The sequence below is a fragment of the Sphingobium nicotianae genome, from assembly GCF_018603885.1.
Classification (GTDB): Bacteria; Pseudomonadota; Alphaproteobacteria; order Sphingomonadales; family Sphingomonadaceae; genus Sphingobium; species Sphingobium nicotianae.
In genome coordinates this window covers 111,037-167,173 of record NZ_JAHGAW010000013.1, presented here as the reverse complement: position 1 = coordinate 167,173, position 56,137 = coordinate 111,037, and the positions used below count along the sequence as shown (strand labels likewise).

The window sequence follows — 56,137 nt, the reverse complement described above, 5'->3', positions numbered from 1 at the left end:
CATCGCATGAACCCGCCGATCGGCGCCAACATTCACTGGAGCCGGCTGGTGGATCTGCCGATCGCCGCGCTCATGCTGTTCTTCCGCCTGTTCACCAGCGATGCGCGCGCCGACCAGCTGGCGGTCGGCGTCGCGCCACTGATCCCGCTGCTCGTGCTGATGCTGGCACTGGCGTTCATCGCCCGGCGGCTGGCGCGCGACGCGCAGGGCCATGGCTGGTTCGCCGCGATGCTGCTGCCGCTTGGCGCCGGCATGGGGCTTTCCATGTTCATGCCGCTGCGCATCGACCATCATGGCTGGCAGCTCGCGCTCACCGCGACGACGCTGGCGGGCCTCGTCGACCGCAAATGGCGGCGCGGCGGCATCGTCGCCGGCGTGTCCAGCGCCGCGTCGGTCGTCATCGGCATGGAGATGCTGGTCTATCTCGCCGGCGCCGGCGCCCTGATCGCCCTGCGCTGGATCTTCAAGGATGGCGCCGAGCGGCGGCTGCGGCCCTATGCGCTCAGCCTCGGCGGCACGACAGCGCTCGGCTACGCGCTCTTCGCCAGCAATGCCAACCGGATGCCGGTGTGCGACGCCATCTCGCCCGTCTGGACCAGCATCCTGGTGCTGGCATCGGGCGTCCTGTTCGGGCTCACCTTGCTGCCGCTCAAGGGCTGGCCGCAGCGGTTCGTGGCGGCGGCGATCGGCGGCGCGATCGTCGGCGGCTTCGCCTGGATCGCCTGGCCGCAATGCGTGACGGGGGGCGCCTATGGAATGATCTCGCCGGAGCTGCAGCAGAAATGGCTCGTCTATATTCGCGAGGCCAAGCCGATCTTTGTGCAGGACCGCTCCAGCTGGGTGCCGATGATCAGTCTGCCGGCGACCGGGCTCCTGTGCGCTCTGGCCGGCTGCTGGGCAGCGCGGCGCGATGCCGAGCGGCTCTGGGCCTGGGGCACGGTCATGCTGATGATCGCTTTCGCCATCGGCCTCACCTTCTGGCAGATCCGCGCCGGGCCTGCCGCGCAACTGCTGGCCATTCCGCCCGTCGCCTGGGCGATCTGGGCGCTGGTCGTGTGGCTCGTCGCCGGGCGCTGGCTCCAGCGCGCGCTCGCCGTGTTCGGTCTCGCGATCATCGGCTGCGCCGCCAGCATGTACAATCTCTATCCGATCGCCGCCAAAGCCTTCACCGTCCCTGCCAACGCCGCAGCCGCCAAGCCGCAGCAGCCCCAGTTGCCCGACAAGCGCGAAAGCGTGGGCACGGTCCGGTCAGGCAAGCCGGGCACCGGCAAGGCGCAGGACAAATCCGCACCCGCCAACGCGACGGCCGTTCGCAAGCCGCAGCCCAAATCGGAAGCGCGCTGCCGCACCCAGCCGGCGCTGCAAGTGCTCGATCAACTGCCGCCGGCGACGATCTTCACCCTTGTCGATCTCGGCCCCCGCCTGATCGCGATGACGCATCACAGCGTCATTGCCGGTCCCTATCATCGCAACGGCACGGCGATCCTGGACATCCACCATGCCTTCGACGGATCGCCGGAGACGTTCCGGCAGATCGCAGCGGCCCACGGCGCCACCTATTTCCTCGTCTGCCCGAATTTCCCGGAAGGGACGATCTACCAGCGCCGCAGCCCGCACGGCTTCTATGCCCGCGTCCTGCGCGGCGAGGACATGCCCTTCCTGACGCCGGTGAAACTCAAGTTCGCGGGCGAACTGCCTTACACGCTCTACAGAATCGCGCCGCTGGTGCCCAACTCACCGCCGCTCGGCAAAAAAGCCGCGCAATAAAGCCGCCGCCGCTTCCTCGCCGAGGCCCGAAAACAGCTCGGGCCGGTGATGGCATTGCGGCCGGGCAAAGACTCTGGCGCCATGATCGACGCCACCGCCCTTGGGATCGGGCGCGCCATAATAGAGCCGGGCGATGCGGGCATGGGCGATGGCGCCGGCGCACATGGCGCAAGGCTCGAGCGTGACCCACAGGTCGCAGCCGGTCAGGCGATCCGTGCCCAGCGCCGCGCAAGCGGCGCGAATCGCGACGATCTCGGCATGGGCCGTGGGGTCATTGTCGCGCCGGTTGCGATTCTCGCCGGTCGCCACGACGCGGCCCTCGCGCGTCACGACCGCGCCGATCGGCACTTCGCCCGCTTGCGCGGCGGCCTGCGCGGCGGCCAGAGCCAGGCGCATCGGCTCTGGAAGGGGGAAGGGGTCGGGCATTGAGGAAGCTCTAGCCGCAAGCTGGAAAAATCCTACCCCCGTTCGCTTCGAGCGGAGGGTCGAGCTTGTCGAGACCCGAAGTCGAGAAGGCCGTTCTCGACACGCGTCTCGACGTTGCTCGACGCGCGCTCGAACCGAACGGTGTGTCTAAAAGGCCTGAGCTGACACAGCATCGGGGGAAAGCGCCTTGACGATTCGGGAGCGAGCCGCTATCGGCGCCGCTTTCCGTAAGAAGCCAGATCAGGATCGAGTGACATGTCGCGCATCTGCGAATTGACCGGCCGGGGCCGCCAAGTGGGCCACAACGTGTCCCACGCCAACAACAAGACCAAGCGGGTCTTTCTGCCCAACCTGCAGAATGTGACGCTGATTTCCGACACGCTGGAGCGCGGCGTCAAGCTGCGCGTCTCGACGCATGGCCTGCGCTCGGTGGAGCATGTCGGCGGTCTCGACAACTGGCTGCTCAAGACCTCGGACGACAAGCTGTCCCTGAAGGTGCGTCGCCTGAAGCGCGAGATCGCCAAGAAGGCCGCGCCGCAGGCCGCCTGATCGGGCAGATCATCGACGATTGAAGAGGGCGGTCCGTTTGGGCCGCCTTTTTCTTGCCTTTGGCCTCTCCCCTTCAGGGCGATCAGAGTCACGCGCCTCTGATCGAGGGTTGGGGTGGTGCTTCTACATTACCCCTCGCACACTGAACTCGCTTCGCTCGTCACCCACCCCCTACCCCTCCCTTGAAAGGGAGGGGTGAGAAAGCCGTTACGGCGCCGGCTTGTCGCTCAGCCACTCGGGCGGGAGCGCGAAGCGCAGCAGCAGCGTGCGCTGGAGGAACAGGTGGTTGTCGTCCGAGGCGACCCACAGCACCGGCTTGCCCTGCTCGTGCGAGAGGGCCAGCGCCTCGAAATTGTCCGCGAGGCCCGGCGGCGCGAAGGTCGCGATGATCCGGCCCGTCAGGACCGCTCCCTTTTCAAGCTTGGGCAATGTCACCAGGCTGAGCCGCGCGGTAAACCCGTCGGCCAGTGTCAGGCGCCGATTGAGCACGAGGAGCTTGTCCCCGCCCAGCCAGACGGCGTCGGTCGGACGATAGCCGGTCGGCGGACGATAGCCCAGATGAACGGGCGGCGGCGTGTTCGGATCGACTGGATCGCCCTGCCAGAGCAAGGCGTCGTGCGCGCCGGCCGCGCCGATCCCCATCTCGGATATGGCGAGGAAGCGGCCGTCGCCGAAGCGGACCAGCGTCTCTATGCTGCCGGTGAGCGGCCAGCGCCGGAGGGCCGGAGGGCTGACGCAGCCCTCGATCGCGGTGAAACCCGGCGCATAGCGGCAGATGCGCTGGATGAGCTCGAACCCGACCCACAGCCGGCCCGAGGCCGGATCGCGCTGCATGCTCTCCGAATCCCATTTCCAGCTCGGCCAGTTCTGTTCGCTCGGGATACGCGGCAGCGGCTCGACAAAACCCTCACCCGGCGTGCCGGTGACGCGGAAGCCGAACAGCTCGCCCGTATCGTTGAGGCCGACGATCGCGCCATCATCGCCGACCGTCATCGATGAGATGCCGCCGAAAGCGCGATGATCGCTGGTGAGCTGCCAGGCGTGGGTCAGGCGCAGCGGGCCATAGGCCGGCAGGTCACCTGCTTCGTCGATCGACAGAGGGCGGGCATGGACGAAGAGGCTGTCGAAGGTCGTCGGTGGGGCATTGCCGCCGTGACGCCCGTTCATGAGCAGCACGAACAGCATCAGGATGAGAGCTATCCGCTGCATCAGGGGCGGCATAGCGGCAGAGCGGACAGCTTGCCACCGCCTTCTGGCCCCCTCCGCAATTCTGAACCTCAGCTAAAACATGCGTTCAGGCGGGGTTCGACGCCGCTGGTCTAGAAGGGTCTCATAGCGGACGAGATGAGGCAGCAATGCCACGAAGCGCTCGCAAGGGATTACAAGGAGTGAAGACCATGACTGCCAAGACAATCATCAGCCTGACGGCCGCGGCCACCATGGTCGCAACTTCGCTGGGTGTCGCGGCGCCGGCTTCGGCGCGCGATCATTACAACGGCTATCGCGACTATCGCGGCGATTATTCGCGCGACTATCGCTACGAGGATCGCGGCTATCGTGACTATCGTGACTATCGCGGCCGGGACTATCGCGACAATCGCTACGCGTATCAGGACCGCTATCGCTGCCGCAATGACGGCGCGGCCGGGACCATTATCGGCGCCATTGCCGGTGGCCTGATCGGCAACAGCGTCGCGGGCCGCCATGGCGACAAGACCGCCGGCGTGATCATTGGTGGTGCCGTCGGCGCCGTCGCCGGCCGCGCGATCGACAAGGGCGGCAGCCGCTGCTGATCCGCTGTCGGATGTTTCCTCGGCCTGGGCCGGTTCCGAAAGGGACCGGCCCTTTTTTTCAGCGTTGGATCAGTGCACGAACCGCGCCACCACGTCCCGGTAGGAGCGGCTGACTTTCACCTGGCTGCCGCTCTCCAGCACCAGGAAGCATTCGCCATTGGTGTGCGGCTTGACCTGTCGGACTTGCGAGAGGTTGACGATGGTCGAGCGGTGGATGCGCTGGAAATTGCGCGGATCGAGGCGCTTTTCGAGATCCTTCATCGTCTCGCGCAGGATCAGCGAATTGTCGGCGGTGTAGATGCACATATAGTCGCCGGCCGCGTCGATGCGCTCGATCGTGTCGACGTCGATGCGGAAGATCTGGCCGCGATCCTTGATGTTGATCAGCTTCTCGTAGCGGCTCGACGAGGGCGCTTCATTCTCCGGCGCGATGTCGGTGACCGCGTCCGGCGCCACCTCGGCGAGCACCTCGCGCAGGCGCTCGGCCTCCTCGACCTGGCGTTTCTCGTGCAGGCGCAGCCGCGCGCGGTCGAGCGCGTCGGCAAGACGCTGTTCGTCGACTGGCTTCATCAGATAGTCAATCGCCTGCGCCTCGAATGCGCGCAGGGCATGGTCCGAATAGGCCGTCACGAAGATGAACAGAGGCGGTTCGACCTCCATGACGCCCTGGACGACCGAGAAGCCGTCGAAGCCGGGCATCTGGATGTCGAGGAAGACGAGATCGGGCTTGTGCGTCTTGATGGCGCGGATCGCCTCGCGCCCGTTGGTGCAGGTCTCCACGATTTCCACGTCGGGATGGGCTTCGAGGCGGAGCTTGAGTCCCTGGATGGCAAGGCTTTCATCGTCGACGAGGATGGTACGAATGGTCATGCGGCTACCCTTGATGGTTCGGCAGTGATGAGCGGCATCTCGATGATGACGCTGTAGCCCCCCTCGGGCGGAGAACGCGTTTCCATGGTCTGGCGCTCCCCAAACGCCTGAAACAGCCTGTCGCGGATATTGGCCTGTCCCACGCCCGTCCCCTTGGTCATGCGCTGATCGCCCGCATGCAAGCCGGGACCGGTGTCCGACACGACGATCCGAACGTTTTCACCGACAGGCTGAGCCGTCACCACGATATCCGCGCCCTCCTCCAGCGGGGTTACGGCATATTTAATGGCGTTCTCGACCAAAGGTTGCAGCAGCAGCGACGGAAGTCGCGCATTTGCCACCGCCGGATGAATGTCGAAGATCGGGCGCAGGCGATCCTCGAAGCGCATTTTCTCGATTTCCAGATAGAGTTTGAGCGTCTCGATCTCCTGCTCGAGCGTCACTTGCGCGGTCGGTTCGTTGATCAAAGTGTAGCGAAGAAAGGCTGACAGGCGCGAAAGCATCGCGTTGGCGCGCTCGGTCTGCTTGAGCAGGACGAGGGTCGAGATGCTGTTCAGCGTGTTGAACAGGAAATGCGGATTGAGCTGATAGCGCAACATGGCGAGCTGCGCGGCGCTCGCCTGATTCTCGAGGTGGAGGAGCTGGTCGGCCTGCTCCTCGACGGTCAGGTAGAAATTGATCGCATAATAAAGCGCGGACCAGGCGCCGAGCAGCGTGAAATTGAGATAGAAGGCGCCGAGGAACAGCTTGAGGCTGCTGCTGTCGGCCACCGGATTAAGCGTGGTGAACACCCAGGCGTCGATGAAGGCCGAGGTGCCGCCGGCGACGATCGCCACGACGATCGAGGTGGTCCAGGTCACGATGGGCCGCTGGCGCAGCAGGAAGCGATAGCCCACCGCCATCAGCAGGGTGATCGAATAGCCGGTCACCGTCGAGATGAGCACGGGCACGAGGAAAGAGACCGGCTGGCCGTTGGCGATGCCCGAGAGGCCGCGCAACAGGAACGCGCCGGCCCAGCCAAGCGCCTGGAGCGTCCAGAAGGCGCGATTCTTGTCCGCGAAAAAGGGCTGCGCGCTGATGGGCAGGACCGACGGCATCGGTTGGTTCAACGCTTGCCGCCCTCAGTCGTTTCGCCGTTCGTCACCGCTTCGTCCCGGCAGGGCGCAGTCCCGTCCTTATCCTCGGGTCGTCCGATCCAGCACAGGTCATGATGATCGAGCGGGCGGCCGTCCCATGCCTGGATGGTGATCGGGCGGACCGGCTTGCGATCACGGCAGTCGGACAGGATCGGTCCGGATGGCGACACGCCGCTCCAGCGCTCGCCCCATTGCCGCAGCGCGATCATGACGGGCACAAGGCCGCGCCCCTTCTCGGTCAGGCGATAGGCGACGCGGCGTTTGTCCTCCGCCACGGGCTCGCGCGTCAGGATGCCCTTGGCGACGAGACGCGCGAGGCGATTGGAGAGGATGTTGCGGGCAATGCCGAGCGTCGCCTGAAAATCTTCGAAATAGACGATGCCGTTGAACGAAGCACGCAGGATGAGGAACGACCAGCGCTCGCCCATCGCTTCCAGCGCAGCAGGCAGCGCACAGCCCTCAAAAGCATCGAGACCCTTGCGAGCACCCATAGCGCGCAACGCTAGCGCATATTGTGGCCGCCGCCAACCCGGCGCGATCCGCAAGCCTTGCCTGGCGAAATGAATCCGGGAAATTCCAGTTGCGTTTTGATACTGACCATATTAGTTTCGATTAGCTACTGAAATCGGAGGGCTGATGACATGATCCGAAGAGAGACACTTCACCTGATCCTGGCAACGGCACTGGCCGGTACGGCACTTCACACCGCCCGCGCGGCCGATATGGGCTATGTCGCGATGCTTGCCGGATCCGCCCCGCAGGAACAGTTTGTCGCCCACGGCCTGCTCTGGCGGTGCGCGAGTGCGCGTTGCACCGCGCCGGCGGCAAACAGTCGCCCGGCGATCGTCTGCGAAGCCGTTGCCAAGGCCGTCGGCCCCCTCGCGACCTTCGCCAGCGGCGGCGACCCATTCGATGGCGAAGCGCTCGCACGCTGCAATGCGGCTGCCCGGCAGCGACAGAAGCTCGCCGTCAAATGACGCTTTTCGGGGAGCTGTGGCCGCAAGGTCGCGGTTAATTCGAGTTTTCTGTTGCGCGACGGCGCCCCGCCACACCATCTTGGGTTGCGATGTTGCGGCAGTATGAACTTGTCGAGCGGGTCAAGACCTATGATCCGGACGCCGACGAGGCGCTGATCAACCGCGCCTATGTGTTCTCGGTCGCCAAGCATGGCAGCCAGAAGCGCGCGAGCGGCGACCCCTATTTCAGCCATCCGATCGAAGTGGCGGGCATCCTCACCGAGCTGTTTCTCGACGATCAGACGATCGTAACCGCGCTGCTGCACGACACGATCGAGGACACGCTGACCACGACCGAGGAAATCGAGCGACTGTTCGGCAAGGATGTCGCGCGGCTGGTCGATGGCGTCACCAAGCTGAGCAAGATCGAGGCGCAAAGCGAAAATCAGCGTGCTGCGGAGAATCTGCGCAAGTTCCTGCTCGCCATGTCGGACGACATCCGCGTGCTGCTCGTCAAGCTGGCCGACCGGCTCCACAATATGCGCACGCTCCACTTCATTCCAAAGGAAGAGAAGCGCCGGCGCATCGCGCGCGAGACGATGGACATCTATGCGCCGCTCGCCGAGCGTATCGGCATGTACGAGTTCATGCGCGAGATGCAGTTGCTCGCCTTCCAGCAGCTCGAGCCGGAAGCCTATGAGAGCGTCACGCGGCGCCTCGCCCAGCTCAAGGAAGGCGGCGAGGACAAGGTCAAGCGCATCGCCGGACAGCTCCAGGCGATGCTGACCTCGGCGGGCATGCGCGTCTCCGTCTTCGGCCGCGAGAAGCATCCTTATTCGATCTGGCGCAAGACGCAGGAGCGCCACATCAGCTTCGAGCAGCTCAGCGATATCATGGCGTTTCGCGTGATCACCGACAACACGGACGATTGCTATCGCGCGCTCGGCCTGATTCATCAGCGGCACAAGATGGTGCCGGGCCGGTTCAAGGATTACATCTCGACGCCCAAGCGCAACGGCTATCAGTCGCTGCACACCACGGTCATTCACGACGAAAATGCCAGGATCGAAATCCAGATTCGCTCCGAGCGCATGCACCGCGACAGCGAGTTCGGCCTCGCCGCGCACTGGGCCTACAAGCAACACGAGAACCAGCCGGACGGCCAGGCGGGCTGGCTGCGCGATCTCGTCGAGATCCTCGAGCAGAGCCAGGACGCCGACGAGTTGCTCGAGCATACCCGCATGGCGATGTATCAGGACCGCATCTTCGCCTTCACGCCCAAGGGTGAGCTTCAGCAGCTCCCCAAGGGATCGACGCCGGTCGACTTCGCCTATGCGGTGCACACGAAGCTCGGCAACCAGACGGTTGGCGCGAAGATCAACGGACGCGTGATGCCGCTGCGCACGCAACTCGAGAATGGCGATCAGGTCGAAATCCTCAAATCCGACGCGCAGGAACCGCAGCCAGGATGGCTGAGCTTCGCCGTCACCGGCAAGGCGCGCGCCGCCATCCGCCGCTTCATCCGCCAGCAACAGCGCGCCGAAATGATCACGCTGGGCGCCAAGCTTTACGAGGAGATCGTCTCCCGACTGCCGGTCGAGATTGGGGACAAGGCCGAGAAGGCCGCGATCAAGCGGCTGAAGCTGGAGGACAAGGCGGCGCTGATGATCGCCATCGCAACCCGTAGCGTCTCGGACGACGAAGTGCTCAACGCGCTGGTGCCCGGCAGCGTCGAGGAGGCGGCGAGCGGCCGCAAGAAGAAGCCGCAGGCGCAGGCCGTCTCCATTCTCGGCCTGACGCCGGGCATCGCTTTCACGCTCTCGGAATGCTGCCACCCGGTGCCGGGCGACCGCATCGTCGGCCTGCGCCGGCCGGGCGAGCCGATCGAGGTGCACACGATCGATTGCCTGGCGCTGGAGACCGGGCAGGATGCCGACTGGGTGGATCTGAGCTGGGACAGCGAGGCAAAGGGCGGCACCGCGCGCCTTTCGGTGATCGTCAAGAACCAGCCGGGTGCGCTCGCGGCGGTGGCGAACATCTTCGGGGCCAGCAAGGCGAACATCCTCAACCTGCAGTTGGTCAATCGCGAGGGGCCATTCCACACCGACCTGATCGACATCGAGGTAGAGGATGCGAGCCATGTCGCGCGCATCCTCTCGGCGCTGCGGGCGATCGACCCGGTGGTACAGGCGGAGCGCGTGTGAGAGGATCGGTTCGGTTGCTCGGCCTTGCGCTGTTGGCTGCAAGCGGGCTGGCCCGAAGCGAGGATCTGCGCGATCTGTGCGCCGACCGGCCCGGCCTTGGCACGCCGGCCTGCACGGTGGACAAGGGCCATGCCGTGCTGGAACTGGGCCTTGCGGACTGGACCCGCGACGACCGGGGGCCGGTGCGCACCGACACGCTGATCACCGGCGACACGCTGCTGCGCTATGGCGTGACCGGCGACACGGAAGTGCAGATCGGCTGGACCGCGCTCGGCCATGTCCGCGTGCGCGATGCAAGCGCCGGCGCGATCGATCGCGCGACCGCCGCCGGCGACGTCACCCTCGCGCTGCGGCACAATCTGCATAATCCCGACGGATCGGGCTTGTCCGTCGCGCTCATGCCCTATGCGAGCCTCCCCGTCGGGCGGTCGCCGGTCGGCAGGGGCGACTGGGGCGCTGGGCTGATCGTGCCGCTGAGTTTCGACCTTGGTCACGGTCTGGCGCTGGCCGCCACGCCACGCATCGATGCGGTCGTCAATGGCGACGGGCGGGGCCGCCATCTCGGCTATGGCTCGGTCGCGGGGCTGCAGATCGATCTTGCCGATCACCTTTCCCTTGCCGAGGAAGTCTCGCTCTATCGCGACGAAGACCCCGATGGCCACACGACGCAGGCGCTGGACGGCCTGGCACTCGCCTGGCAGGCTGGCAAGAACAGCCAGTGGGATCTGGGCGGCGTGCTCGGGCTCAACCGCGACAGTCCCGACGTGGCGTTATCGATCGGTTATGCCGCGCGGTTCTGAAGCGGGTCATGGCTGTATCTCCGCAGAGCCCCTTATCTCGTGCGGCCGTTTTCCTCGCATTACGGTCACTTATCTAACTAACGATATATATCGTAATGAATAAGTAAAAATATAACTTGTGAAGTATACTTCTAAATTGAGTACAAGATAAAAATGTCCCCATTCGAGACGGTTTGGCTAATCACATGATATGGATAGTTAATAAAGTGGAAAAAATCTTCGAATCGGTCTAAACCACCGACATCGAAGGTTCCGATTCGTGGGATGAGGAACCGCCCCTGGAACGGCCATGCCGCTGATCGACAGGGGAATTTAGAAAGGTGGGATAATGAACAAGTTTATCGTTTCGGCGCTTCTGGTGGGCGCTGCCGTTACGGCACAGGCTGCATCGGCAGCCGCCTTCTTCGAAGGCAACAGCCCCGCGATCGACAACAAGGTGAAAGCATTCTCGGACGCTTCGCACCCCGACAATGGCGCGAGCGTCTTCGGCATCACGACCACCGAGAGTGCGCTGGTCAAGTTCACCGGCAACACGACGGTGCATGTGACGAGCGGCAGCGGCTATGCGCAGATCAACGATCCGACGGTGAATGCCAGCCCGTGGAACACGCTGACCATCGCGCTGGACAACTATGCCTTTGGCTTCAACGCGATTGAGTTCTCGCTGCAGTTCAACAATGCTGACGTCAGCAACCAAAATCCGGGCACGCTCACCGTGACCGCGAATTTCCTGAGTGGCCTGCCGGAAGTGTTCCTGGTCAGCGATTTCAAGAATCCGGCCAATCGCTCATTTTACCTGACGGCATCGCCTGGCCAGGTCTTCAAGTCGATCATTCTGTCGAGCGGCTCGGATCGTCTCGACCAGGTGAAGCAGGTCGATATCACGCTCGCTGCCGCTCCGCCGCCGGCTGTTCCGGAACCCGCAAGCTGGGCGCTGATGATCGCCGGCATGGCGGTCACCGGTGCCGCGATGCGTCGTCGCGCCAAGAACGTTCAATTCGCCTGAGTTTTCCCTGTCTGGGTGGGAATGAGAGGGCGTCGGATCTTCCGGCGCTCTCTTTTTTTGGGCGCGCTTATCAGTAGGTCTGCGTGCCGCACCGTACCGTCCCGCTGCCGGCATGACGCACGGTGCAGGCCGCCTTGCCGGCGACGGCAATGCTTCCGGGGCCGATCGCAACGATCTTGGCGGTGCGGTCCGCCGTCACATCGGCATTGGCCGAGCCGTCCAGTGTCAGGTCGAGATCGGCGGCTTTGAGCGCCTTGGCATCGAACGCACCGCTGCCCGAAACCCGCACGTTGAGGCTTTTGGCATTGCCGGCGAGCTGCATGGCGCCGGATCCCAGCAGCCCGACCGTCAACGTATCGCTCTCGATCCCTGATATGGCAATGCTGCCGCTGCCCGTCGACATGACCTCCGCGCGCAGCTTGTCGAGGCCCCTGGCCCTGATCGAGCCGGCGCCGGAGAGCTGGATGCGGCGCAGGTTCGGCGCGCTCAGCGTCAGGCGCACCGGGCCACTGTTGCTTGCGCCGCGCGTGTCGAAGGGCGAGGGCCGCAGGCGAATGGTGAGCACGCGGGCGGAGACGGTGAGATCAATCCGCTCCAGCAGCTCGGCCGCGCCTTCGCCCCGCGCCGAGATACCCCGGCCGGTCTCGATGCTGATGTCGATCGGCGCTTCCAGGCGAAGGCTGTCGAAATCGGTGACGATGAAACCGCGTGTCGCGGCCTGGGCTGGTGCCGCCGCGAGCAGGAGGCCGGCCAGGACACCCGTCAGCGCCGGAACGTTCAGCCTGTCGTGCTGCATTCGGCTTCTCCCGTGCCCATTTTGGTGACGGTGCACGAGGCGGTTCCGCGCACCTGCGCGTCGCCCGTTCCCATGATGGAGATGGCGGCGCTCCTGGTGGCACGGGCCTGGACATCGCCCGAGCCGATCAGCTTGAGCGCGGCGGTGTCCGCGACGAGCTTGTCGGCATCGATGTCGCCCGAGCCCGTCGTGGTGAGCAGGGCGGTTGCGGCCTTGCCGCCAACGGTGAGATTGCCCGAGCCGGTCAATGCCAGCTCGGCCGTCTCGGCCGTCAGCGCGGCGATGGAGAGATTGCCCGGCCCGGTAATTTCCGCCTTGGCCTGCTTGCCGGCGAGCTTGTCGATATCCAGGTCGCCCGAGCCGGTCAGCGAGGCATGGGACAGTGCCGGCAGCGTGACGTGGATCGTCGCGTGGCCGTCACGGTGACCCGTCCAGCCCCCGTCCTTGCGGCCCACATAGAGTGCGCCGTCCCTGACATAGATGTTGAGCTGATCAAGCGCGTCAGGATCACCCTCCGCCTTGACCGAGAAGTCGCGCCCCTGCGTGACGATGACATCGTCCGGACCAACCAGCGTCACGCCATCGAAATTCCGGAGATTGGGCAGAACGCGGGTCGTCTCGGCCCGGGCCTCGTCATCGCCGAGATTGATGTGAAAGCCATGCCCGCCCACCGTCGCGGCTACCGCGGCGATCGCGACGGCACCGGTGATCACCAGACGGGTTTTGTCCTTCATCTCATCCTCCAGACTGTATTGACACGCTAATACAGCAGCCACCGACGCACGCCAAGGCCATCCTTATAAAAGAAAAAGGGCGGCACCGTGACCGGAACCGCCCCCCACATGCATCACGAAGCCGGATCGGTCAGTCGACAGCCAGCTTGGCATATTTCGGCGCTGCCTCATTGAGGATGCGCAGGATCTTCTTGAGGGCGGTCGCCTCGTCCACTTCTTCCATCGCCGCGAGCTCACGGGCAAGGCGGCTGGAGGCCGCCTCGAAAATCTGGCGCTCGGAATAGCTCTGCTCGGGCTGATCGTCGGCGCGGAACAGGTCGCGCGTCACTTCGGCGATCGACACAAGGTCGCCCGAATTGATCTTCGCTTCATATTCCTGGGCGCGGCGCGACCACATGGTGCGCTTGACCTTGGGCTTGCCCTTGAGCGTCTCGAGCGCTTCGCCCAGCGTCTTGTCCGACGAGAGCTTGCGCATCCCGACGCTTTCGGCCTTGTTGGTCGGAACGCGCAGGGTCATGCGCTCCTTCTCGAAACGCAGCACATAGAGTTCGAGGTCGATCCCGGCGATCTTCTGGCTTTGCAGTTCGATAACCCGGCCCACCCCGTGCTTGGGGTAAACAACGTAGTCGCCGACATCGAAGGACAGCGCTTTAGCAGCCATGCTTGCGAACCTTTCTTTTTATTTTGTTAGACGAGTGATAGTGCGGAACACTGTTACCGTGAGATCGTTCCAGTGCCAGCCATAGGCCATGCGCAAACACTCCTGGGCGGCAAAAAAGAGGCCGCTTCCGGGCCTTCTTAACAGATTCGTAACAAAATTACCAGCCTGCTAAACATGCAATCGCCAATATTTTGCGTTTTTACGTCGGGTCGGCACACCATTGGTGGCGTCTCGCCGCTCCCCATCCCTTTCCGGACATCAGTGCTGAATGCCCGAAACGACGATAGCAGCCGCCGTCAGAGACAGTAGGCCGATACCATGATCTTTATCGCAAGTCGGCTGAACCTCTTATGAACACAAGAGGTTAACGGTGGCGGGTCAGCTACCCTGGCCCGGTTCGGCGGAGAAATATTTCTCGAACTTGCCGCTCTCGCCCTTATGCTCGTCGGCATCGGCGGGCTGCTCGCCCTTCGTGGTGATATTGGGCCACTCCGCGCTATATTGCGCGTTGAGCTCCATCCACTTCTCGAGGCCGCCCTCGGTGTCGGGCAGGATCGCCTCGGCCGGGCATTCCGGCTCGCACACGCCGCAGTCGATGCACTCGTTGGGATTGATGACGAGCATATTCTCGCCCTCATAGAAGCAATCGACGGGGCAGACCTCGACGCAGTCCATATATTTGCAACGAATGCATGCGTCGGTCACGACATAGGTCATGTTAGGCTTCCCTGTTTCCCGTAATTGCGATCGCGATATGCCCGAGCAAAGCGAGCGTCAACAGGCAAGGGCTTGGGCGGACCTTAGATCAGCTTTGCGCTGCTTGCGCTCTCGCAGGGGGCGAAGCGGTCAGCCCCCAGCGTCGTCCACGATCTGCCCCGGCGTGATCGCGCTGTAGCAAAGCTGTGCCTCGGCGGCCGGCCCGCGCCGGTCAGGCAGCTTCTCGACGCGGATCACACGGATGACGTTTGCGTGCGGGAAGGTGATGAGATCGCCGATCCGCACCGGAGCATGCGCACGCTCGATGCGGCGGCCGTTCAGCCGGACGATGCCGCGCTCGGCAAGCGCTTGCGCGCTCGACCGGTTGGGCGCGAGCCGCACGAACCAGAGATATTTATCGAGCCGCAAGCTCGGTCCGTGGCCGGACACCGCCGCCCCGCCCTGCGCCGACAGCGTTATTCCTCCCGGCCGAACAGGGCGCCGAGCCCGGCGAGCGCCTTGCCGGTCGCGACGATCTGGCGCGGCTCGCGCGGCCCGCGATCATTGCCTCGGTCCCGATCCTTGCCGCGGTCCTGCGGCCGGCCACGCGGGCCCTGACCATCATTCTGGCGCGGCCCCTTACCCTTGCGGTCGTCGCGTGGACGCTCCCCATCGGGCCGCTGGACCTGGTTGCGATCCGGCCGATCGGTGCGCTGCGGACGATCGCGCGCCTGCCTTTCCCGAGGCTGCTCGCCACGTGGCTGGTCGTTTGGCCTACGCCGGCGCTGATCGCCCGCCGGGCGCGGCGGCCGCACCTTGGGACGACCCCGGAAACTCCAGTTGGGCGCGCCTTCAGCAGCGTCCGGCACGGGGCGGAACCCGGCCTGGCGCATGAGATCGAGGAAGCTCGCCTCATTAAGGCCGATCGAGACGATGGTCGGATCGTCAGCGCCATAGGGCTTGCCCGCCGCGATCGCCTCATGCGCACCGCGCGCGAGCCGTTCGACCATGTCGATGCGCAGCCAGGCGTCGCCAAGCTTGCGGAAGCCCGCGATCCCCGCGCCGGTCTCGTCCAGTTCCTCGCCCGCCGGGAGCAGCACCGCGCCGGCCGCCGGCAACGCGACAAGCGGCGTACTCTGCTTGAGCGCAAGCAGCGCCATGCGCCACTGCGCGGCAGCAGGTTTCATCAGGCCGGGATGATAGAGATCCATGACGCCGATGACGACGCCGGCCTTGCGCAGATGCGCACGGTCATCCTTGGCAACCTGACCAAGCGCCTCATCCAGCGCGATGCGCGGCATGATCCCGCCGGCGTCGGCGAGTTGCGCCAAAACCGCGCGCACCGGCGGCGGCACCTCAGGGTCGGTCGCCCCGGCTTCCATCTTGAGCAGGGCAGGAATATGTCGATCCAGCTGTCCCCTGATCCAGAGGCTGAGCCGGTCACGAACCCCTTGCTGCACCTCCGGCGCGAGGGCAGACAGGCCGGAATCGAGCTGCATCTCGGGCCCGAGCAGACGCTGCCCCGCCTTGAGCGTTGCAACCGGGTGCCCGTTCCAGATGATTTGCGCATCACCGCCGGGCTGGCTGGCGAGGGTGAACGCCTTGTCGTCCACCGCCAGCAATGCCTGTGCCATCTCGTTCAAATGTGCACCCAGTCTCCGTTGCGCAGCGGCCAGCAACAACCGCCTCTCACTCGCCCTTGCTGCAGGATCGACGGCGAAGCGAAAGCCTCGCATCGTCCCGATCTTGTGTCCGTCCACTGTTACATTGCCCGCGCTGTCCACGTCCACTGACAAAAATGCATCATTGTCCCCATTTCGGCGCAGCAGAGCCGATGCTCGCCGATCGACGAAACGCTGGCGCAAGGCGCCGTGCAGCGCATCGGACAGGCGATCCTCCAGCGCGCGGGCGCGCGCCGCCATCTCGACCGGCTGGGCAAGCCAGTCGTCGCGCTGCGCGACATAGGCCCAGATTCGCACCGCCGCGATTCGCCCCGCCAGCGCGTCGACATCGCCCTGGACATTGTCGAGCCGGGCGAGCTGGCCCGCGAACCAGTCCTGCGGGATATGGCCATTGCCCTGGCTGAGCCAGGTCCAGAGGCGATGAATCGTGCGGGCGTGGTGCTCAAGGCCGAGCTTCTGGAAATCCGGCACGGAGCAGGCCGCCCAAAGCCGCGCGACCTGGATCTTGCCTCGCGCTCGCGCGCGCACGTCGGGCAGGTCGGCGAGATATTTGAGCACGGCCAGATCGATCGCCTCTGGCGCGGCACGCAGGCCGGGCCGATCAGGCCGCTCCTCCAGCGCCTCGATGAGCGTGTCCACATCCTCCATCGGCAGATCGGCCTCGCGCCAGAAGATCTGGTCGATTTTGTCGAAGCGATGCTCCTCGATCCGCTCGACTTCCTCGGCGGTGAAGGCGGGCGGACCGTCCGAAGCGCCGATGTCGCCAAAGGTGCCGTCGCGCTGATGGCGTCCGGCGCGGCCGGCGATCTGGGCCATCTCGGCCACCGTCAGCCGGCGCGTGCGCTGTCCATCAAACTTGCGCAGCGACGCGAAGGCGACATGATCGACATTGAGGTTGAGACCCATGCCGATCGCATCCGTCGCGACCAGATAATCAACCTCGCCCGCCTCGAACATCGCGACCTGGGCATTGCGTGTCGCCGGGCTGAGCGCGCCCATGACGACCGCCGCGCCGCCGCGATGCCGGCGCAGCTGCTCGGCGACGCGATAAACCTCCTCGACCGAGAAGGCGACGATCGCCGAGCGCTTGGGCAGGCGCGAGAGCTTGGCCGATCCCGCATAGCGCAGGGTGGAGAAGCGCGGCCGCGTGACGATCTCCGCGTCCGGCAGCAGAGCGCGGACGAGCGGCGCCATGCTGGCCGAACCGAGCAGCATCGTCTCCTCGCGCCCGCGCGCATGCAGCATGCGATCGGTAAAGATATGGCCGCGCTCGGGATCGGCAGCGAGCTGAATTTCGTCTACCCCGACGAACGCGAAATCCTTGAACGAGCCAAAGCCGCCGCGCACCGGCATAGCCTCGGCCGTTGCCATCACATAGCGCGCATTGGGCGGCGCGATGCGCTCCTCTCCGGTCAGCAGCGCGACTTGATCGGCACCCTTGATCCGCGCCACCCGATCATAGACCTCACGCGCCAGGAGGCGCAGCGGGAAACCCATCAGCCCGCTTGAATGCCCGCACATCCGCTCAATCGCGAGATGCGTCTTGCCGGTATTGGTGGGCCCGAGCACGGCCTTCTGAGCGGCGGAAGCGTGGCTCGGCATGCGCCAGACATGGAGTGACGCGGCGCACGGGACAAGCCGCAATGCACAGGGCGACGTTATTTTCCCACCGGTGCCGCATTCGATCGATCATGGCACACGTCTCACCGCAGCACTGACTCCGCTTGACCCCTGTTAGTTTGACTTTAACCAATTCATTTCACAAACAATCACGCCAAGGCCGGCACGACGCGACGATCGGCCGTGCGAAGCAATGGCCTTCGGGGGCAAAACCCAAGTGTTTCAGAAGATCGAGTTGAGCCCGAACCAGGGAGCAGGTGCAGGCACATTGTGGCTGAATAGCCCAGTGCCGACGTTCGGTTCACGTCCGACCGTGGCAGCGCCTCCCGCCACCTGGCGCGAGCGCGTCGGCGAATGGGCGCGGCATGTCGATCTCGCGCCCGATCTTGGCCATCATATCGGCAGCCGCACCTGGTGGCGGGGCCTCTTCACCTGCCTCGGCTTATGCGGCACCGCGATCATGCTGGCGCCCGGCGCGACGACCATTCCCGGCGCCATCCCTCCGGCGCTCGAAACCAGCCACCTCGATCAATATCGCTCGCAGATGATCAGCGCCTCGGCGCTGGGCGGCGACAGCGGCCTGCGCATGGGGCCGACCGACGCGGTCGCCCCCCTCGCAGAGACGCCCGAGCGCCCGCAGATCGAGCTTGATACAGCCCTCGGCACCGGGGACAGTTTCTCGCACAGTCTCTCGCGCTCTGGCGTGAGCGCACGGGATGCGGCCACAGTTCTCAGTCTGATCGCCGGCGCGGTCGATCCGGATTCGATCGCGGCGGGCACGCGCGTGCGCATGATCCTGGGCCGCCGTCCAAATCGCAATGTCGCGCGCCCGCTGGAGCGCCTCGCCGTACGCGCCAAGCTGGAGCTGGCGCTGGAAATCACGCGCGAAAATGGCGCCTTGGGCCTGAAGCGCATCCCCATCGCCGTCGACAATACGCCGCTGCGCATCCGCGGTCGTGTCGGCGAGAGCCTGTATCGCGCCGCCCGCGCGGCGGGCGCCGAGCCTTCGACCATCCAGGCCTATCTCAAGGTGCTGGCCGGCCAAACCAATGTCGGCTCGATCGGATCGGACGACAGTTTCGACATCGTCGTCGCCCATCGCCGCGCCGCAACGGGCGAGAGCGAAACGGGCGAGCTTTTGTTCGCCGGGCTGGACCGCGCGTCAGGCAAAGCGATCAACATGCTCAAATGGCAGCAGGGCGGCCGGCCGCAATGGTTCGAGGCATCCGGCGTCGGCGAGCGCAAAGGCGTGCTTGCCGCCCCCGTTTCCGGCGCGCGGCTCAGCTCCAGCTACGGCATGCGCTTCCATCCCGTGCTCGGCTATGCCCGCATGCATGCGGGGCTCGATCTCGCCGTCGCTTATGGCACGCCGATCTATGCGGTGACGGACGGGCGTGTAAGCTATGCCGGCTGGCATGGCGGCCATGGCAAATATGTCCGCCTCGAGCATGCCGGCGGCATCGGATCTGGTTATGGCCATATGAGCCGCATCGCGGTCGCTGCCGGCCAGACGGTGCGGCGGGGCCAGGTGATCGGCTATGTCGGCTCGACCGGCCTGTCGACCGGCCCGCATCTTCACTATGAGCTCTATCGCAACGGCGCGACGGTCAATCCCAACTCGATCAAGTTCACCCAGACCGCCCAGCTCTCGGGCGTGGCGCTGAACGCGTTCAAGGCGCGGCTCGCCGATCTGAAGCGCCTCCCGGTCGGGCTGGTGAAAGCGCCGACCGTTGCGACGGCGAGCGCAGATCCGGCGCATGCTGGAGGCGGCGGAGCGGCACACGCGCGCTGAACGGAGCAACCGCGGTCGCGTGACGGAACCTGATTGTGCTGCCCCGATGTTGTAGGCGATGGATCCGGCCAGCGGCCATGTGTTCGCCCACTTCACGATAAAGAACGATCTGGCGACCGCGAACAAGCGGAATACGGCCGTGCCGGTCAGGGGGCGTTCAGACAGAGCATGCAAGAGCCGCGCGGTGCGCGTTTCCCTGCTTCCGTGTTGGTCCGCGATTCATCGGACGGTCAACCGTTCGCCGCGACAGGCGAAACGTGAACATTTCGCTTGCGCAGCAGAACTATCTGGTTACGTTATATCATTATGAACAACGCATCCCGCCTCGCGCAGTTCCTGCGCTCCGCCGCCCTGCCCGCTATCCTTTTTGGCATCCCGGCGCTGCCCGCGCATGCCCAGACCGAGGAAAATCCGCCTCCGGACACCGGCACGCAGCATGGTCATGACCAGGATCATCCCGAAGACATCGTCGTTACGGCGATCATCCCGCGCAGCCATATCGATATATTGGGTGGTACGTCTGTCCTGACCGCAGAAGCACTCGTGCGCGACATGCGGCCCAACCTGGGTGAGACACTGGCCCGCCAGCCCGGCGTTTCGGCCACCTCCTTCGGTCCCAATGCCTCGCGGCCGATCCTGCGCGGCTTCTCAGGCGATCGCATCCGGCTGCTCACCGATGGCATCGGCAGCTTCGACGTCTCGGCGACCTCGGCCGATCATGCCGTCGCAATCAATCCGCTGCTCGCCGACCGCATCGAGGTGCTGCATGGACCGGCCGCCTTGCTTTACGGCTCGTCGGCGGTCGGCGGCGTGGTCAATGTGATCGACAGCCGCATCCCGACGCGGATACCGCCCAACGGCTATGACGTTCAGGCAACCGGCACTTATGGCAGTGCGGCCGAGGAGCGTTCACTCGCCGGCAAGACCGACGTGTCTGTCGGCGGCGGCTTCGTGCTTCACGCGGACGGCACCTATACCAGGACCAGCGACATGCGGGTCGGCGACTTCGTCCTGGCGCCAGCCGTGCGCGACGCGGCACGGGCGAGCGGCGATCCCAAGATTGCGGCGCTGGCCGATCTCAAGGACCGCGTGCCGAATACGGCGAGCGAGGGCTGGTCCTATGGCGGCGGCTTCGCCTATGTCGGCAGCGGCGGCTCGATCGGTGCCTCGGTCTCGCAGCTCCACAATTTCTACGGCGTGCCGGTCCGCTACTCCACGGACCCGGGTGGCACCTCCGAGCATACCCGCATCCGCATGGACCAGACCCGCGCCGACCTGCGCGCCTCTGTCCCTGTCGATGGCAAGTTCCTGGACGAGATCAAGCTGCGCGCCGGCTGGGCCGATTATCATCATGACGAGATCGAGCAGGATGGCAGCGTTGGCACCAGCTTCTTCGCGCAGGGTATGGAAGCGCGGCTCGAACTGGTGCAGGCGCGCCGCGGCGGATGGGACGGCGCCTTCGGCGGCCAGATGGTGCTGCGCAAGACCAGCATCGTGGGCGACGAGAAATTCCTGCCGGACGTCGATTCGGAAACCTATGGCCTCTTCACGCTCCAATCTCTGGATCTCGGCGACGTGCGCTTCGAGGCGGGCGGACGTTTCGAGCATAATCATCTCTTCGCGACCGCCGATTCGCTTCTCGGGATCCCCGACACGGACCGCAAGTTCGATACGCTCTCCGGCTCGCTTGGCCTCAGCTACGCGATCACACCGGACTGGCGCGCTGGCCTCAGCGTCTCGCGCACCGAGCGGGCGCCGACCGCGGACGAACTGTTTGCGCGCGGCAATCATGCCGGTACGCAGGCCTTCGAGCTTGGCGATCCCAATTTCAAGAGCGAGCGCGGCTGGGGCGTCGAGGGCAATCTGCATGGGCGCGGCCGGGATTATCACCTGACCGTCTCGCTCTACTACAACAAGTTCGATCGCTTCATCTATGACAGCATCGTCCCCGATGCCGCCTGTCTCGCCGCCAATCACGGCAACCCGCTCGACTTTCCCTGCTTCGCCTATCAGCAGACCGGCGCGGAATATTATGGCGCGGAAGTGGAAGGTGAATGGACGGCTGCGAAATTCGGCGACACCAAGCTCAACTTTGATGGACTGGCCGATGTCACCCGCGCCACGCTGAAGGGCGGCGCACCGGTGCCGCGCATCCCACCGCTGCGCCTGCTGGGCGGGGCAGCATTGGAGAATCCGCACTGGAACGCCCGCCTCGAAGCCGAGCATGATTTCGCGCAGAACCGGGTGAGCGGTCTCGAAACAGCGACCCCGGCCTTCACGCTGGTCAATGCGTCGCTTGGATGGAAGCCTGCGATGCTGTCCAATCGCCTGTCGCTCACCTTGTCGGCCAACAATATCTTCGACGTCACGGCGCGGCGCGCTGCGAGCCTGCTCAAGGATTATGCGCCACTTCCAGGGCGGGATATTCGCGTCACGGTCGCGATCGATCTGTAGAGAACGACAAAGCGGGCCCATCCGCAAGGATGAGCCCGCTTTTTCTATCGTTTGGTGATCGCTTATTTGCGAGCGAGGTAGGATTTGCGGAAGAGGTCGATCGCATTCGCCTTGGGCGCCTCGCTCAGCGGCTGGCCGGCATATTCCTGCGCGCCCCACGCGCCATAGCTACTGACCGGACCGACATCCTGGAAGAGCGTCAGCAGATCGCCAATCTGGGACTGCCAGGCCGTGAGATAGCGGGTGTACATCTTGCCCATCCGCGGATCCCGCTGGATCAACTTGAGCTGATCCACGTCGCTGCTCACAAAATGTTGCCCCCCCTCGTAAGCGATGTAGCGAAGGTTATAATTAGCGGCCATCGCTTTCACCTGCTTCGCGATTCCGATCGTCTCATCAATCTTCGCGGGAGCAGTAGTGTTAAAGAAGTTGTCGCGCGCCGTAACAGTAGTGAACTGCCCAGCCGGGAGGGTGCCGCCGAAGTAAGGCGCCGTCGCGACGGCGTCGACTTTCTTCGATGTATCCTTCCAAAGCATGATCAACCGAACATTCTCGGGGTTGTTCTGCGTGGCTGCAATGCGCACGATCCGCTGCATCTGGCCGGCAAAGACCGACGACCAAACGTCCATCACCTCGCCCGTCTTTTGAGCATAGCGATAGAGCACGCCGATGCCGGGGTTGGTCGACATGTTGGCTGCCACGCCCTCGTCCCGCGCTTGCGATGTCACGAGGAAGAGCCAGTTCCAGACTTCGTTCGACACCTCGACATGAGCTTTAAGCCTGGGATCGAGCGTGTCGCGCACCAGCTCAGCCATCTTGCGGACATATTCGGCATCGGCATTCCACGGGATGTTGAACCAGGGATTGGTCTGCGTCTCGTTGGCAAGCTGGATCATATATTCGAGCGCAACGCCATCGGCCGCATTATAGGCGCCTGATCCGGGCTTGTTGCGCGTGGCCCAGGTCACGGCGCGGTTATCGTTGACTGCCGTGGTCCAGTTCAGGAAGCGCACCGTGCTGTAGCGCTTGACATTATCGAGGAACGTTGGATCGAACGTCGCCGTTGGGCTCGCGTCGGTTTCGCGGCAGTCCAGGCCCCGCAGCGGATCGCTGGAGGACATACCTGAATAATAGAAGCTGGCGTTGACCGGGGTTGCGCCCGGAACCCAAGTGAACGTCGCCGAATTTTTTGCATATTTGGCATTCCGGACGGTCGGGCCCCAAACCTCAGCCTTGGTGATCGTGCCCTTCCAGCGGCAAACGATATCGACTGTGACACCGCGATAGGCCTTGGTCGGAATGCTAAGGCCGGTCACAATACGCTCGCCCGGGTCGAGCCGGATCACGTCATAATTGGCGTCCATGCGGTCCGCCGGCACCGAGACATATTGGCCGGACGTATTAATCAACTTGCGGCCGCCGCCAGACGCCAAATTTACGAACATGCGTTCTTGAGCATAATAGGCTGGGAGATTAAGGTTGATGCCCAGTTCCATGGACTTGGACCCCGAACCCGTGGTTCCGCCGGCCGTCTTGACGACCGTGGTATCGCTCGGCGCAGTGCCCCCCGACGTGGCCGGGCCGGCGGCGGTGAGCGTGCTGATCGTCAGGACGGACAATGCCGGTTCAAGCCATTTCAAGACAGAACCTCCTGTATCGAAACCCGATGACAGCGACAGCACGATGCCACCTGCAATCGCGACGGTGCTGACCAGCCCCGTCGATCCCACCACCAATGCACCCGTTACACGTCGCTTGAAAGTGCGTTTGCCGCCCTGCACCCGGATTTTCATTATCATGACTCCCGCTTTCGGCCCAATGGGAAGAGCCTGTGTTGATCTGGAAGCGGGAATAGAGGTGACCGCCAAAGTAACGATTGCAGAGCTTGGTAACGACGATTTTAACCAGTCGGGCCGCTCCGACTGGTTCGATCCTGGCAGCGCTTTTCCGCTCCCGGTCGATTTCCTGTTTTATGTTCATGACTCTACCCGCTGCGCCTAAGCGCCCGGATGCCGCAGGCTCCGGCCCGTTCATTCTTAATTATCGAGAATTGTTCTGGCCTTCCCCGCCACGTCGCCCAAGGTCAATGCTTTGGACCGAGCGAACGCTGCGACTGGCCGTCGACAAGTCGCATGCGGATTTCAACGACATTGCGGCGCACACGATCAGGCTGCTTATGTCAGGCTGCGCTCACTCTTGCAGGGCGGGCACAGGGACGACAGCAGGCTGACGCCCCGCCCTCGTTGGGGAAGCGGGCGGTGCGGACGCCCGCCTCGCAGCCGTCATGCCAGCCAGCGCTCCCGCGACGAGCCAGGTGATGGGGCGCAGGGATGCATTAGGAATGAGATCAAACAGATTGAGCAGGTGCGCTGCCAGAAGCGTGACCGTCGCCATTGACAAGCCAGCGCGGCGCAGCCGGAAAGCGCGCCAGAATGGATAGGTCAACAAGCCGAACAGCGCGAGATACCCAACCCAGCCGGACATGCCCAGCGTGATAACCCAGGTGCCGTCCGTCACGGAGACGTCCTTCGTCGCGCCATAAGAAGTGACAGCGATCACGCGATTGCGACCATAGCTGCCCCATCCGAACAAGGGTCGCTCCCTTGCGTGCGCAAGCAGCATGTCCTCGTTCCTGAATCGGAAATCGAGCGATTCCGCGCGGTCCTGACTGACCATCGCGACCGTCTCGGTTACGGAGGTGAGTGGCAGGACATCGGCGGCGCGCACCGCGGGATAGACGAGGATCAGCAGCGCGATGCCGAACATTAGGGAAAGAAAGCGGCGTTGGGGCAGGAAAATCAACGGGAGTCCGAATGCGATGGCAAATACAGCTGCGCCCAGCGACTTGTTCAACAGCAGCACCAGCGCAAGATAGCCCGCAATCGCTGCCATCGGGAGACCGAACATGCGCGCGCGCATCCGCGTGAGACCGATGGCTGAAAGCAACGCCATGGCAATGAAGGTCGAGACGAGCAGTCCGTGACCAAGGAACACCATCGCGCGGAATCCACCGCCGCGAATCTGCTGGATAAAATAACCCGCCTGGCTCACCTCATAAATGCGCGCCTGCAAGAATGGGCTGAGCCGGACTTCCGCCAGGATGGGTATCGAGTAGATGAACGCGGCGAAGACCAGAATGACAAGGATCTGGCGATGGGCCCGATCACCAGCAAGCAGAGCGGCGCCGAGCACGAATGGCACGACCTGCAGAACCGCGCCGATAGCGGCGGAAAGCCCCTCTCGAAATCCCAGCCCCGGCAGATCGAACGACCCGATCCGGATCGGGTCGCCATTGGCAAAGGCTGTCCCGAATTGCGAGAACACGAAGACCAGCAGAAGGAGGTTCACAGTTACGCTGCGCGGCCACCGAAATTCGCCGGCTCGGGCCATGATCGGTGCCAGCAGTAGCGCGCAAACATTGGGGATCGTCGACTTGTCCATCGAAGGGATGCCCGCAAAGTCGAACGAGACGACGATCGGCAGCACAAGATAGCCGCCAAGGATGGTCCAGATCGTGGCTCGCCCTGCCGGCATCGTCATGTAGAGCGCGAGCGCAACGACCGGCCATAGGAGGAGCGCGCCGTAAGCGATCATGTTCCCCAAGAGATGATCCTCCTCTCGATCGCCGGTCCCGATCGGACAGCCGGCCGACAGGTTCGCATCCTTGCCAAGGTGCAGTCCCGCCGGTCAAGGCCAATGGCCCGGTTCCGCCGCGCCGCGCAGCGCAGCTCAATAGGCATGACGGTCCCAGACGAGCTTGAACACGGTCTCGAGGATGATCCGCAAATCGAGCAACGGCGACCAGTTCTCGATATAATAGATGTCATATTCGACGCGCTGCTTGCCACGCTCGATCGTGTCGATCTCGCCGCGCAGGCCGCGCACCTGCGCCAGACCGGTGATGCCCGGCTTGACGCGATGGCGCGCCGCATAGCCACGCACCGCGTCGTGATAATAAGCGTCGCCCACCCGCATCGCGAGCGCATGCGGGCGCGGGCCGACGATCGACATCTCGCCGCGCAGCACATTGAAGAGCTGCGGCAGTTCGTCGATGCTGGTGCGGCGGATGATGCGACCGACGCGGGTGACGCGCGGATCCCCCTTGCGGGTGCGCTCGCCGCCGCTCTCGTCCTGCCGGTCGGTGTACATGGAGCGGAACTTCAACACCTCGATCTCGAGATTGTTGAAGCCGAAGCGCTTCTGCTTGAATAGGATCGGGCCCTTACTTTCCAGCTTGATCGCGATCGCTGTGATCAGCAGAATCGGCGAGAGGACCAGGATACCGATGAGAGCGAGAAGGCGATCCTGGATCTCCTTCAGGATGCCGTCGAAATCGCGGACCGGCTGCTGCCAGACGCTCAGCACCGGCAGCGACCCGATATAATTGACGCGATATCGGTCGCGCAGCACGAGAAATTCGCGTGGCATGATACAGATGTCGATCGCGCCGGCTGACAGCTCCTCGATGATCTTGTTCAACCGCTCCTGCTGGACGAGCGGCAGCGCGACGATGAGCTGATCAAGCATGCCGCGCCGCGCCAGCTCGAGCAACTCCTCGAACCCACCAAGATACGGAAAGCGGCCGATCATGCCGGTCTCGACGCGTGTCCTGCGATCATCGGCAAAGCCGATGATGTTGATGTGCGGCAGCCGCTCGATATCAAGCAGTTCGAGCAGCCGGCTCGTAACCTCGCGATCGGCGCCGTAGATGCCGACGCGCTGGCCAATAACGCCATGCCGCATGCCGAGCCAGACAAACCGCCGGAAGAGCAGGCGCGAGGCGATCAGCAAGGCAATGCACAGGCCGAGGAAGATAAGGGCGAAGCGCGGCGACAAATCCGACAGCTCACCGAACTGGATGATCGTGAAGCCGGTGAGGGTGACGGCGACGAGAAAATCCAGGAACGTGCCGCTGCCCAGATCATCGCCCTGGCCCCGAAACGCCGAATATGCATCGCGAGAGATGCGGATCAGGAAGAAGTTGATCGCCATGATGATTACGGCGGTCGTGTGCAGGCGGCTGTCGAAATAATAGCCGAACCAGCCCTGGTAGATCAGCACTGTGACGACGTAGGCGATCAGATAGCACAGCGCGTCGTTGACGATGCCACCCGAACGCAGAACGTTCGAGGTGAATCGCACATATCGATTCCGCTTGGGTCGCTGGGCGCTGTTCATGTCATCCCGAATGGTTCAACGACAACTCAAATCCGCCCGAACAGGCCACGATTTGGCGGCGTCCCCGGCGTGTCGTCGACCATGTAACTGGTCTTCGCCGCGGCAAAGCCCTGATAAGCATTTTGCAAGCAGGCCTGGTCTCCCGCCCATTGACACTGCGCACCCATCACCTCCCAGGCCTTGGTCGCGGACGGAACCGCACGGGCAAAGGCTCTGGTTACCGACACAGCTCTGCCCTTATCGCCCAACTGATGAAGATACTGCGTATATTTTTCGAGCAGGTAGAAATTCTGCGGCAGGTTCTTGAGGCCGTCTTCGAAGACCTGCCGGGCGCGCCAATCGGCCTTCGACGATCGATAGATGTCCGCCAACACGACATAGGTCTCCGGATCCAGCGGATCGTTGACCTGGGCCAGTTGGGCCGCTTCGATCGCCGCATCGATCTGGTTGGCCTTCATCAGGATCTGCGTACGCAGGAGCAGCGCATCGACGTCGTGATCGTCTTTTTCGAGCAAGGCATCGATTTGCTGACGCGCTTCGGCCTGCCGTCCCGAGGCGGCGAACAGCCGGGCCTTGAGTGAGGCGATCAGCGGCTGGGCATTGGCTGGTGCGTTACGCAGCACCGCATCGGCCATCTTCAAATCGCCGATCTGGAACAGGTAGCGCACGGTTTGCACCACCGCGAGCGGCTCTGACCAGGCCGAAACGCCACGCGCGGACGCCTCGGAGATCGGCGTCTTGTCATATTGCCACCAGATGCGCTGGAGCGTGCGATAGTCGCTCGGATCACGCGAGCCGGCCTTCAACAGCTCCATCGCGGCAGCGCGCGCCTGCTCGGTCTGGCCGATCTTGTAGAGTAGATTGACCTGGTCGAGCCGGTAGACCGGATTGCCCTTGCTGAGGCGGACCACGTCTCCGAGCAGGGGCGCCATGCCTTCAGGCTGCTTGAGATAGCGATAGATATTGAGCTTGTTGGTGATGAGCGCTGGCGACTTCTGCGACACGAGCATGGCTGCATCGATCAGCTTGAGCGCATCCTCCGCCTTGCCGGTCTTGGCCAAAGAGCGAGCCTTGATGATGGCGGCCGCTTCATCGCTCGGCGCGATCGCGATGATCTTGTCCGCCATCGCCATCGCATCGTCGTATTTTTCTTTCGACAGGGCGATCATGCCCTTCACCTGCATCGCGGGCACCGCGTTGGGTTCCAGCGTGAGCAGCTTGTCGGCGGCCTCCTCCGCATCGCTGAGCTGACCTATCTGCACGCCGATGTTCGCGACGTAAGCCAGCGCCATGCGGTTTGTCGCATCGAACTCGAGGGCGCGACTGAAAGCACGATATGCACCCATCGTATCATTCGATTTCAACGCGATAGCGCCGAGCAACTGATGATAAGCGGGCTGATCCTCGCGCAGGGCGATCGCCTGGCTGATCGCCTGCCGCGCCGCAACAAGATTGCCGGCCGCTGCATAGACATCCGCCTGTTGGGCGAGCACTGCAGCTCGCTCCTGAGGGCTCTTGCAAGCCTGCAGCGCGACGACCGCAGGCAGGAGTGCGATGAATAGCGCGATAGAACGCAAGCGCGACCGTAACCGATATGTAAAATACCCGAAGCGACAGGTGCTTACCTGCCCGTCACGAGGAAAAATCGGCCTGTTGAAGTCGTTCATCTGGCGTCATCTCGAAATCGCTAAACAGGGGACGCGCTTACAAGGCTTCAGGAGGCGGAGCAATCAAAGTAACCAAACCGGGACGATCATTAACCCTGCTTTTACGTAGTGACGACATAATATTTTGGTATATGACGGCGTCGTCCACGGCCAACAAAGAGGATCTGCACGCGTGCGTTCTACCGTGAAAACCTGGCTCATGGCCGCTTCTCTCGTGACATTTGCCGCTCCCGTCATTGCACAGAATGCATCTGCGCCGAGCACGGCCAGTCGCCCCCAGCGGCAATACACGATCAACCCCGGTGACCAGATCGAGGTCTATGTCTGGGGCGAGGAGCGGTTGCAGCGCAGCATCCGCGTCCTGCCCGATGGGACCTTCTCCTTCCCGCTGGTCGGGCGGGTTGTCGCCGAAGGGCTGCTTCCCGAACAGGTTGAGACGGCTATCTCCAATGGCCTCTCCAGCCAGTACAAGGGCGAGCCACCGCAAGTCACGGTTTCGGTCCAGAATCCCAGCGGATTCATCTTCTCGGTGATCGGCCGCGTCCGCCAGCCGAGCACCTTCACGCCGGGGCGCTACGTCAATCTGGTCGAGGCGATCTCCATGGCGGGCGGCCCCGCCGAATTCGCCAATCTCGACAACATCACCGTCATTCGCAAGCGGGGCAATGAGCTCACCTCGTTCAAGGTCCGGCTCGGCGGCGCGATGAAGGGGAATCTCCCGGAGGGGAATGCCCAGGGCATCCCGCAGATCCAGACCGGCGACACGGTGATCGTCCCATGACGATGGTGCGGCACGCTGGACGTGCCCTGGCAGTAGCGGTGCTGCTGTCGAGCGGCGCCGCGTTCGCGGACGCCAAAGTCAGCGCAGTTGCGTCCGTCAATGCAGGCATTGCAAGCAATCCTTATGGCGTCACCAGCGGCGACGCGGCGTCGGGCACGCTGATCGGCGATTTCGCGCCGACGGTGGTCATCGGTACGCCGCGGGGCGATCTCTCGCTGTCCGGCCGTGTGGCGCATACCGAATATTTCAAGCGTTACGGCGGCACGACGGACTATACACTTGGAGCCCGGACGGAGCAGCGGCTGAGTGAGCTCACCACGATCAATGGCGCGGTCGGCTTCAACAGCAGCGTTCGCAACGGCCTCTATCCCGTGGTCGACCCCTCGTTCCCGACCAATCCGAACGAGCCGGTCGTTGTCGACCCCTCGGCCGGAAGGGGTTATGCCCAGCGCACCGAGACCTTCAATGGCAGCCTTGGACTGAACACAAGCCTTTCGGCCTATGATACGCTGAGTCTTTCCGCGCGCGGGGCGAGCCTTCGCTATCCGGACGGTGCCGGCTCGTCGCTGACCTACAAAACTTATGGCGGATCTGCGTCCTACAGCCGCACCATCGGGCCTGCGACGTCGATCGGCCTGTCGTTCGATCTCGGCAAGATCGATTATACGACGGGCGCGAATGACAGTACGCAATATTCGCCCGCCGCGACGTTCGCTACCCGCCTCGCCGATCGCGTCTCGCTGAACCTCAGTGCGGGCGTCACGATCAGTCACTTCAACCAGCTGACCGGCAGCAACAGCAAAACCTCCTTCTCCGGCTCGGTCGGCCTTTGTTATAGCGGGGACCTGTCCCGCTTCTGCCTGAACGGATCCCGGCGGGTCGGGGCAAGCTCGATCTCCGGCACGTCCACTGTGACATCGTTCGGCGCCACCTACAGTCTTCAGCTCGATCCGCGCAGCAACATCGCGGCCAACCTTTCCTACGCGCGATCGCGCGCCTTGGCCGGGTTTACGGGCGAGAACAGTGATTATGGTTATGGCAGCCTGAGCTACAACCGGACCATTCTCGAGCGGCTCTCGGCCGTCGTGACAGTCTCCTATAGTGATAGTAAAAACCAATTCATCGATCCCCGCGGGAATTTCTCCGGCACGGTGGGACTGAGATACAGGCTGGGTGAACTCTGATGAACAACGTCCAGGTCCATTATGACGTCGCCGAGGAACGGGGCAGTGGCGCCTCCTTCCTCCCGTATCTGCCATCGATCATCTGGCAACGGAAATGGCTGCTGATCATCCCGTCGCTGCTGGCGCTGATCGCGGCGCTCGCGACGGCGTTCCTTTTGCCGACCAAATATCAGTCGCGTGCGGTGCTTCTCGTCGAGGCTCCGTTGCTGCCGGGTGACGTTGCGGGAGGCGACCCGAGCGGGGCCGAGGTGGTCGATTCGCGCATGGCGCGCATTCGCCAGCAGGTGCTGAGCCGGCCGCAACTGATCGAGCTCATCCAGCGCAACAGCCTCTACCAAACCGAGTTGCGCTCCAGCTCCCTCTCCGAAGTGATCGAGAAGATGCGCGGTTCCATCGCGATCGAGCCGGTCACCGCCGACATCCAGTCAACCAGCAGCGGCCGCCGCAGCACGATCGCCTTCGGCATGAGCTTCTTCTATTCCGATCCGATCAAGGCCCAGGCCGTCGCCCAGGCGCTGACCGAGCAGGTGTTGCAGATCGACGCATCAAAGAGCGCAGCGCAGGCCGTCAACACCGTCGAGTTCCTGACCGATCAGGCGACCGATCTTCAAACGCAGATCAGCCAGCTCGAATCGGCGCTCGCCCAGGTCAAGGCTCAGAACGGCCTTGCGCTCTCGCCAAGCCTCGGCATGTATGCCGGCGGCAGTAGCGGCGGCATCGATGGCCAGATCGCCGCGCTGCAGGCCGCGAATGCCCAGCTCATCGCCCAGCGCGACATGACGAAGAACGGGGCCGACCGCGACCCGGTCGTCGCGCAGGCGGAACAAGCCCTGGCAGCCGCCCAGGCCGCCTATTCCGACAAGCATCCCGATGTGATCCTGGCCAAACAACGGCTCGCCGAAGCGAAGGAACTCGCCAAGTCGAACGTGACCAGGGTGCCGATGAATGCGCTCGACGCACAGCTTGCCTCCAACAACAAGCAGATCGCTATCCTGCAAGCCGCCAAGGGAAGCGAAACGAGCCGCAGCCAGACGATCATGAACGCGCAGATGCGCGCCCCGCTGGTCCAGCAGCAGGTCAGCCAGCTGCAGGAACGCCTCGATGGTCTGAACGCGCAATATCAGCGCGTGCAGAACCAGCTTCTGTCCGCCAAGGCAGGCAAGAAAGCCGAGGACGAGCAGCAGGGCGAGCGTCTTTCCGTCATCGATCCCCCCGTCATTCCCGACGAGCCGGTATCTCCGAACCGACCGATGATCATCACGATGATCACCGGCGCGGGCATCGGCCTCGGTCTCGCCGTCATCCTGTTCATCGAGCTGCTCATGAAGCCGATCCGCGACGCCGGCGCAATCGTCGCCGCGACGGGTGAGGCGCCGCTGGTCGTCATCCCGACGATCCTGACCAAGGGTGAGCGCCAGAAGAAGGGCCTCAAGAGCCTATGGCCGTTCGGCGGCGGTGACGATGATGATGACGAGGATGACGACGAGCCTGTCAGGGCGAGGGTGAAGAAATAGCAGTGCGCCGAAGGAGTTTGACCAGTGTCTGATGAGCTTACGCTAACCAAGTCGCTGAGCACCCCGTTCCTGATCCCGAACCAGAGCGACCTTGCTCTGTTCACGCCGGATTGGCAGGTGCTCGAGAATAATCATATCGTCGGCTTCAACAGTCGCCACATCTCGTCGCGTCCCTTCAGTCTGCTGCGCTCGCAGATGGTGAAGCGTATGAAGGCGCGCGGGCACAAGCTGGTCGGCGTGACCTCACCGGCACCGGGCGCCGGCAAGTCGTTCCTGACGGCCAATCTGGCCGCGACGCTGAGCCGCCTGCCCAATCACCAGATCCACGTCTTCGACCTTGACGTGCGCCGCGCCTCGCTCTCCGCCAATTTCGGCCTGTTGGGCGAGATCGGCTTCGAGCGCTTCCTCGCCGGCGAGACGGACGATCTCACCAGAATTGGCCGCCATGTCGAAGGCACCAATCTCTCGCTCTATCCCTGCTATGCGAATGACCTCGAGACAATGCCGCTGCTCGCCAGCGAACGTTTCGCGGCGTTCATCAGCTCGCTGCGCAGCCTGGGCGAGGAGCATATCGTGCTGTTCGATATGCCACCGGTGTTCGCCAATGATGATGCGATGGTCGTCGCCTCGCAGATCGACGCCTATTTGATGGTGATCGAACAGGGCCGCAACAGCCAGAAGCAGGTCACCGACGCGATGCGTTTGCTCGATCCGTCGGACTGCATCGGTTCGGTGCTGAACCGCTATGACGGGGGCGTAGGCGACCCCTATGGCTACAGCTACGGGGCCTACGGCAAATATACGGACTATTTCAGCAAGGGCGACTGAGCGCCTTTCGCGAAAGGCGGATACGCAAAGGGCGGCCGATCGATGGATCGGCCGCCCTATTTGTTTTTGAAAACTCCCTCAAAGACTCGGATCAATCAGATATTTCGCACCGGTGCCCTTGCGCTCATAGGCACGCGCAATCTGCGGATTCAGCACGTCGGAAAGGCTGATCGTGGCACCGAACCGGCTGGCGAAGGTCGTCTTGAGCTCGTCCTGCACCCGCCTGGCGTGGCTTTGCAACGTTTCGGGATTGGCCTTCTGCAGGAAGTGGGTCAACAGCCAGCCGTCCACCTTCCAGGCATAGCCGGTGCGCTCGATGATGGTCGGGCCGGGATCGAGTGTGCCGTAAATATAGACCTGCTTCATGACGTTGGAGCCATAGCGGTTGAAGCTCTCCAGGCTGCGGGCCGCAACCACTTCCATGGCGTCAAGGATCTGGCTGGCCATCGTGCCGCCGCCGATCGCGTCAAAGGCGATGGTGGCGCCGGTGGCGGCGATCGCATCGATCAGTCGGTCGCGGAAATCGGGCGTACTGCTGTCGACGACATGGGTCGCGCCGATGCCGCGAAGCAAAGCGGCCTGAGCCTCGCTGCGCACGATGTTGACCAGCGGGACGCCATCGGCCAGGCAGATGCGCAGCAGCATCTGGCCTAGATTGGAGGCGGCAGCGGTGTGGACGATCGCGCTATGGCCTTCCATGCGCATGGTCTCGACGAAGCCCAGGGCAGTGCGCGGGTTGACGACGGCGGAGGCGCCGTCCGCCGCGCTGGCATCCTCGGGAAGCAGCGTGGTCGCGGCGGCGGGCAGCTTGCGATAGGTCGCGTACATGCCGCCGCCGACGGCTGCGACCTTGCGCCCGAGCAGATGCTGGACGTCGGGGCCCGCCTTGACGACCGTTCCCGCACCCTCGTTCCCCACCGCAAGCGCCTTGCCAACACGCAGCGCAACGGCGGGCAGGCGATCGGCGGGCAGGTCAGCAACCAGAACCGAATTGTCGGCGGTGCCCTCCGTCCGGAACGTCCCGGCAATGGCGCGATCGACCAGCAAGCCAAGGTCCGACGGGTTGATCGGCGCTGCCTCGACGCGGACGATCACCTCGCCCGGCCCGGGGTCGTCCACGGCGATCGGCTCCCGGCTGATTCGCAGCTGGCCTTCGGCGGTGATGAGCGAGCGCAGTTCGTATCCGTCGAGCGTATCGGCCATCTCATCCTCCCGTCGGCTTTTGCCGTGGGCGGCTTCTTAACGCGTAATCGCCGCGCGCTCCAGCAGCGAACGCCACCAGCCTTCGTTGGCGAGATACCAGGCCAGCGTCTGTGCGAAGCCCTCATGGAAGGTGCGGCGCGGTGCGTAGCCCAGTTCGCCCCGCGCCTTGGTCTCGTCGATCGCATAGCGCCGGTCGTGGCCCTTGCGATCGGTGACATAGGTCTTGAGGCTGGCGGAGGGCTGGCCCTTCGCGGCCGGCGCATCAGGGAAACGCTCGGCAAGCGACGGCGTCTCCACGAAAGCGCGATCGACTGTGCTGCAGATCTCGTCGATCACCGCGAGATTGGGCAGCTCCTGCCCGCCACCGATGTTATAGGTCTCGCCCGGGCGGCCGACCTCGATCACCTTCTCGATGCCGTAGCAATGATCCTCGACATGCAGCCAGTCGCGCACGTTCATGCCATCGCCATAGATGGGCAGGTTGCGGCCATGCAGGCAGTTCAGCAGGAACAGCGGGATCAGCTTCTCGGGAAATTGATAGGGCCCGTAGTTGTTCGAGCAATTGCTCGTGCTGACCTCCAGCCCGTAGGTGTGGTGATAAGCGCGCACGAGATGGTCCGAGGCAGCCTTGCTCGCCGAGTAGGGCGAATTGGGCTCATATTGCTTGGTCTCGGCGAAGGCCGGATCATCCGGCCCGAGCGAGCCATAGACCTCGTCGGTCGAGACATGGTGGAAGCGGTGCGGCTTGCCGGTGCCCGTGTCCAGCCACAGCTTGCGCGCAGCTTTCAACAGGCTGTGCGTGCCGACGACATTGGTGGTGACGAAGGCGTCCGGACCGGTGATCGAGCGATCGACATGGCTTTCCGCCGCGAAATGGACGATCGTGTCGATGGAGCGCTCGCCAAGCAGCTTTTCGACCAGCGCCGTGTCGCAGATGTCGCCCTCGATCAGGTCGACACTATTGAGGCCATCGAGATTGGCGGGATTGCCGGCATAGGTCAGCACGTCGAGCACCGTGACCGTGTCGGCCGGGTGATGCTTCGCCCAATAATGCACGAAATTGGCGCCGATGAAGCCGGCGCCGCCGGTGACGAGCAGATTAGCCATTGGCCTTGATCACTCCGAGCATGTCGCGAAGATGGACGCGCCAGTGCGGCGCGGGCGCACCGACCAACGCGATGGCCGAGCGTTTGTCGAGAACTGAATAAGAAGGGCGCCGCGCGGGCGTCGGATAGTCGCTGGTCGCGATTGGCAGCACGGGCACCTGCCTCGTCAGCAGGCCGATGGCGAGCGCTTCTTCCTGTATGGCCAGCGCGAAATCGTACCAGCTCGCCGCGCCGCTGTCCGTCCAGTGATGGATGCCGGTGGCGCCGGTGGCATCCAGCGCCCAGAGCGCGCGCGCCAGGCCAGCGGCATAAGTCGGCGTGCCGACCTGGTCGGCGACGACGCGCACTTCGTCGCGATCGGCCATCAGGCGCAGCATGGTGCGCACGAAGTTGCTGCCGGTGACGCCATAGACCCAGGCGGTGCGGACGATCAGAGCCTGCGGATGCGCGGCCTGCACTGCTTGCTCGCCCGCTAGCTTGGTCGCCCCATAGACGCCGAGGGGCGCGGTCGGATGATCGGGGCGATAGGGTACGCCATTCGAGCCGTCGAATACAAAGTCGGTGGACACATGGATGAAGCGCGCGCGCTGAACCGCCGCCGCCGCGGCGAGGGCACCGGCCCCTTCCGCATTGATGCGATGCGCCTCGATCTGGTCGCTCTCGGCCCGGTCCACGGCCGTGTAGGCAGCGGCATTGATCACCAGATCAGGCTCGGTCTCGTCGAACAGGTCGACGATCGCTGCCTCATCGGCGATGTCCAGCGACTGACGGTCCAGCGCCACCACGTCCGCATGGGCAGGCGCGCTCGACTGGAGGGCACGGCCGAGCTGGCCGCCGGCGCCGGTGATCAGCACCTTCACGGGAAGGTCACCGCGTCGGCCAGCAGCTTGCCGGCCAGGTCCTTGGCATTGAGCTGCGGCACGATGTCGCCGAGCGGCCAGTCGATGCCCAGCGCCGGATCGTTCCAGAGCAGGCTATGCTCGTTGGACGGGTCGTAATAGCCGCGGCACTTGTAAAGAAAATCGGTGCCGTCCTCCAGGCAGAGGAAGCCGTGAGCCATGCCTTCGGGTACCCAGAACATGCGCTTGTTGGCGGCGCTGAGCTCGACACCGACCGATGTGCCGAACGTCGGCGAAGAACGGCGCATGTCGACCGCGACGTCATACACCGCGCCCGCCGTCACGCGGACCAGCTTGCCCTGCGCACCGGGCGACTGATAGTGCAGCCCCCTCAGCACGCCGCGCGAGGAGCGGCTGTGATTGTCCTGCACGAAGTCGACGTCGAGGCCAATGTCGCGGAACGTCCGCTGGTTCCAGCTCTCCATGAAGAAACCGCGCTCGTCGCCGAACACACGCGGCTCCAGGATCAGTACGCCCTCGATGGCCGTCTCGATGACATTCATGCGACGCCGCGCTCCAGCAGTTTCAGGAGATATTCGCCATAGCCGGACTTGCGCAGTGGCTCGGCGATCCGCAGCAGCTGCGCATCGTCGATGAAGCCCATGCGCCAGCAGAGTTCCTCGGGGCAGCAAATCTTGAGGCCCTGCCTCTCCTCGGTGATGCGGACATAATTGGCGGCGTCGATCAGCGAGCCGTGCGTGCCGGTGTCGAGCCAGGCATAGCCGCGCCCCATCAGTTCGACATTGAGCTCGCCCGCTTCGAGATAGAGCCGGTTGAGATCGGTGATCTCCAGCTCGCCGCGCGGCGACGGCTGGATCTGGTGGGCCCGCTCGACGGCCTGACCATCATAGAAATAGAGGCCGGTTACCGCATAGTTCGACTTGGGCTGCGTCGGCTTCTCCTCGATCGTCTCGGCCTTGCCATCCTTGTCAAAGGAGACGACGCCATAGGCTTTCGGGTCGCTCACATAATAGCCGAACACGGTTGCGCCGCTCTCGCGCGCCGACGCGGCAGCGAGCAGATCGGTGAGGCCGTGGCCATAGAAGATGTTGTCGCCAAGGATCAGCGTCGAGGGATCGGTGCCGACGAAATCGGCGCCGATATGATAGGCCTGCGCCAGCCCGCCCGGCTGCGGCTGCACGGCATAATGGAGCGTGAGACCCATGTCGGACCCGTCGCCGAGCAGCGCCTGGAAGGCGGCCTGATCCTGCGGCGTGGTGATGATCATGATCTCGCGAATGCCCGACATGATCAGCACCGAGAGCGGGTAATAGATCATCGGCTTGTCATAGACCGGCATCAGCTGCTTCGAGACGGCCTTGGTCAGAGGGTAGAGCCGCGTCCCCGATCCGCCGGCCAGAATAATCCCTTTACGCACACATGACTCCCACATTGCGACCTCGATCCGCCGCGTTCCCGCCCTAGCCGTTCAATTGCATGTTGCAAACATCGGATCGATGATCTGGGCGCTTCGCCCGGCCGTTAACGTAATCGTGAACCGTATGTCCCAAAAACATCGTGAATCGCTTTGCGTTTTTCTGTCAGAAAAATTAGCGCTTGGCCTCGAATCTGACTAATTGGCGGTTTACGGTCTGCCGTCTGCGGAGAAGATAAATGGAAACGGCCTATGACTGGCTTTCGCTTGCAATCTTCGCGGGGATCATCGTGCTGTTCCTGCAGCGCTCTTCCATGGAAAATCCGCCGGACCGCATGATCGACTATCTGCCGCCGGCGCTCGGCTGCGCGATCGCCAACCAGGCCGGCAATTATGCGATCGAGAATGACAGCATGCTTATGCATGGCGTGGCTGTTGCCCTCCTGGGCGGCGTCGTCGCTTATGTCTGGCTGGTGCTGAAGCCGAGTTTGAAATAAGGGCTCTTCGAGCGTTGGCGCGGGAGGAGGCGTTCGCTCCAGCAATCGTCGGCGGCGCCGCCGGTCCTTGCCTCATCCGGACCGGCTCCTAAACAGCGGCAATAGAGGACCATTCGCGTGAAAATCACCATGATCGGCTCGGGCTATGTGGGCCTGGTTTCGGGTGCCTGCTTCGCCGATTTCGGCCATGATGTGATCTGTTTCGACAAGGACCAGACGAAGATCGACGCGCTGCTGGCCGGTCGCATCCCGATCTTCGAGCCGGGGCTGGACCATCTCGTCGCCAGCAATGCCGCCGCCGGCCGGCTCTCCTTCACCACCGATGCCGCGCAGGCGCTGGCCGATCCCGATGCCGTGTTCATCGCTGTCGGCACCCCCTCGCGCCGGGGCGACGGCCATGCAGACCTGTCCTACGTCTATGCGGCGGCGGCCGAGATCGCGGCCCACATCAAGCGCTTCACGGTGATCGTCGACAAGTCGACCGTTCCCGTCGGCACCGGCGACGAGGTCGAACGCATCATCCGCGAGACCAATTCGGACGCGGATTTCGCAGTGGTCTCCAATCCCGAGTTCCTGCGTGAAGGCGCGGCGATCGACGACTTCAAGCGGCCCGACCGCGTCGTCATCGGCGGCGACGATCCGCGCGCGCTGGAAGTGATGCGACAAATTTATCGCCCGCTCGCGCTCGGCCGCTCCCCGATCATCGAGATGAGCCGTAAGGGCGCCGAGCTCACCAAATATGCCGGCAACGCCTTCCTCGCGACCAAGATCACGTTCATCAACGAAATTGCCGACCTGTGTGAAAAGGTCGGCGCGGACGTGCAGGACGTCGCGCGCGGTATCGGCCTCGACAATCGCATCGGCAGCAAGTTCCTGCACGCCGGGCCGGGTTATGGCGGTTCCTGCTTTCCGAAGGACACCGTCGCCTTGCTGAAGACCGCGCAGGACTTCGAGGCGCCGCAGCGCATCGTCGAGGCGGTCGTCGCGGTCAACGACCAGCGCAAGCGCGCCATGGGCCGCAAGGTGATCGCGGCCTGCGGCGGCGACGTGCGCGGCAAGACGATTGCGGTGCTCGGCCTGACCTTCAAACCCAATACCGACGACATGCGCGATTCGCCCGCCATCGCCATCGTGCAGACCCTGCAGGATGCCGGCGCCACCGTCCGCGCCTATGATCCCGAGGGCATGGCGCAGGCGAAGAAGGACCTGCCCGATATCGGCTATTGCGCCAGCGCCTATGAGACGATGGAAGGCGCCGACGCGCTCGTCATTGTAACCGAATGGGACGCATTCCGGGCGCTCGATCTCAACCGCGCCAAGGCGTTGCTGAAGGCGCCGATTCTTGTCGATCTGCGTAATATCTATCCCCGCAAGGCCGTCGAGGACGCCGGCTTCACCTACACCGCCGTGGGCCGGTGAGCGACGCGCCGCCGATCCTGGTCACGGGCGCCGCCGGCTTCATCGGCCATGCGACGGCGCACCGACTGCTGGCGCGAGGTGAGCGGGTCGTCGGCATCGACAACGTCAACGATTATTACGACCCGGCACTCAAGGAAGCGCGACTCGCGACGTTTGAGGGGCTGGATGGTTTTGCCTTTCATCGCATGGACATTGCCGACGCACCCGCCATCGCCACGCTGGTGCGAGACAATGGGATCCGCCGGATCATCCATCTCGCGGCGCAGGCGGGCGTACGCTACAGCCTGGAAAATCCCTTCGCCTATGAGCGCTCGAACCTGGCGGGCCATCTCTCTTTGCTTGAGGCGTGCCGTCATGCGGAAGGTTTCGAGCATCTCGTCTATGCCTCGTCGAGCAGCGTCTATGGCGACCGACCGCTCGCCGACCGCGGCTTTCGCGAGGATGATCCCGTCGACATGCCGGTCTCGCTCTATGCCGCGACCAAGCGCAGCTGCGAACTGATCAGCCAAAGCTACGCAAAACTCTATGGTTTCCCGCAGACGGGCTTGCGGTTCTTCACCGTTTATGGCCCGTGGGGCCGGCCCGACATGGCCTATTTCGGCTTCGCCCAGAAGATCCTGAGCGGCAGGCCGATCGAGGTCTATGGCGAAGGGCGGATGGCGCGCGACTTCACCTATATCGACGACATTGTTGACGGCATCATCGGCGCACTCGACAATCCGCCGGCAGCCCAAGAGAATCGCATCCTCAACATCGGGAACAGTCATCCGGTCGGTTTGATGGAAATGATCGACACGCTGGAGACCGCAATCGGCCGGAAAGCGGAAAAAATCATGCGGCCGATGCAACCGGGCGATGTCACCGCGACTTATGCCGATGTCTCGAAACTGACGGCGCTGACCGGTTACCAACCCAAGGTGATGCTCACCGAAGGTTTGGACCGCTTCGCCGCCTGGTATCGGGATTTTTACGGTGATGTTGGATAGCCAGCGCTATTCCATGCCGACCTGAACAGTGGGGTGTCCAAAGGTGAAGATCCGCAAAGCCGTCTTTCCCGTCGCCGGTCTCGGCACGCGCTTCCTGCCCGCGACCAAGGCCGTGCCCAAGGAGATGCTGCCCGTCGTCGACCGGCCGCTGATCCAATATGCGGTGGACGAGGCGATCGAAGCCGGCATTGAAACGATGATCTTCGTCACCGGCCGCAACAAGGCGGCCATCGAGGATCATTTCGACGTCGCCTATGAGCTGGAGCGCACCCAGGCCGATCGCGGCAAGAGCATCGCCGCGCTGGAAGGCACGCGATTGACGCCGGGCAATGCCATCTTCGTGCGTCAGCAGGAACCGCGCGGCTTGGGTCACGCCATCTGGTGCGCGCGCGACATCGTCGGCAATGAGCCTTTCGCGATCATCCTCCCGGACGAGTTGCTGATCGGACGCGCCAGAGGCTGCCTTGCGCAGATGGTCGAACAATATGACAAGATCGGCGGCAATCTGGTCTGCGCCCTCGAAGTGCCGATGGACGAGACGCCGAGCTATGGGATCATCGATCCGGGCGAGCGTGATGGCGTGCTGACCGAGGTCAGAGGCCTGGTCGAGAAGCCTGCGCTCGGCACCGCGCCTTCCAACCTCATGCTGCCCGGTCGCTATATCCTCCAGCCCGAGGTGATGGGACTGCTCGCAACGCAGGAAGCGGGTGCGGGCGGCGAAGTGCAGCTTACCGACAGCATGGCCAAGCTGATCGGCAAGCAGCCCTTCCATGGCGTGACGTTCGACGGCGAACGGTTTGACTGTGGCTCCAAGCTTGGCTTCGCTCAGGCCAATTTTGCGCTGGCGGCACGGGATGCGAGCATGGGCGCTGATCTCAAAAATTGGGCAAGACAACTGCTCGGCTGATCCATCCGGCAACTCCGTCAGCTATCGTTCATGCAACCGGACCGACATGCGATCGTTCCTCTCGCGATGGGGGACAGAAACTTGAAGGGACGCAGAACATGAATCGCAAGACACTCAGCCTCATCATGGCCGCGCCGGTCGCTGCCTTGCTGGTCTCCGCGCCGGCCGATGCGCGCAAGCATCGCCGGACCTACACGGCCGCCGAGCGGCAGCGGATCGCAGAGCGCGACCATGGCAATTGCCTGCGCTTCAACAAGACGACCGGCGCCATCACCGGTGCGGTCGCGGGCGGCCTGCTCGGTCGCGCGATCGACAATGGCGGCTCGACCGGGACCGTGATCGGCGCCGCCGGTGGCGCACTCGCCGGCCACAGTCTCGCGCGGGACGGCCGCAAGCGCTGCTGATCGGGCACATCGCCGAGCATGAATCTGGGGGGCGGGATCGGTTGATCCCGCCCTCAGTCTATCCAGAGACCGCGAGTCCTGTGCCAGTTCTCGATGGACTGTTCGGGATAGAGATCGAAGCACTGATCGTGTGGGCCGACTTGCGGCATGACCCAGCTAGCCTTGTATTTGAGCATCAGGTGGACGTTGGCGGGCGGCACCGGCAGGTCGGTATCGATCGCGCTGGCGAATGGGTGGACAAGGTCCGGCCAGCTTGGATCATAGAGCCACAGCGCCGATCCGCATTCCCGGCAAAAACGCCGCTCGCCGGTCGAGCGCTCGCAATGCTCATGCTCGTCGTCCTGGATGTCCGCGCGATACAGGCCGAGCTTGTCCTCGCCGTCGATCTTCAGCGTCTTCGCCAGCGCGCCGAGATTGATCGCATAGCCGCCCCCGCCCTGCTGCTTGCGGCAGATCGAGCAGTAGCAGCGCTGATAGGGCACGGGCGTGTGGCTCTGGACCGAGAAACGGACGGCGTTGCAGCGGCAGGAACCTTCGAGGGTCAATGGCATGGCGGATCGTCCCAATAACGGAGCTGCCTGTTCAACATCGCCCAGGCCCGAACGTTCCTGCCACGGTAACGCAACTCGGCTGGAGTCGCCGTGATGAGCCTGCCCGAGCATCGGCGTTCACCGTTGGGTTCGCTGCCGCTTGCGGGGATGGGGACGTCGTTCCTCGCTGGCGATAGCACGAAAAAAGGCGGACCTAGTAGGCCCGCCCCTTATCATGTCCGGTTATCATGTCCGTGCGATGCGGTGCGCATCGCACGGCGATCAATGCTCCTTGGTCGACCAGATATTCTGGTAAGACATCCAGGCCAGCACCGTCGCGATCAGCAGGAAGAAGACCACGGCAATACCCGTGCTCTTGCGCGCTTCCATCTTGGGCTCCGCGGCCCAGGTCAGGAAAGCTGAGACGTCCTGCGCCATCTGGTCGACGGTCGGCTTGGGCTGACCCTCGCCATAGCTCACCTGACCCTCGGCCGTCAGCGGCGGCGCCATCGCGAGGTTGAGGTTCGCAAAATAGGGATTGAAGTGAAGACCCTCAGGCGTCTTGGCGTCGGGGAATTCCTTCAGAAGCTCCTTGCCATCCTCATTCTTGTAACCCTGCTGGCTGGTGAAGCCAGTGAGCAGCGAGTGGATATAGTCCGCGCCGCCATGACGCGACTTGGCGACGAGCGACAGGTCCGGTGGAATGGCGTTGTTGTTGGCGGCACGCGCCGCGACATCGTTGGGATAGACGAGCGGGAAGTGGTCGGCCGGAATGCCCGGACGGGTCGACATCTCACCGGTCTTGGGATCGACGTCGGGCACCTGACGGGCCTTGGCGATCGCCTTGATCTCGGCGGGCGAATAGCCCAGCGCCTCGAGATCGCGGAACGCGACCTGCTTGAGCGAATGGCAAGCCGAGCAAACTTCCGTGTAAACCTGGAAGCCGCGCTGCAGCTGCTGCTTGTCATATTTGCCCAAGGGGCCGTTGAAGCTCCAGGCAATCTCTCTGGGATGCTTGTGGAACTCGCCCTCCGCCGTCGGCGCGGGCGGCGCGCTGACGAAGGAAACCGCGCCCCAGATGAAGCTCAGGAGCAGCATGCCTGCGAAGAACAGGCCGACGAGACCGCCGAGGAAACGAACCATTGCTATTGCCCCCTTATTCAGCAGCCGCGGCGAGCGCCGGGTCTGCTTCGACTGGCCTGTGCTTCGCCTTCGCCAGCACCGCCTCGGTGATCGAACCCGGAAGCGGGTCCGGCCGCTCGATCGACGCGATGATCGGCAGGACGATCAGGAAGTGCGCGAAATAATAAGCCGCGGCGATCTGACTGATCATCACATAGGGCTCGGCCGCCGGCGCGCCGCCGCAATAGCCCAGCACCACCACGTCCACGAGCAGAAGATAGAAGAACTTCTTGAACAGCGGACGGTAGGTGCCCGAGCGGACCGGCGAGGTATCGATCCAGGGCAGGAAGAACAGCAGCAGGATCGAGCTGAACATGGCGAGCACGCCGAGCAGCTTCGCGGGGATGATGACGATGCCGGTGAACGGGATCGACAGGTCCATCGTGAAGGCGCGCAGAATCGCGTAGAAGGGCCAGAAATACCATTCGGGCACGATATGTGCCGGCGTCGACATGGGATTGGCCTGAATATAATTGTCCGGGTGGCCCATCGCGTTCGGCGCGAAGAACAGCACCAGCGCGAAGAGCAGCAGGAACACGCCGACGCCGAAGCCGTCCTTGGCCGTGTAATAAGGATGGAACGGCACGGTGTCCTGCGGGCCCTTCACCTCAACACCGGTCGGGTTCGACGAGCCCGGAATGTGCAGCGCCCAGATGTGCAGGATGATGACGCCCGCAATCACGAACGGCAGCAGATAGTGCAGCGAGAAGAAGCGGTTGAGCGTCGCATCGCCCGGCGCGAAACCACCGAGCAGCCAGGTGTGGATCGGATCGCCGACCACCGGAATGGCCGAAAACAGCCCGGTGATCACCTGCGCACCCCAAAAGCTCATCTGGCCCCAGGGCAGCACATAGCCCATGAAGGCGGTCGCCATCATGAGCAGGAAGATGACCACGCCGAGCAGCCACACCATCTCGCGCGGCGCCTTGTAGGAGCCGTAGAAGAGACCGCGGAAGATGTGGATATAGACGACGATGAAGAAGAAGCTGGCGCCGTTGGCATGCGCGTAACGCAGCAGCCAGCCCGAGTTCACGTCGCGCATCATATGCTCGACCGAATCGAAGGCGATGCCGGCATTGCTGGCATAATGCATGGCCAGGATGATGCCGGTGACCAGCTGGATGGTCAGCGCGAGGCCGGCGAGAACGCCGAAATTCCAGAAATAATTGAGATTGCGCGGCACTTCATAGCCGCCGCCGACGGCATTGTAGACGAAGCGCGGCAAAGGCAGCTTCTCGTCGATCCACTTCATCAGCGGAAGCTTCGGCGTGTAATGCTCAGCCCAGGGAAAGCTCATTATCTTTATCCTCAGCCTACGAGAATGGCGGTGTCGGAAGTGTATTTGTACGTCGGAACCTGGAGGTTCTTCGGCGCAGGACCCTTCCGGATGCGGGCGGCGGTGTCATAGGCCGAGCCATGGCACGGGCAGAAATAGCCGCCGAACTCGCCGCGATTCTCGCCCTCGCCCGCACCGAGCGGCACGCAACCGAGATGGGTGCAAACGCCCATGGTGATGAGCCACTGCTTCTTGCCGTCAACCGTGCGCTGCTCCAGCGTCTGCGGGTCACGCAGGGTCGAGGGATCGACGGCGTCGGCCTCGGCGATTTCCTTGGCCGTCAGGTGGCGCACGAACAGAGGCTGCGAGCGGAACACGGCCTTGATCGCCTGACCCTCCGCGATGGCCGAGAGATCGACTTCGCTGGTCGCCTGCGCCAGCACGTCGGCACTGGGGTTCATCTGGTTGATGAGCGGGGCAAGGACGGCGAGGCCGCCCACACCCGCGAAGCTCACCGCCGCGATATTGATGAAGTCGCGGCGGCGAACGCCCTCGCCTTCATGCACCGCAGCGTCCGTCCCTTGCACTTCCGTGGCCATGCGTCGTCATGCCTCCCTTTGCCCGGCGAAAATGCAACCATAGGCTGCACCGGGCCAGAAACTCTCAAATGGCTGCCGATCCGATCCTTGCGGTCCCCTCGTCAGCTTCCCTTTTTGCCGGGGAAGTCCGCGCGTCCGAAGGATGATGCGACACACCGCACGCCAGGATGGTCCCGGCGCGTTCGGGCGCCTGATAGCGTCCTTGATCGCGATTTGCCAACCTTGATTTTTCGCGGGCGCACAGCTTTTTTGACCGCTGTGTGACGGGGCTGTGAACGCGCCCGCCCAGCCGCTAGGACGCGCCCATGCGCATCGCTCTCTATCAGCCGGACATCGCAGGCAACGTCGGCACGATCCTGCGCCTCGCCGCTTGCTGGCAAGTGCCTGTCGACATCATCCTCCCCTGCGGTTTTCCGGCCTCGGATGCGCAGCTGCGGCGCGCGGCGATGGACTATGGCGGAGAGGCGGACGTGACACGCCATGCCGATTTCGCGGCATTCGAGAGCGCCTGTCTGGGTGGCGGCGCCCGGCTCGTCGCGCTCACCAGCAGCGGCGACACGCGACTCACCGACGCCGCCTTCCGTCCGGGCGACATCGTGCTGCTCGGCCGGGAGAGCGCGGGCCTGCCCGCCGAACTCCACGATCGCGCTGACATGCGCGTGCGCATTCCCATGGCGCCGGGCTTTCGGTCCTTGAACCTCGCCGTGGCAACTGGCATCGCCCTTGGCGAAGCCTTGCGGCAGACAGGATTGTTCCCCGAGTGAGAGGCGCCGACCATGACGGACCCCAGGACATTCGAGCAGCAGCGGTTGGATGGCGCGACCTTCCGTGACTGCGCCATGGCGCGGTGCCGGTTCGATGACGTCAACCTTAGCGGCGCGCGGTTCACCAACGTCAATCTGGCCGGCGCTCACCTCGACGATGTCAATCTGAGCCACCTGACCATCGTCAATGCGAACATCGAAGGACTGACCATCGCGGGCTATGACATTCATGCGCTGCTCCAGCCGCTGCTGGCGCGCGACAGCAAGGACGGATGATGACGACGCAGACGATGACCACCCTCGATCCGCAGCAAGCGGCCGCACGTAGCTGGTTCGAAAGCCTGCGCGACCGGATCTGCGCGGCGTTCGAGACGATCGAGCGCGAGGCCGGAAGCGACGCCACGTTCGACTATCTCCCCTGGTGGCGTGAACAGGATGGCGCGAAGGCCGGGCCGATCGAGGAAGGCGGCGCCGGCGGTGGCGTACGCGGCGTCATGAAGGGGAAGGTCTTCGAGAAGGTCGGCGTCAACGTCTCGACCGTGGGCGGCGCCTTCTCACCCGATTTCGCCAGGACCATCCATGGCGCGGGCGAGGAAAATCCCGGCTTCTTCGCAACCGGCATCAGCCTCGTCGCGCATATGGCCAATCCGCATGTGCCCGCGGTGCACATGAACACGCGCATGCTGGTGACGACCAAACGCTGGTTCGGCGGCGGCGCGGATCTCAATCCGCCGATCCCCTATGATGAGGATACGGCCGACTTCCACGCCGCGTTCAGGGCCGCCTGCGAGGCGCACGAGGCCGGCGACTATCCGCGCTTCGCCAAATGGGCGGGCGATTATTTCTATATTCCTCATCGGGGCGTGCATCGCGGCGTCGGCGGCATCTTCTACGATCATCTCGAAGGCGATTTCGATGACAGCTTCGCCTTCACCCGCGCGGTTGGCGAGGCTTTTCTGGACGTCTATCCGCGCATCGTGCGGCGACGCATGGGCCTGCCCTGGACGGCGGCGGAGGAAGCGCACCTGCTTGAATGGCGGGGCCGCTATGTCGAGTTCAATCTCGTCTACGATCGCGGGACGCTCTTCGGGCTCAAGACCGGCGGGAATATCGACGCGATTTTGATGAGTCTGCCGCCAAGGGTGACTTGGGGCTGAAGCGCCTGCTCAGAAGCTCGCGTCGGGCCGCCAGGGCGTCGCAACCGGAGCCGTCGCCGCGCGATAGAGCGCGGCCGAAACCAGCACGATGGCAAGCATCAGCGCCGTCACCATCAGGCCGGCCACGAAATGCAACAGCAGTTCGGCAAGATCGGCCGGGAGCAGCAGCGAGGTTACGACCCCGGTGAACAGGACGCCCGCGATGAACAGCACCCCCATGGCAAGCGTGACGATCGCCAGCAGCGCGAAGATGCGCCAGCCATTGCCCTGAGTGAGCGCGAAGCTGCGCTGGATGATGGTGATCGGGTTCATCTCCTTTTCCGCCGCCGCCACCGCGGCGATCAGCGCGAATCGGCCGGTCAGGTAGAGCGCGGGCAGCACGAACAGGATCATGCCGATCTGCCAGGCCACATTCTGCAGGATATAGGCGACGCAGTAGCTGGGCAGGATGAACAGGGCGGCTTTCAGCGATTCGGCGACGGTCGGCCGCTCCTGGCGCAGCAGCAGAATCAGCATCGCCAGCGTGCCGAACGAGGAGACAAGTGTCCATCCGAGCAGCAGTGGCAGGTTCGCCGTCATGAAGCTCTGGTACCAGGCCGCGAAGGCCTCCTCGTTCACTTTGGGATCCGGCATGCCTTCGGGCACCGAGATGAACTGGATAGCGACGACCAGAGGCATCAGGATGAAGATGCCGCCGATCGCGGTCAGCAGGTCGCGATTGGCGCGGGCCATTTCCCTGGCGTCGTCCCAGACGATATTGAGATCGATCTTGCTCACACGTACGTCACTCCCTTCCCGGCTCGATAGGCAGTTTCTCCGCAAAGAACCAGCACCCGCGCCGCCCTTGCGAAAATTAGCCGCAGGACGCATCTCTTCATCTGCAATGAACCAGCATGTTTCCTTACACGATCATCCGCTGATGGGGATCGACTGGCAGGTCGAACCGGGCCTGCTCGGCTATGAGACGGGTCTCGCCGGGATGGAGGCGCGCGCCGAGGCGATCATCGCCGGCACGGCGCGAGAGCGCATCTGGCTTGTCGAGCATCCCCCGCTCTACACCGCCGGCACCAGCGCGCAGGCCGACGACCTGCTCGCGCCGCGCTTCCCCGTGCATGTGACGGGGCGCGGCGGGCAATATACCTATCATGGCCCTGGCCAGCGGGTGGTCTATCTCAATCTCGATCTCGGCAAGCGCGGCAAGGACGTGCGCCGGTTCGTCCAGGCGCTGGAAGACTGGATGATCGCAGCGCTCGCCGATCTGGGAGTCCCCGCCTGGACGGCGGCCGGCCGGATCGGCGTGTGGACAAGGGGACCGGACGGCGGCGAAGCCAAGATCGGCGCGATCGGCGTGCGCGTGCGCAAATGGGTGACGTTGCACGGTCTGTCGATCAATGTCGCACCCGACCTCTCGCATTATGACGGCATTGTGCCGTGCGGCCTTCGCGCATTCGGCGTCACCAGTCTTGCCGATCTCGGCCTCCCTGCGGAGATGGCCACGCTCGATGCCGCGCTCGCTGGCCGGGCGCCGGCCATGTTGTCCTCAATCGAAACAGGGACGTCAGCGGCAATGCACTCGGGCACTTGAGGGTTGCGCTTCTGGTAACTAAGGTCCGCGCTTTGCGCCGATTGATGGGTCGCACCAGCAAGGCATCCGGCGGCGCCGATAGGAGAATAGAGAGAGATGCCTCGCACGGACATGCCTCGCGCAACCCTCGCGCTGATTGCGGCCCTCGCTGCCAGCCTCGCGCTTGGTGCATGTGAAGACAAGAAGGCCGCCGGCAATGCTGTCGCGATCCACGACATGGAAGTGGTCGACGGGACGGTCAATGACAGCATGACCGACCTGGATGCCGTGAAGGCAGACGGCGTGGGCAATGTCGACAATGCCGGCAATGTCAGTCATCCGGTCGCACCCAAGCAGAGCAATGCGGCCGAGGATGCCGAGACAGTGGCGACGGAGTAGCAGCCCGTCATCCCAGCGAAAGCCGGGATCTCGTGCGATTGTGCGCTGGCCTGCCGTCTGCTTGAACTCTGTTTTCGCTGAATGACGGGGTAGGCGACCTACTTCAATCCGAGCAGCTTGTGCGTCTGCAGCGACAGTCGCCAGCGACAGTCTGACATCACCAGTGCGATCGCGGCCTCGTGCGTCGCTCTGTTCGCCGCCTCGGATCCCCGATCCATGGGCTGGACGAGATAGGCCCGGAAATCCCAGTCGAACAACGCTTCCGGATCGATGCCCTGCTGCGGCCAGACCAGCTTGAGCTCGTCGCCGCTGCGCTGGACGACCTCGCTGCCGGCCTTGGGGCTGATGCAGAGCCAGTCGATCCCCGGCGTTGCTGGTAAGGTGCCGTTGCTCTCTACGGCGATCTCGAAGCCGACCTTGTGCAGCGCCTCAACCAGCGGCGGATCGAGCTGCAGCATCGGTTCGCCGCCGGTCACGACCAGGAAACGGTCGCCCGGCTCTTCGCCCCAGAGCAACCCGGCAGCGGCAGCCAGCGCCTCGGGTGTGGCGAACTTGCCGCCATTCTCGCCATCTGTGCCGACGAAATCCGTGTCGCAGAACCGGCAAATCGCGCCGGCCCGGTCCGCTTCGCGGCCCGACCACAGATTACAGCCGGCAAAGCGCAGGAACACCGCACGCCGCCCGGCCTGCAGGCCTTCGCCCTGCAGCGTGAGGAACATTTCCTTCACCGCATAAGTCATCGGACTGTCATTCCGGCGGGATCGCGTAGCGCGTCGGGTCGGGTATTCCCGCCTCGATGAAACCCTTGGCGCGCAGGCGGCAGCTGTCGCACAAGCCGCAATGCAGCCCCTCCGGTGTCGGATCGTAACAGGACCAGCTCATCCCGGCGTCGAGGCCGAGCCGTGCGGCCTCCTGGGCGATCTGCGCCTTGGTGAGATGCTGGAGCGGCGCCTCGATCCGCATCGGCACGCCCTCGACGCCCTGTCTGGTCGCCAGGTTTGCCAAGACCTCGAACGCCTGAATGAACTCCGGCCGACAATCGGGATAGCCCGAATAATCGAGCGCGTTGACACCGATATAGATGTGCTGCGCGCCGACCACTTCGGCGAGACCAAGGGTCAGCGACAGGAAGATGCTATTGCGCGCGGGCACATAGGTCACCGGAATCCCGGTACCGACGCCGTTCTTGGGCACGGCGATGTCGCTGTCGGTCAGAGCCGAGCCGCCGAACAGCGAGAGATCGAGCGGCAGGACGATGTGGCGCTCGACACCGAGGGCGTGGGCAACGCGCCTGGCCGCCTCCAGCTCGATCCGGTGGCGCTGATTATAGTCGATGGTGAGCGCCGCCAGGCGGAACCCCGCCTCCCGTGCGCGGCCGGCAGCGACCATGGAATCCAGTCCGCCCGAGATCAGGGCGACGGCAATGGGCGTTTCGAAAGTCATGAGGGCGCGCTAGCGCAAATCGGCGATGGAGGAAATGCCGCGCCTCAGTGGGCCAGCGCCGCCGTCTTGCAGGCACCGACCCGGCGCCCCTCGAGCGTCATGGCGAAGGGCGCTCCGCCCGAGATGCCCTGCGAATCGATCTGTACCAGCCGCGCCGTCTCGACGCGCACCGCCGTGCGGCCCTGCCCGGCCTGAGCGCAATCATAGGTGACGGCGACGTTCTGGGCGGAGTTCTCCAGCACGAAGCGCTTGCAGACCCGGCCGGGATGGTAGGGCTGGAGGAGCTGGCTCGGATCGCCGATGCACAGGCGCCGGGGAACCGCGGTGCTGCCGCGCTCCTTGAGCTCCCATTCGCCTCGCTCAAGACCGACAAGCGCGCCGAAATCGGTCTGCGCGAGGACGGCTGCGGCGGGACATGCCACGGTCAAGCCGACCAGAGACAGGAAGTAAGCCCTGCGCACGTTATCCGTTCCCTGTTTAGATTCTCGGCCTCACGTCGACGCGGTCGCGTTCGAGCAAGCTCGGATCTGACACATAATGTGGAATTCTGACCAGAAAAGGGCACGCTGCATCGCTGCGTGCCAATTTCGGTCAGATGACGGGATTTGTCATGGAATCGTCAGTGAATGCTCGGAAATTCGGAGAGCGCGACCTCGAAAATCTTGGAGCAGAAGGCGCAATCCACCGCGATCACGCCGCGCTCGTCGGCCATGTCCTTGCGTTCCTCGGGGCCGAATCGGGCGAGGACGGAGCGGATATGATCGGGATCGCACCGGCAGCCCTTGCGGATCGCGACGGGATTGAAGGCGCGAATCTCCTCTTCCTCATGGAACAGGCGCCAGGCGATATCGGCCAGCGGCAGCTCGGGATCGGTCAGCTCCGCATCCGCCAGCGTGCCGCCCAGGATCATCGCATGCTCCCAGTCGGGATGATCGTGCCGCACGTGCAGGCGCTCGCGGCCGATCTCGCCCTCGGGCAGATGCTGGAGCAGCATGCCCGCCGCGATGCAGCCCTCGCCCGGATCGTGGCGCACGGCGATCTTGCAGATGCTCGGGATCTGCTCGGACTGGGCGAAATAATGCTCCGCCGCCGCGCCCAGGCCGGTGCCTTCGAGCGGAACAATGCCCTGATAGCGCTCGCCACTGGTCGCCTGGTCGAAAGTGATGGCGAGATAGCCCTTGCCGAACAGGCCGAACAGGGTGGGATCGTCGCCCAGCTCGGCGAGGCGCTCGGCATCGAACTTGGCGTAGCCACGCACCGCTCCCGCCTGATAGTCGGCGACCAGCAGCGAGACGATGCCATGCTCGGTCTGCGCCTGCAGGGTCAGCTGCCCGGCATCGTCCTTGAGCAGCGCGCCGAGCAGGCAGGCCAGCACCAGCGCCTCGGCGAGCAGCTTCTCGATCGCCGGTGGATATTTGTGCGCGGAGAGCACGTCGTCGAGCGTCGTGCCGAGGCGCACGAGACGGCCGCGCACATGGCGGGACGGAATTGCGAAGCCGAGCGCTTCATCGGTGAATAGAGCGGAGTCAGTCATACCAAATTCCGTTCGAACCGAGCTTGCCGGAGCCCGGTCCTTTTATCGAAGAGAAAGACAGCCCCCTTCGACTGCCTGCCAAGGCAGGCGCTCAGGACAGGCTTCGACAAGCTCAGGGCGAACGGCTTATTTATGAACGCTCTCGCCGGTTACCAACTCACCCCAACAGTCCGAACGCCCAGAGCAGGATCGACTTCTGCGCATGAAGGCGGTTTTCCGCCTCGTCCCAGATCAGCGACTGCGGGCCGTCGATCACCTCGGCGACCACTTCCTCGCCGCGATGGGCGGGGAGGCAGTGCAGGAACTTCGCGCCCGGCTTCGCACGCGCCATCAGCGCTTGCGTCACCTGATAGGGCATCATCGCCTTGAGCTTCGCCTCGCCGCCGGCCTGACCCATGGAGATCCAGGTATCGGTGACGACGACGTCGGCACCCGTGGCCGCTGCGGCGGCATCGCGAGTCAGAGTGATCGTCGCACCCTTCTGCTGCGCAGCGGCGGCGAAGCGGGGATCGGGATCATAGCCCTGCGGTACGCCGATGCGTACGTCGAATTTGAACAGGCCGGCCGCCTCTATGATCGAATGCAGCACATTATTGCCGTCGCCAAGCCATGCCCATTGGCTACCAGGCAAGGCGATACCATGCTCGATGACCGTCAGGAGGTCCGCGACGATCTGGCAGGGATGCGAGAGATCGGTGAGCCCGTTGATCACCGGCACGCCAGCGTGTTGCGCCATTTCCTCGACCTTGGCGTGATCGTCGGTGCGGATCATGATCGCGTCGACCATGCGGCCGAGCACGCGCGCCGTGTCCGCCACCGTCTCGCCGCGGCCGAGCTGGGTCGTGCCAGCGTCAAGGATCAGCGACGTGCCACCGAGCTGGCGGATCGCCATGTCAAAAGACACGCGAGTGCGCGTCGAATTCTTCTCGAAAATCATCGCGAGGGTGCGACCGGCAAGTGGCGCATCCTTATCCGCAGCGCCGCGCGGCATGGTGGCACGCGCCGCCTTGCGATCGATCGCGTCGGCGATCATCGCGGCGACGGCATCGCCGCCAGCATCGATGAGGTTGAGGAAGTGCCTGATCATGCCAATTTCCGTGTTCCTGCGAAAGCAGGAACCCAGGGCGGTGATGAACCGCCGCCGGGCCCTGGGCTCCTGCTTTCGCAGGAGCACTGATGGGGATTAGGAGCCGGCCGCCCCCGGCGTCCAGAAACTCGCCGCACCGGCCGAGAGCTTCTCGATCGCCTCGCTGATGTGGCTGTCCTCGATGATCAGCGGCGGCAACACGCGCACGACATTCTCGCCGGCCGAGACCGTCAGCAGACCATGCCTGTCGCGCAGATGGGCGACGAAGCCGCGCGCATCCACTTCCGGCTTGAGCTTGAGGCCGAGCATGAGGCCAAGGCCGCGCACTTCCTCGAACACCTGGTCATGATTGGGAATGAGCTGCTCCAGTGCGCCGCGCAGCCGCTCGCCTTTCCTTGCAACCTCGTCGAAGAAGCCTGGCTCCAGCATTACGTCGAGGATGGCCATGCCCGCCGCCATGGCGAGCGGATTGCCGCCATAGGTTGAACCATGGGTGCCGAAGACCATGCCCTTGGCCGCTTCTTCGGTGGCAAGGCAGGCGCCGAGCGGGAAGCCACCGCCAATGCCCTTGGCAACTGCCATGATGTCCGGCTCGATGCCATAATGCTCGTGCGCAAAGAACTTGCCGGTGCGCCCATAGCCGCACTGCACTTCGTCCAGCACCAGCAGCAGGCCATGCTCGTCCGCCGCCTTGCGCAGGCCCTGAATGAACGCGGGCTTGCCGGCGGTGAGGCCGCCCTCGCCCTGCACTGTCTCGACCAGGAAGCCGGCGGTCTCGTCGTCGATCAGCGCCAGCGCGCCGTCGAGATCGTTGAACGGCACATAATCGAAACCGGGCAACAGCGGCTCGAAGCCATCGCGCATCTTGGGCTGATCGGTCGCGCTGATCGCGCCGAGCGTGCGGCCGTGGAAAGCGTTCTTGAACGTGATCAGCTTGTGCCGCTGCGGGTTGCCATTGGCATAATGATAGCGCCGCGCCGTCTTGATGGCGCACTCGACCGCCTCCGCGCCCGAGTTGGTGAAGAAGACGGTGTCGGCGAAGCTGTTGTCGACGATGCGCTGGGCAAGCACCTCACCCTGCGGCGAGCCGTAGAGATTTGAGACGTGCATCAGCGTCGCGGCCTGCTCGGCGATCGCCTTGACCAGATGCGGATGGCCATGGCCGAGCGCGTTGACCGCAATGCCCGCCGCGAAGTCCAGATAGCGCTCGCCGCGCTCGCCGATGAGATAGCAGCCTTCGCCGCGCACCGGACGCACATCGCACCGGGGATAAACGGGCATGAGCGGGGTGATCGACATAGGAAGGCTCCTTTCTCGCACGGTTTCCAGAAACGGAAAAAGGCGGCCCGTGCGAGGCCGCCATGTTCAGGGCGCCCCTATAGACGCGGCGAAGTAGCGAATCAATTACTCCCTTAACCCCTCCCTTTGAGGGATGGGGCTGGACGCGGCACTATGATCGCTGACGCTCGCTGCGAGCGATGCTGCGCCATCGCTACTCCCCCTGAAGGGGAGGGACTAGCTTTTGCTTTTGACCACCGCCGGCACGCCGACCGCCAGCGCGCCGGCCGGCACGTCGCTCATCACCACGGCATTGGCGCCGATCGCGGCATCGTCGCCGATCGTGACGCGGCCCATGATCACCGCACCCGCGCCGATATTCACCCGCTTGCCGATGATCGGCGCCTCGTTCAGTCGGTCGAGCGAGCGCAGGCCCAGCGTGCAGTTCTGGCGGATGATCGAGCCGTCGCCGATGATGCTGGCGCCATGCACGACGATGCCGCCCTGATGCTCGATGACGACGCCTCGGCCGATGATCACCGTGTAGGGAATTTCGATGCCATAGACGTTGCGGCAATGGCGAAAGCCGCACCGGTAGATCATGCTGAGCGGTGCGCGCAGCAGCTTGGAGCGGACGCCCATGCGCCAGTTGCCGAACCGGTGCCAGAAGAGCGTGCGAAAGCCCGGCCGCGTCCATTCGCAACCATGGGAGCGATAATCCTCCGCGACGAGCGCGCACATCTCCCGAAAACTGCTGGCCGCTATCATGCCGGCTTGCCCTCGCTCTGCCCGCGATATTCTATGAGGGCATTGGGGCCGCCGCGCCAGCGCTTCACATGGTAGCGTACCACGCCGCCGAACTGGGCAATCTTCCCCAGAACCATCCAGAAGCCGTAGAAGAGCGCGAAGTTCATCGGCGCGCCGCTGCGCCGCTTGCGCAGGGCAATGCGGGTCGCCTGCAGATAGAAGAGCGCGGCGACGGCCAGCGCGACGAGGCCCGCCGCGGCCGAGGGCACGATCAGGGCGACGAGCGCGGCGAGGATGAAGATCGCCGGCAGCACACCGCCCCACAGGATGATGCTGGGCACGGCACGGCGCCAGTCCGGGAAAGCATTGGCGCCATGGCGCGCGACATGTTCGGCATAGGCGAAGCCGGCACGGCGAGCGCGCAGCCACTGCTGGCGGGCATGATGCATATCCATGTCATGCAGGGTCATCTCGGCATCGATGCGGCGCACCTTCCAGCCCTCGAGGCCAAGGCGCAGGCATAGGTCCGGCTCCTCGCCGGCGATGAGATCGTCGCAATAACCATCGACCTGGCGAAGCGCGGCGAGGCGCATGAGCACATCGCCGCCACAGGTGCGCACGAGACCGACCGGCACGTTCCACTCGTCATCGCACAGCGCATTATAGGGGCTGGCCTGGGGGAAGCGC

General features: G+C 64.0%; 57 protein-coding genes (2 of these 57 running past the window's edge). 24 read left to right on the top strand and 33 right to left on the bottom strand.

The window, feature by feature from the left end; translation table 11 throughout:
* A protein-coding gene (locus KK488_RS18730) for a hypothetical protein (protein WP_214625226.1) crosses the window boundary here: on the top strand, positions 1 to 1,767 show its 3' portion. The gene continues 258 nt to the left of window position 1, outside the view; 1,767 of the gene's 2,025 nt are visible here — the last part of the coding sequence; its start codon lies off the left edge, out of view; its stop codon occupies positions 1,765 to 1,767.
* Here the strand turns inward: KK488_RS18730 and KK488_RS18725 are convergent.
* Positions 1,735 to 2,193 carry a nucleoside deaminase gene (locus KK488_RS18725; RefSeq protein WP_214625225.1) on the bottom strand — a complete coding sequence of 153 codons (459 nt, stop codon included), beginning with the start codon at positions 2,191 to 2,193 and terminating at the stop codon, positions 1,735 to 1,737. The genes KK488_RS18730 and KK488_RS18725 overlap by 33 nt on opposite strands.
* A gap of 255 nt (positions 2,194 to 2,448) precedes the next feature.
* Here KK488_RS18725 and rpmB point away from each other — a divergent pair, with 255 nt between their 5' ends.
* The gene (gene rpmB, locus KK488_RS18720) at positions 2,449 to 2,742 is read left to right on the top strand and encodes a 50S ribosomal protein L28 (RefSeq protein WP_214625224.1); all 294 of its coding nucleotides are present in this window, start codon (positions 2,449 to 2,451) and stop codon (positions 2,740 to 2,742) included.
* A 207-nt stretch (positions 2,743 to 2,949) separates the two neighbouring features.
* Here the strand turns inward: rpmB and KK488_RS18715 are convergent, their stop codons facing one another.
* Positions 2,950 to 3,951, bottom strand: a complete 1,002-nt coding sequence (locus KK488_RS18715) for an esterase-like activity of phytase family protein (protein WP_214625223.1) — start codon at positions 3,949 to 3,951, stop codon at positions 2,950 to 2,952.
* Positions 3,952 to 4,139: 188 nt separating this feature from the next.
* Between KK488_RS18715 and KK488_RS18710 the strand changes: the two genes are divergently transcribed.
* Complete coding sequence (locus KK488_RS18710; RefSeq protein ID WP_214625222.1) at positions 4,140 to 4,535, top strand: glycine zipper 2TM domain-containing protein; 396 nt, start codon at positions 4,140 to 4,142, stop codon at positions 4,533 to 4,535.
* Positions 4,536 to 4,604: 69 nt separating this feature from the next.
* Here the strand turns inward: KK488_RS18710 and KK488_RS18705 are convergent, their stop codons facing one another.
* The 3 genes from KK488_RS18705 to KK488_RS18695 are packed head-to-tail and all read right to left on the bottom strand — an operon-like array spanning position 4,605 to position 7,032.
* Positions 4,605 to 5,405, bottom strand: coding sequence for a LytR/AlgR family response regulator transcription factor (locus KK488_RS18705; RefSeq protein WP_214625221.1), 801 nt, complete (start codon positions 5,403 to 5,405; stop codon positions 4,605 to 4,607).
* Positions 5,402 to 6,502, bottom strand: a complete 1,101-nt coding sequence (locus KK488_RS18700) for a sensor histidine kinase (protein ID WP_214625252.1) — start codon at positions 6,500 to 6,502, stop codon at positions 5,402 to 5,404. The genes KK488_RS18705 and KK488_RS18700 overlap by 4 nt, the downstream gene beginning before the upstream one ends.
* Positions 6,503 to 6,510: 8 nt before the next feature.
* A complete protein-coding gene (locus tag KK488_RS18695; protein WP_214625220.1) occupies positions 6,511 to 7,032 on the bottom strand; it encodes a winged helix-turn-helix transcriptional regulator in 522 nt (173 codons plus the stop codon).
* A gap of 150 nt (positions 7,033 to 7,182) precedes the next feature.
* Here KK488_RS18695 and KK488_RS18690 point away from each other — a divergent pair, with 150 nt between their 5' ends.
* The 4 genes from KK488_RS18690 (at position 7,183) to KK488_RS18675 (ending at position 11,507) form a co-directional block, all read left to right on the top strand.
* Positions 7,183 to 7,518, top strand: coding sequence for a CC_3452 family protein (locus tag KK488_RS18690; RefSeq protein ID WP_214625219.1), 336 nt, complete (start codon positions 7,183 to 7,185; stop codon positions 7,516 to 7,518).
* Positions 7,519 to 7,607: 89 nt separating this feature from the next.
* The gene (locus KK488_RS18685) at positions 7,608 to 9,701 is read left to right on the top strand and encodes a RelA/SpoT family protein (protein ID WP_214625218.1); all 2,094 of its coding nucleotides are present in this window, start codon (positions 7,608 to 7,610) and stop codon (positions 9,699 to 9,701) included.
* Positions 9,698 to 10,501, top strand: coding sequence for a transporter (locus tag KK488_RS18680; protein WP_214625217.1), 804 nt, complete (start codon positions 9,698 to 9,700; stop codon positions 10,499 to 10,501). The genes KK488_RS18685 and KK488_RS18680 overlap by 4 nt, the downstream gene beginning before the upstream one ends.
* A 328-nt stretch (positions 10,502 to 10,829) precedes the next feature.
* Positions 10,830 to 11,507, top strand: coding sequence for a PEPxxWA-CTERM sorting domain-containing protein (locus KK488_RS18675; protein ID WP_214625216.1), 678 nt, complete (start codon positions 10,830 to 10,832; stop codon positions 11,505 to 11,507).
* A 70-nt stretch (positions 11,508 to 11,577) separates the two neighbouring features.
* Here KK488_RS18675 and KK488_RS18670 read toward each other — a convergent pair whose 3' ends face one another.
* The 6 genes from KK488_RS18670 to KK488_RS18645 all read right to left on the bottom strand — a co-directional run bounded on the left by KK488_RS18670 (position 11,578) and on the right by KK488_RS18645 (position 17,678).
* Positions 11,578 to 12,303: a head GIN domain-containing protein gene (locus KK488_RS18670; protein WP_214625215.1), complete on the bottom strand. Its 726-nt coding sequence runs from the start codon at positions 12,301 to 12,303 to the stop codon at positions 11,578 to 11,580.
* A complete protein-coding gene (locus tag KK488_RS18665; RefSeq protein ID WP_214625214.1) occupies positions 12,285 to 13,037 on the bottom strand; it encodes a head GIN domain-containing protein in 753 nt (250 codons plus the stop codon). Before KK488_RS18665 ends, KK488_RS18670 begins: the two co-directional genes overlap by 19 nt.
* A gap of 130 nt (positions 13,038 to 13,167) precedes the next feature.
* Positions 13,168 to 13,698: a CarD family transcriptional regulator gene (locus KK488_RS18660; RefSeq protein ID WP_214625213.1), complete on the bottom strand. Its 531-nt coding sequence runs from the start codon at positions 13,696 to 13,698 to the stop codon at positions 13,168 to 13,170.
* 378 nt (positions 13,699 to 14,076) lie between these two features.
* The gene (fdxA, locus tag KK488_RS18655) at positions 14,077 to 14,415 is read right to left on the bottom strand and encodes a ferredoxin FdxA (RefSeq protein WP_214625212.1); all 339 of its coding nucleotides are present in this window, start codon (positions 14,413 to 14,415) and stop codon (positions 14,077 to 14,079) included.
* 129 nt (positions 14,416 to 14,544) lie between these two features.
* The gene (locus tag KK488_RS18650) at positions 14,545 to 14,844 is read right to left on the bottom strand and encodes an RNA-binding S4 domain-containing protein (RefSeq protein ID WP_214625211.1); all 300 of its coding nucleotides are present in this window, start codon (positions 14,842 to 14,844) and stop codon (positions 14,545 to 14,547) included.
* Positions 14,845 to 14,870: 26 nt separating this feature from the next.
* Positions 14,871 to 17,678 (bottom strand): helicase-related protein, encoded by a 2,808-nt coding sequence (locus tag KK488_RS18645; RefSeq protein WP_214625210.1) that lies wholly within the window; start codon positions 17,676 to 17,678, stop codon positions 14,871 to 14,873.
* 331 nt (positions 17,679 to 18,009) lie between these two features.
* Here KK488_RS18645 and KK488_RS18640 point away from each other — a divergent pair, with 331 nt between their 5' ends.
* Positions 18,010 to 19,488, top strand: a complete 1,479-nt coding sequence (locus KK488_RS18640; protein ID WP_490166841.1) for a peptidoglycan DD-metalloendopeptidase family protein — start codon at positions 18,010 to 18,012, stop codon at positions 19,486 to 19,488.
* A 306-nt stretch (positions 19,489 to 19,794) separates the two neighbouring features.
* A complete protein-coding gene (locus KK488_RS18635; protein WP_214625208.1) occupies positions 19,795 to 21,942 on the top strand; it encodes a TonB-dependent receptor in 2,148 nt (715 codons plus the stop codon).
* A 62-nt stretch (positions 21,943 to 22,004) separates the two neighbouring features.
* On the opposite strand, the gene KK488_RS18630 is transcribed toward KK488_RS18635, so the two are convergent.
* Entirely contained in the window at positions 22,005 to 23,735 is a 1,731-nt protein-coding gene (locus KK488_RS18630) for a hypothetical protein (RefSeq protein WP_214625207.1), read from the bottom strand.
* A 4-nt stretch (positions 23,736 to 23,739) separates the two neighbouring features.
* On the opposite strand from KK488_RS18630, the gene KK488_RS18625 reads away from it, so the two are divergent.
* Positions 23,740 to 23,943, top strand: coding sequence for a hypothetical protein (locus tag KK488_RS18625; RefSeq protein ID WP_214625206.1), 204 nt, complete (start codon positions 23,740 to 23,742; stop codon positions 23,941 to 23,943).
* A gap of 189 nt (positions 23,944 to 24,132) precedes the next feature.
* On the opposite strand, the gene KK488_RS18620 is transcribed toward KK488_RS18625, so the two are convergent.
* The 3 genes from KK488_RS18620 to KK488_RS18610 all read right to left on the bottom strand — a co-directional run bounded on the left by KK488_RS18620 (position 24,133) and on the right by KK488_RS18610 (position 28,787).
* Entirely contained in the window at positions 24,133 to 25,536 is a 1,404-nt protein-coding gene (locus tag KK488_RS18620) for a hypothetical protein (protein ID WP_214625205.1), read from the bottom strand.
* 135 nt (positions 25,537 to 25,671) lie between these two features.
* Positions 25,672 to 27,084, bottom strand: coding sequence for an undecaprenyl-phosphate glucose phosphotransferase (locus KK488_RS18615; RefSeq protein ID WP_349356933.1), 1,413 nt, complete (start codon positions 27,082 to 27,084; stop codon positions 25,672 to 25,674).
* Positions 27,085 to 27,146: 62 nt separating this feature from the next.
* A complete protein-coding gene (locus KK488_RS18610; RefSeq protein WP_214625203.1) occupies positions 27,147 to 28,787 on the bottom strand; it encodes a tetratricopeptide repeat protein in 1,641 nt (546 codons plus the stop codon).
* Between the two features lie 199 nt (positions 28,788 to 28,986).
* Here KK488_RS18610 and KK488_RS18605 point away from each other — a divergent pair, with 199 nt between their 5' ends.
* Genes KK488_RS18605 through KK488_RS18590 form a run of 4 tightly spaced genes read left to right on the top strand, consistent with a single transcriptional unit; the run spans position 28,987 to position 33,094 of the window.
* Positions 28,987 to 29,568 carry a polysaccharide biosynthesis/export family protein gene (locus tag KK488_RS18605; RefSeq protein WP_214625202.1) on the top strand — a complete coding sequence of 194 codons (582 nt, stop codon included), beginning with the start codon at positions 28,987 to 28,989 and terminating at the stop codon, positions 29,566 to 29,568.
* Entirely contained in the window at positions 29,565 to 30,752 is a 1,188-nt protein-coding gene (locus KK488_RS18600) for a hypothetical protein (RefSeq protein ID WP_214625201.1), read from the top strand. The genes KK488_RS18605 and KK488_RS18600 overlap by 4 nt, the downstream gene beginning before the upstream one ends.
* Positions 30,752 to 32,266, top strand: coding sequence for a GumC family protein (locus KK488_RS18595; RefSeq protein WP_214625200.1), 1,515 nt, complete (start codon positions 30,752 to 30,754; stop codon positions 32,264 to 32,266). Before KK488_RS18600 ends, KK488_RS18595 begins: the two co-directional genes overlap by 1 nt.
* A 24-nt stretch (positions 32,267 to 32,290) precedes the next feature.
* Positions 32,291 to 33,094 carry a CpsD/CapB family tyrosine-protein kinase gene (locus tag KK488_RS18590; protein WP_214625199.1) on the top strand — a complete coding sequence of 268 codons (804 nt, stop codon included), beginning with the start codon at positions 32,291 to 32,293 and terminating at the stop codon, positions 33,092 to 33,094.
* A gap of 78 nt (positions 33,095 to 33,172) precedes the next feature.
* Here KK488_RS18590 and KK488_RS18585 read toward each other — a convergent pair whose 3' ends face one another.
* The 5 genes from KK488_RS18585 to rfbA are packed head-to-tail and all read right to left on the bottom strand — an operon-like array spanning position 33,173 to position 37,680.
* Positions 33,173 to 34,297 carry a zinc-binding dehydrogenase gene (locus KK488_RS18585; RefSeq protein WP_214625198.1) on the bottom strand — a complete coding sequence of 375 codons (1,125 nt, stop codon included), beginning with the start codon at positions 34,295 to 34,297 and terminating at the stop codon, positions 33,173 to 33,175.
* Positions 34,298 to 34,333: 36 nt separating this feature from the next.
* Positions 34,334 to 35,404 carry a dTDP-glucose 4,6-dehydratase gene (rfbB, locus tag KK488_RS18580; protein ID WP_214625197.1) on the bottom strand — a complete coding sequence of 357 codons (1,071 nt, stop codon included), beginning with the start codon at positions 35,402 to 35,404 and terminating at the stop codon, positions 34,334 to 34,336.
* The gene (rfbD, locus tag KK488_RS18575; protein WP_214625196.1) at positions 35,397 to 36,263 is read right to left on the bottom strand and encodes a dTDP-4-dehydrorhamnose reductase; all 867 of its coding nucleotides are present in this window, start codon (positions 36,261 to 36,263) and stop codon (positions 35,397 to 35,399) included. Before rfbD ends, rfbB begins: the two co-directional genes overlap by 8 nt.
* Positions 36,260 to 36,805: a dTDP-4-dehydrorhamnose 3,5-epimerase gene (rfbC, locus tag KK488_RS18570; RefSeq protein ID WP_214625195.1), complete on the bottom strand. Its 546-nt coding sequence runs from the start codon at positions 36,803 to 36,805 to the stop codon at positions 36,260 to 36,262. Before rfbC ends, rfbD begins: the two co-directional genes overlap by 4 nt.
* Positions 36,802 to 37,680, bottom strand: coding sequence for a glucose-1-phosphate thymidylyltransferase RfbA (gene rfbA / locus KK488_RS18565; protein ID WP_214625194.1), 879 nt, complete (start codon positions 37,678 to 37,680; stop codon positions 36,802 to 36,804). Before rfbA ends, rfbC begins: the two co-directional genes overlap by 4 nt.
* Before the next feature lie 236 nt (positions 37,681 to 37,916).
* Here rfbA and KK488_RS18560 point away from each other — a divergent pair, with 236 nt between their 5' ends.
* From KK488_RS18560 to KK488_RS18540, 5 genes are all read left to right on the top strand, one after another.
* A complete protein-coding gene (locus tag KK488_RS18560) occupies positions 37,917 to 38,174 on the top strand; it encodes an XrtV sorting system accessory protein (protein WP_214625193.1) in 258 nt (85 codons plus the stop codon).
* 117 nt (positions 38,175 to 38,291) lie between these two features.
* Positions 38,292 to 39,593, top strand: a complete 1,302-nt coding sequence (locus KK488_RS18555; RefSeq protein ID WP_214625192.1) for a UDP-glucose dehydrogenase family protein — start codon at positions 38,292 to 38,294, stop codon at positions 39,591 to 39,593.
* Positions 39,590 to 40,579, top strand: coding sequence for an NAD-dependent epimerase/dehydratase family protein (locus KK488_RS18550; RefSeq protein ID WP_214625191.1), 990 nt, complete (start codon positions 39,590 to 39,592; stop codon positions 40,577 to 40,579). Before KK488_RS18555 ends, KK488_RS18550 begins: the two co-directional genes overlap by 4 nt.
* Positions 40,580 to 40,622: 43 nt before the next feature.
* Positions 40,623 to 41,486 (top strand): UTP--glucose-1-phosphate uridylyltransferase, encoded by an 864-nt coding sequence (locus tag KK488_RS18545; protein WP_349356932.1) that lies wholly within the window; start codon positions 40,623 to 40,625, stop codon positions 41,484 to 41,486.
* Between the two features lie 98 nt (positions 41,487 to 41,584).
* Positions 41,585 to 41,890, top strand: coding sequence for a glycine zipper 2TM domain-containing protein (locus tag KK488_RS18540; RefSeq protein WP_214625189.1), 306 nt, complete (start codon positions 41,585 to 41,587; stop codon positions 41,888 to 41,890).
* Between the two features lie 53 nt (positions 41,891 to 41,943).
* Here KK488_RS18540 and KK488_RS18535 read toward each other — a convergent pair whose 3' ends face one another.
* The 4 genes from KK488_RS18535 to petA form a co-directional block, all read right to left on the bottom strand.
* Positions 41,944 to 42,441 (bottom strand): GFA family protein, encoded by a 498-nt coding sequence (locus KK488_RS18535; protein ID WP_214625188.1) that lies wholly within the window; start codon positions 42,439 to 42,441, stop codon positions 41,944 to 41,946.
* Between the two features lie 261 nt (positions 42,442 to 42,702).
* Positions 42,703 to 43,563, bottom strand: coding sequence for a cytochrome c1 (locus tag KK488_RS18530; protein ID WP_214625187.1), 861 nt, complete (start codon positions 43,561 to 43,563; stop codon positions 42,703 to 42,705).
* A 13-nt stretch (positions 43,564 to 43,576) separates the two neighbouring features.
* Complete coding sequence (locus KK488_RS18525; RefSeq protein ID WP_214625186.1) at positions 43,577 to 44,899, bottom strand: cytochrome b; 1,323 nt, start codon at positions 44,897 to 44,899, stop codon at positions 43,577 to 43,579.
* A gap of 11 nt (positions 44,900 to 44,910) precedes the next feature.
* Positions 44,911 to 45,477: a ubiquinol-cytochrome c reductase iron-sulfur subunit gene (gene petA, locus KK488_RS18520; RefSeq protein WP_214625185.1), complete on the bottom strand. Its 567-nt coding sequence runs from the start codon at positions 45,475 to 45,477 to the stop codon at positions 44,911 to 44,913.
* 305 nt (positions 45,478 to 45,782) lie between these two features.
* On the opposite strand from petA, the gene KK488_RS18515 reads away from it, so the two are divergent.
* The 3 genes from KK488_RS18515 to hemF are packed head-to-tail and all read left to right on the top strand — an operon-like array spanning position 45,783 to position 47,398.
* Positions 45,783 to 46,241, top strand: a complete 459-nt coding sequence (locus KK488_RS18515) for a tRNA (cytidine(34)-2'-O)-methyltransferase (RefSeq protein ID WP_214625184.1) — start codon at positions 45,783 to 45,785, stop codon at positions 46,239 to 46,241.
* A 12-nt stretch (positions 46,242 to 46,253) separates the two neighbouring features.
* Positions 46,254 to 46,517, top strand: coding sequence for a pentapeptide repeat-containing protein (locus tag KK488_RS18510; RefSeq protein WP_214625183.1), 264 nt, complete (start codon positions 46,254 to 46,256; stop codon positions 46,515 to 46,517).
* 14 nt (positions 46,518 to 46,531) lie between these two features.
* A complete protein-coding gene (gene hemF / locus KK488_RS18505) occupies positions 46,532 to 47,398 on the top strand; it encodes an oxygen-dependent coproporphyrinogen oxidase (RefSeq protein ID WP_214625251.1) in 867 nt (288 codons plus the stop codon).
* Positions 47,399 to 47,407: 9 nt separating this feature from the next.
* Here hemF and KK488_RS18500 read toward each other — a convergent pair whose 3' ends face one another.
* Entirely contained in the window at positions 47,408 to 48,175 is a 768-nt protein-coding gene (locus KK488_RS18500) for a hypothetical protein (RefSeq protein WP_214625182.1), read from the bottom strand.
* Between the two features lie 106 nt (positions 48,176 to 48,281).
* On the opposite strand from KK488_RS18500, the gene lipB reads away from it, so the two are divergent.
* Positions 48,282 to 48,983, top strand: coding sequence for a lipoyl(octanoyl) transferase LipB (gene lipB / locus KK488_RS18495; protein WP_250890715.1), 702 nt, complete (start codon positions 48,282 to 48,284; stop codon positions 48,981 to 48,983).
* A gap of 111 nt (positions 48,984 to 49,094) precedes the next feature.
* Positions 49,095 to 49,361, top strand: coding sequence for a hypothetical protein (locus tag KK488_RS18490; RefSeq protein ID WP_214625181.1), 267 nt, complete (start codon positions 49,095 to 49,097; stop codon positions 49,359 to 49,361).
* Between the two features lie 98 nt (positions 49,362 to 49,459).
* Here KK488_RS18490 and queE read toward each other — a convergent pair whose 3' ends face one another.
* The 8 genes from queE to KK488_RS18450 all read right to left on the bottom strand — a co-directional run.
* A complete protein-coding gene (gene queE / locus KK488_RS18485) occupies positions 49,460 to 50,101 on the bottom strand; it encodes a 7-carboxy-7-deazaguanine synthase (RefSeq protein WP_214625180.1) in 642 nt (213 codons plus the stop codon).
* 7 nt (positions 50,102 to 50,108) lie between these two features.
* A complete protein-coding gene (gene queC / locus KK488_RS18480; protein WP_214625179.1) occupies positions 50,109 to 50,804 on the bottom strand; it encodes a 7-cyano-7-deazaguanine synthase QueC in 696 nt (231 codons plus the stop codon).
* A gap of 44 nt (positions 50,805 to 50,848) precedes the next feature.
* Positions 50,849 to 51,265 carry a DUF3617 domain-containing protein gene (locus KK488_RS18475; protein ID WP_214625178.1) on the bottom strand — a complete coding sequence of 139 codons (417 nt, stop codon included), beginning with the start codon at positions 51,263 to 51,265 and terminating at the stop codon, positions 50,849 to 50,851.
* Positions 51,266 to 51,423: 158 nt separating this feature from the next.
* A complete protein-coding gene (hslO, locus tag KK488_RS18470) occupies positions 51,424 to 52,338 on the bottom strand; it encodes an Hsp33 family molecular chaperone HslO (RefSeq protein ID WP_214625177.1) in 915 nt (304 codons plus the stop codon).
* Between the two features lie 157 nt (positions 52,339 to 52,495).
* The gene (gene argF / locus KK488_RS18465; RefSeq protein ID WP_214625176.1) at positions 52,496 to 53,425 is read right to left on the bottom strand and encodes an ornithine carbamoyltransferase; all 930 of its coding nucleotides are present in this window, start codon (positions 53,423 to 53,425) and stop codon (positions 52,496 to 52,498) included.
* A gap of 96 nt (positions 53,426 to 53,521) precedes the next feature.
* Positions 53,522 to 54,724 carry an aspartate aminotransferase family protein gene (locus tag KK488_RS18460; RefSeq protein WP_214625175.1) on the bottom strand — a complete coding sequence of 401 codons (1,203 nt, stop codon included), beginning with the start codon at positions 54,722 to 54,724 and terminating at the stop codon, positions 53,522 to 53,524.
* Between the two features lie 216 nt (positions 54,725 to 54,940).
* Entirely contained in the window at positions 54,941 to 55,471 is a 531-nt protein-coding gene (locus tag KK488_RS18455; protein ID WP_250890713.1) for a serine O-acetyltransferase, read from the bottom strand.
* Positions 55,468 to 56,137, bottom strand: partial view of a glycosyltransferase family 2 protein gene (locus KK488_RS18450; RefSeq protein WP_349356931.1) — the 3' portion only. 365 nt of this gene lie beyond the right edge of the window; 670 of the gene's 1,035 nt are visible here — the last part of the coding sequence; the start codon falls outside the window, past its right edge — the gene reads right to left on this strand; its stop codon occupies positions 55,468 to 55,470. Before KK488_RS18450 ends, KK488_RS18455 begins: the two co-directional genes overlap by 4 nt.

Coding starts and splice junctions, on each gene's coding strand:
- KK488_RS18725 (WP_214625225.1), bottom strand. CDS start 2,193: ATGCCCGACCCCTTCCCCCTTCCAGAGCCGATGCGCCTGGCTCTGGCC.
- rpmB (WP_214625224.1), top strand. CDS start 2,449: ATGTCGCGCATCTGCGAATTGACCGGCCGGGGCCGCCAAGTGGGCCAC.
- KK488_RS18715 (WP_214625223.1), bottom strand. CDS start 3,951: ATGCAGCGGATAGCTCTCATCCTGATGCTGTTCGTGCTGCTCATGAAC.
- KK488_RS18710 (WP_214625222.1), top strand. CDS start 4,140: ATGACTGCCAAGACAATCATCAGCCTGACGGCCGCGGCCACCATGGTC.
- KK488_RS18705 (WP_214625221.1), bottom strand. CDS start 5,405: ATGACCATTCGTACCATCCTCGTCGACGATGAAAGCCTTGCCATCCAG.
- KK488_RS18700 (WP_214625252.1), bottom strand. CDS start 6,502: ATGCCGTCGGTCCTGCCCATCAGCGCGCAGCCCTTTTTCGCGGACAAG.
- KK488_RS18695 (WP_214625220.1), bottom strand. CDS start 7,032: ATGGGTGCTCGCAAGGGTCTCGATGCTTTTGAGGGCTGTGCGCTGCCT.
- KK488_RS18690 (WP_214625219.1), top strand. CDS start 7,183: ATGATCCGAAGAGAGACACTTCACCTGATCCTGGCAACGGCACTGGCC.
- KK488_RS18685 (WP_214625218.1), top strand. CDS start 7,608: ATGTTGCGGCAGTATGAACTTGTCGAGCGGGTCAAGACCTATGATCCG.
- KK488_RS18675 (WP_214625216.1), top strand. CDS start 10,830: ATGAACAAGTTTATCGTTTCGGCGCTTCTGGTGGGCGCTGCCGTTACG.
- KK488_RS18670 (WP_214625215.1), bottom strand. CDS start 12,303: ATGCAGCACGACAGGCTGAACGTTCCGGCGCTGACGGGTGTCCTGGCC.
- KK488_RS18665 (WP_214625214.1), bottom strand. CDS start 13,037: ATGAAGGACAAAACCCGTCTGGTGATCACCGGTGCCGTCGCGATCGCC.
- KK488_RS18660 (WP_214625213.1), bottom strand. CDS start 13,698: ATGGCTGCTAAAGCGCTGTCCTTCGATGTCGGCGACTACGTTGTTTAC.
- fdxA (WP_214625212.1), bottom strand. CDS start 14,415: ATGACCTATGTCGTGACCGACGCATGCATTCGTTGCAAATATATGGAC.
- KK488_RS18645 (WP_214625210.1), bottom strand. CDS start 17,678: ATGCCGAGCCACGCTTCCGCCGCTCAGAAGGCCGTGCTCGGGCCCACC.
- KK488_RS18635 (WP_214625208.1), top strand. CDS start 19,795: ATGAACAACGCATCCCGCCTCGCGCAGTTCCTGCGCTCCGCCGCCCTG.
- KK488_RS18630 (WP_214625207.1), bottom strand. CDS start 23,735: ATGAAAATCCGGGTGCAGGGCGGCAAACGCACTTTCAAGCGACGTGTA.
- KK488_RS18625 (WP_214625206.1), top strand. CDS start 23,740: ATGACTCCCGCTTTCGGCCCAATGGGAAGAGCCTGTGTTGATCTGGAA.
- KK488_RS18620 (WP_214625205.1), bottom strand. CDS start 25,536: ATGATCGCTTACGGCGCGCTCCTCCTATGGCCGGTCGTTGCGCTCGCG.
- KK488_RS18610 (WP_214625203.1), bottom strand. CDS start 28,787: ATGAACGACTTCAACAGGCCGATTTTTCCTCGTGACGGGCAGGTAAGC.
- KK488_RS18605 (WP_214625202.1), top strand. CDS start 28,987: ATGGCCGCTTCTCTCGTGACATTTGCCGCTCCCGTCATTGCACAGAAT.
- KK488_RS18600 (WP_214625201.1), top strand. CDS start 29,565: ATGACGATGGTGCGGCACGCTGGACGTGCCCTGGCAGTAGCGGTGCTG.
- KK488_RS18595 (WP_214625200.1), top strand. CDS start 30,752: ATGAACAACGTCCAGGTCCATTATGACGTCGCCGAGGAACGGGGCAGT.
- KK488_RS18585 (WP_214625198.1), bottom strand. CDS start 34,297: ATGGCCGATACGCTCGACGGATACGAACTGCGCTCGCTCATCACCGCC.
- rfbB (WP_214625197.1), bottom strand. CDS start 35,404: ATGGCTAATCTGCTCGTCACCGGCGGCGCCGGCTTCATCGGCGCCAAT.
- rfbC (WP_214625195.1), bottom strand. CDS start 36,805: ATGAATGTCATCGAGACGGCCATCGAGGGCGTACTGATCCTGGAGCCG.
- KK488_RS18560 (WP_214625193.1), top strand. CDS start 37,917: ATGGAAACGGCCTATGACTGGCTTTCGCTTGCAATCTTCGCGGGGATC.
- KK488_RS18540 (WP_214625189.1), top strand. CDS start 41,585: ATGAATCGCAAGACACTCAGCCTCATCATGGCCGCGCCGGTCGCTGCC.
- KK488_RS18535 (WP_214625188.1), bottom strand. CDS start 42,441: ATGCCATTGACCCTCGAAGGTTCCTGCCGCTGCAACGCCGTCCGTTTC.
- KK488_RS18530 (WP_214625187.1), bottom strand. CDS start 43,563: ATGGTTCGTTTCCTCGGCGGTCTCGTCGGCCTGTTCTTCGCAGGCATG.
- KK488_RS18525 (WP_214625186.1), bottom strand. CDS start 44,899: ATGAGCTTTCCCTGGGCTGAGCATTACACGCCGAAGCTTCCGCTGATG.
- petA (WP_214625185.1), bottom strand. CDS start 45,477: ATGGCCACGGAAGTGCAAGGGACGGACGCTGCGGTGCATGAAGGCGAG.
- KK488_RS18515 (WP_214625184.1), top strand. CDS start 45,783: ATGCGCATCGCTCTCTATCAGCCGGACATCGCAGGCAACGTCGGCACG.
- KK488_RS18510 (WP_214625183.1), top strand. CDS start 46,254: ATGACGGACCCCAGGACATTCGAGCAGCAGCGGTTGGATGGCGCGACC.
- hemF (WP_214625251.1), top strand. CDS start 46,532: ATGACCACCCTCGATCCGCAGCAAGCGGCCGCACGTAGCTGGTTCGAA.
- lipB (WP_250890715.1), top strand. CDS start 48,282: ATGAACCAGCATGTTTCCTTACACGATCATCCGCTGATGGGGATCGAC.
- KK488_RS18490 (WP_214625181.1), top strand. CDS start 49,095: ATGCCTCGCGCAACCCTCGCGCTGATTGCGGCCCTCGCTGCCAGCCTC.
- queE (WP_214625180.1), bottom strand. CDS start 50,101: ATGACTTATGCGGTGAAGGAAATGTTCCTCACGCTGCAGGGCGAAGGC.
- queC (WP_214625179.1), bottom strand. CDS start 50,804: ATGACTTTCGAAACGCCCATTGCCGTCGCCCTGATCTCGGGCGGACTG.
- hslO (WP_214625177.1), bottom strand. CDS start 52,338: ATGACTGACTCCGCTCTATTCACCGATGAAGCGCTCGGCTTCGCAATT.
- argF (WP_214625176.1), bottom strand. CDS start 53,425: ATGATCAGGCACTTCCTCAACCTCATCGATGCTGGCGGCGATGCCGTC.
- KK488_RS18460 (WP_214625175.1), bottom strand. CDS start 54,724: ATGTCGATCACCCCGCTCATGCCCGTTTATCCCCGGTGCGATGTGCGT.
- KK488_RS18455 (WP_250890713.1), bottom strand. CDS start 55,471: ATGATAGCGGCCAGCAGTTTTCGGGAGATGTGCGCGCTCGTCGCGGAG.